The sequence below is a fragment of the Pseudarthrobacter enclensis genome (assembly GCF_030811655.1).
GTDB lineage: Bacteria > Actinomycetota > Actinomycetes > Actinomycetales > Micrococcaceae > Arthrobacter > Arthrobacter enclensis_A.
The window spans coordinates 1-56,135 of sequence record NZ_JAUSRE010000027.1; the positions used below are offsets into that span (position 1 = coordinate 1).

Genomic DNA, 56,135 nt, shown 5'->3' on the forward strand with positions numbered 1-56,135 from the left:
CCGGCCCCGCCACCGAGCAGTATGAGTGCCGTTCACCGTCGGCAAATCACGGAGGCGGCTACTCCCGTCCCATGAATACCCGTGCATGCCAGTTGGAAAACAGGCGTGTTCGACGTTGTCGGCGGCGCCCTGCGCGTCCTCCGCTGACCTGTTATGACTCTGGGGCCCGGGGATCAAAGGATGCCCGGGCCCCGGCCACACTGAAGGAACAGCATGACCCGCAAACCACAACTTCTCCTGCTCGCCGGTCTGCTCGTTGCGGCCCTGGCCGTGGTTGCCGCTGTCGGTCTGCAGAACCCTGCGGGACCCACCCAGGTTTCCGCGGCTGAAAGCGTTCCGATGGCCGCCGCCGCAAAGACATCCTTCCCTGGACTTGCGGCCGCCACCGAAGATGAACCGGACTTGACTGGTCTCCACACCACTGCCCCGATCAAAGGCCAGATCGTCCAGGTCGCCGGGCCGTTTGATGACAGATTCGTCTTGAAAGACCTGGCCTTCGACGGATCAGCAGCTATGGGTACGGTCACGGTAACCAATGACGTCAGCGATCTTCTTGAGCTGCAGGTGCTGGCAGGGTTCTACGACGAAAAAGGCGCCCTCCTCGTCACGGACCGAATTATCCGTGACATGCGCAGCGAAGGTCAGAACCATCCCCGGTCCGCGGAGGAACGTGAAGAGTTCATCATCCGGGTACCTCCGGAATTTCAAGGCAAAGCAGTGTCCGCCGCTGTCGGAGTTCCCGTCCTGGTGAACGAATAGCCCTCAACGTGAGGCGTGGAGTGCTGGGAGGCTAGCCGAAAGTATTGAAGTGCAGCCACGATTCTGTCCCTTGTCCTGTCAGCCCGTCCGTTCGTACCGGGCCATAAACATTCTCCAAACCACAGACCGCTCCGGTTGCAGGAATGGATGACGCCGCAGTGCGGCCGACAGGGCTAAGCTCAGATTTACTGTTCACCGCCGTTGTAGGAACGGCGGTCAGTCGTCTATAGGCGCGGCTTCGGCGCCATCTGTTGGGCTGCCGCCGAGGACGCGTAATGGCTGGCGATTTCCGGGGGTCCTTGTTCTCGGGTGTTGCCTGTTTCGTCGCCGCAGCCACCGTTCTATGGTGGTCATTGCCTGGGTGGCGGCGGCCCAGTAAAGGATGCCTGCCGCCAGGGAAACGAGGACCGCCAGTGCCTTGTACTCCGGATCAACAAGCGGGTACACCAGCCAGTGGGTGACGTAAATGTATAGCGAGGCGCTGGCCAGCAGGGCCGCGAGTCGGTGCAGCCCGCGCGGGACGGCCAGGGTGGGCAGCCAGAGCAGGATGAGGAAGCCCACCAGGATGGTTGTACTCCGGTACTGATCCTCGAACGATTGGGGGATGGTGAGCAGGGCGATGGCGGTCACGGCTGCCCGCTGCCATTGTGTCCGTGACGCGGCGGCGGCCCAGCCGAGCCCGAACAGCCACAGGACTGGCCCCTGCCCCGGATACCGGCTGTCCACAAGGTCGAAGAGCATCGGCAGGTCAATGACTACTAATGCCAGGGGGAACGCCCATGGCCACCGGCGCTGGGCGCGGGCAACGGCGGGTATCGCCAGCAGGGCGGCGATGACCAGCAGGATCTGGACCAGGATCTCGATGAACCAGAACCTTGAATAGTCGGTCCATCCTGGCGGGCCCAGCAGGTTGTTCAGCAGGAAGACGTTGGCCCAGGCATAGGTATCGGTTACGGCAAAGGCGAAGCCGATGACCGCAACGCTGGGCACGACAATCCGGGCAATGCTGCGCAGTTGCCGCCGGAGCCGGGAACGGCGGGTACCGCTTAGCTGGAAGCGCGCAAAGTTATAGCCGGCGACGGCGATGAGTACGTGGGCGGTCCCTTCCCAGTGGAAGAAACCGATGTGCGTGGAGACGATAAAGATGATGGCAATAGCGCGAAGCACAATTCCGGTTTCCATGGGGGCAAGCAACCGCCGATGCCAGCTCCGGGAAGTTCGTGCAGCTCCCCCCGTCCGCTGGTCTGAGTGCTCATCCGTATCTACGGCCGACGTGTTTGGTGCGTTATGGGCGGCAGGCACAAGTTCACAGACCGGGATCAGGTGCCAGCCCTGCGGGATGTATCCGAGGGCACGCTCCAGCCGGACCGACGCCGCCACGTAGGACAGCGAGTCACCGCCCAGGGAAACAAACGTGTCCGAGTCGGCGATGTTTTCCTGTTCGAGGACCTCCGCGAAGATCCTTCGCGCGTCGGTCGGGTGTCCTGCCGTTTCCGGGGCAGCACCGCCGGTGCCGTCATTGTCATCATTCCTGGACGCCAGGGCCAGGACCGCCGGGTAGTCCGGTTTGCCGTTGGCGAGGCGCGGTATGGACTCCACGCCATGAAGCTGGACTGCTGAACGGGGCAGGCCCAAATCCTGGGCAAGTGTCTTGGCCACCAGGGCAAGATCTTGGCTGCCCTCCACGACGGCGACCACTGCCTGGTCCGATCCTGCTGCCGCGGCGGTCAGGCCGAGACCGGCCAGCAGCCGTTCCACCTGGCCCAGGTCCACCCGCAGGCCAACGATTTTGACGAAGCGGGTCCGCCGGCCAACGATTTCGTAGAGGCCATTGGCTCCGCAACGGGCCAGGTCGCCCGTGTGAAGCTCTGTAGTGACCCGTCCCAAGGCCAGGTCTTCCGGCCGTTCGGCGTACCCCAGCATGACGTTGGGACCTGAATAAACGAGTTCGGCGGCTTCCAGGTCGGGGACGGGCTCCAGCCGGAAGGAGCCGCCGGGCACGGCCACGCCGATGGATTGCGGGTACTCGGCTGCCAGGTCAGGGGGCAGGTAGGCCATGCGGGCCGTGGCCTCGGTCTGGCCATACATGACAAAGAGGTCCCAGCCCTGCCGCCGGCCCATGTCTGCGTAGGAACGCACTCGGTCCGGATCGAGCCGCCCGCCGGCCTGGGTGATGTAGCGCAGGCTGGGCAGATCCATGTCCTCAAAGCCCACCCGTTCAAGGAGCTCGAACGTGTAGGGCACGGCGGCGAAGGATGTGACGTTTTCGGCTCTGGCCAGTTCCCAGAAACACGGGTCCACCACTGAGAGGTCGGTCAGCGCGAGGGACGCGCCCACCAGAAGGTGACTGTTCACCACGCTCATCCCGTAGCAGTAGGACAGGGGAAGGGTGGTGGCCGCAGTATCGGTGGGGCGCAGGTGCAGGTAATCGGCTATGGCTGAGGCATTTGCCTGCAAGGACCCTGCGGACAGGCGCACAAGTTTGGGTGATCCAGTGGATCCGGAAGTACTCAGCAGCAGCGCCAGCTCCGGGTGCAGTTCATGGTGCGTTTCGTCCCGACGCACATCCAGGACCACCTCACCCCGGCACGCGCGGACCACAGTATCGGGATCGTACACGGCAACGAGTGTCTCGGCTGCCGTCCCGCCGCCTGCGGGCAGGATTAGCAACGGGTTGCCGGAGGACAGGGCCGCCAGGTAGGCCACCAGGGACGGCAGGGAATTCTCAGCCTCAAGGGCAATGAGCCGGCGGCCTGGCCCGAAGGCCCGGCCCATATCCTCAACACGGCGCGCAAGTTCCCCGTAGCTCACGGATTGGTCTTTGGTCGTGATGGCGGGACGGTCTCCGAAGCCGGCCAGTTTGGCGGCGAACGAGACTCCTGCCAGTTCCGGCTGTACAGTCACGCCTGAACTGTAAAGGATAGCCTTACCTAACACAAATGGAGTTGGGCTGAGCTTGCGCTTCCCCGTGGTGTCCCGATGACCCCGGCGTCCTTCGGTATGCCGCACTTTAGCAAAGGCAACATTAAGTCGGTCCCACACCGACAGCATCCCACTGCCAGCCCCGGAGAGGACCAGCCCGCGGTTAGGAAATTCACTTCGTGGGCGCAGGGCCGATTGTGCTGATGGCAGGGAAGAGGACTGCACATCCCGCGGTTACGCTGGACGGGTGCTCCGACGTTTCCCGCGCCCCATCCCAGACCGGCCACCGCTGCTACAGCGCCTGTCGTTTATCGGCTATCCAGCCGCGTCAGGATATTTGAAGGATTCCAACTCCCGGCGGTTGCGGCCATGACCTACCGGTTCCTCCTGACGAGGCGCTGGCTGGGGTTTCTGATCCTTGCCGCTGTAGTTGCGGCCGCCTGTGCCGGACTCAGCAAATGGCAGATGGATCGCCGCAATCAGGCGGTGACTGAGATCCGGCGCGTCCAGCAAAACTACGAAAAATCCCCTGTGCCGTTCGAGCAGGTGAAGCAGTATTTCTCCGTGGCTGACCCGGACATGAAATGGACAACAGTGTCGTTGGCTGGTCACTATCTGGTGCAGGACCAGCGGATTGTCAGGAACAGGCCAAACAATTCCGCGCCCGGTTATGAGGTTCTTGTTCCCTTTCGGCTCCGCTCCGGCGAGACCGTGGTCGTGAACCGGGGATGGCTGCCAATTGGCAACGTGAAGCCGGGGTACCCGGATGCTGTCCCGTCCCCGCCGGCGGGAAACGTTGAGGTGGTGGTCCGGATCCAACCGTCCGAACAGACGCTGGATGGCAGGACCGCGCCCGAGGGCCAATTGCCAAGCATCGCCCTGCCCGACTATGCCCGGCAGCTGGAGTACCCGCTGTTGACCGGAAGCTATGGACTGATGGCCTCCGAATCCCCCGCTCCGGACGTAGCGCCTGAACAGCTCGCCATGCCCGCTGTTCAGGAAGGATCGAATCTGTCCTATGCGATGCAGTGGCTGACCTTTGGAATACTTGCCTTCGTGGGTTTCGGATACACGGCCCGGCAGCAGGCCCGCATCTCCCGGGAGGAATGCGAAGACCAGACGCAGGGTGACCCGCAGGACCCGGCCCCGAAAATTCGACTCGAAGAAAAGGCCCGCAAGCGCAACACGTCGGACGACGAAGAGGACGCTTTGCTGGACCGGATGGGTCTCTGAAGGATTCCATGCGTGATGCCAGGGCGGGCCGGAACCGAGACTTTTACATTGATACATTCCTAAATGTACTCTGGGGTTATGGAAACGCTCACGAACGCTCCGGTTCTGGCACGGTTTGGGTATGCGGTCTCGGATCCGACCAGGGCCAAGGTTTTGCTGGCCTTGGCTGAGGGGCCCGGGTACCCGTCCGAACTTGCCGAATCCCTCGGTGTTTCGCGGCAGAGCATGTCCAATCACCTGGCCTGCCTGCGTGGCTGCGGTTTGGTGGTGGCCGTTCCGGATGGCCGGCGGACCCGTTATGAGCTCGCTGATGCCCGGCTGGGGCACGCGATCAGGGATCTTCTGGGTGTGGTGCTGGCCGTTGATCCGGCCTGCTGCGCTGCTGACGGGACGTGCGTGGCATGAGCGGGGCACTCCTCCTCACTGCGGATACGGGACGCCGTGCAGTATTGAGCCGCCGGATCCGTTTTTTTGCGGCCGCGACCATCACGTATAACGTCGTCGAAGCCGTCGTCGCGCTTTGGGCCGGCAACCTGGCGGACTCCTCTGCGCTCATCGGCTTTGGTCTGGATTCGGTGATCGAGGTGGCATCGGCGGTTGCTCTGTCCTGGCAGTTCTCCGCACAGGACCCGGCACGGCGCGAACACGTGACGCTGCGGATCATCGCGGTGTCCTTTTTCGCCCTGGCCCTGTTCGTTACCGTGGATTCGGTCCGTTCTCTGGCCGGCGGCGGTGAGGCGCAGCACTCCACGGCGGGCATCGTGATCGCCGCGCTGTCCCTGGCGATCATGCCGGTCCTGTCCTGGCTGCAGCGCCGCGCGGGCCGGGAATTGGGCTCCCGCACGGCTGTCGCTGATTCCAAACAGACCCTGTTGTGCACCTATCTTTCGGCTGTTCTGCTGGTGGGCTTGGTGTTGAACAGCACCCTGGGCTGGTGGTGGGCAGATGCAGGGGCGGCCTTGGTCATCGCCGCGATCGCCGTCCGGGAAGGCATCAACGCCTGGAAGGGCGATGTCTGCTGTGCGGTCCCGCACAGCACCGCCGAGCACGGCGAGGCCACTGAGGACGCCTGCTGCGCACCTGCCGGACCGGACAAGGGCTCCGAACACGACGCCGGCGCCCCCCTCCCCCACCCCGGCAGTTCTCCCGTCGCTGCGGCGGCACCGCGCTGCGAGGGCTGCGGAACAGCGGCTGCACCGCAACCGGAACCCCTCAGCCTTGCCCTGCCGCTGGCACCCCGGGGCGAGTAAGGCATGTCCTACGAAGTGCGCACCATACCTGGCTGCCCCAACTCCGGACCTGCACTGGAGCTCTTCAGGCACGTCCTGCACGCCGAGGGCCTTGACCCTGAACTGGTGACTGTTCGTGAGATCAGCTCCGAATCCGAGGCCGCCGAGATGCTGTTCCGCGGCTCCCCGTCATTCACGGCCGGAGGGAAGGACCTGTTTCCTTCCACGGCAGACGCCGGATTAAGCTGCCGGCTCTATCCCGCGGGCACCGGTCTTTCCGGGCTGCCTTCCGCTGAATCTTTGCGGGCCGCGGTGCGCGGCACCGCCGCATCGAGCACGTGAGCGTACTGGGCTCTGAGCACTCCAGTGCCGCCAGATCTGTCCTGGTCTTTTCTGCCGCAGCCCTGGCGGTGACCGATCTCCTGGTCAAGGCCGCCCTGGTCCAGGCCCTCGGCCACGACAGACACAACACGGACTTCGGATTGTTTACCGTTTGGCTGGCCTACGACACCGGTGCCGGTTTCAGTCCCCTGTCCTGGCTTCCCCCTGGGGCGCTGGTGCTGGGTGCTGTGTTGCTTGTTGCTGTGCTGGCCGCCGCCCTGGTCCGGTCCGCCCCGCGTTTGAGGAAGCCTGCCCTGTCCGCTGCGGCTCTCCTGCTCGGTGGTGCCCTGGGAAATCTTGCGGATCTGTTGGATGGGGCCGGGGTGGTGGATTACCTGCACACCGGGTGGTTGCCGAGTTCGAATCTTGCCGGGGTTTTCGTTGTGGCCGGGGCAGGGCTGCTGGTTCTGGGAACGGTACGCGGCGCGGTAAGGGAAGGGCAGTAAGTGGACATCGGAGAGTTTTTTGCTTCCAGCGTGACCTCCGGTGCGCTGGTGCTGGCACTGCCGCTGGCAGCGGTCGCGGGCCTGGTCTCGTTCCTCTCGCCCTGCATCCTTCCGCTGGTTCCGGGGTATCTGGGGTTCGTCTCCGGGCTGACCGATCCCGGCCAGCCCGGGAACCGGCGGCGTGTCCTGACCGGGGTGGCCTTGTTCATTCTGGGCTTCGGGGCGGTATTTACCCTCTATGGTGCAGCCTTCGGTGCCATCGGGTCGTGGTTGGTGCGGTGGCAGGATCCACTGATGCGGGTCCTGGGCGTCGTCGTCATCCTGATGGGCCTGGTCCTGCTGGGCGGTTTCTCCTGGCTGCAGCAGACCAGGAAATTCCGTGCTCCGGGCAGGAAAGGCCTGGCCGGCGCCCCGGTGCTGGGCGTGGTGTTTGGGCTCGGCTGGACCCCGTGCATGGGTCCGACCCTCAGTGCCGTGCTCAGCCTGAGCGTCGCGGCCGCAAGCGCCTGGCGCGGTGCGCTGCTGGCGTTTGTTTATTGTCTGGGCCTGGGGATCCCTTTTGTGCTGGTCGCTTTCGGCCTGAACTGGGTTTCCCGGGTCCTGGCCGTTGTCAGGGCCCATATCCGTGCGGTCAACATCGCCGGGGCGGCGATGTTGATCATCCTTGGCGTCCTGATGGTCTCCGGGCTGTGGGTGAAGTGGATTTATCAGCTGCAGAACCTGGCAGGGACCTTCCTCATGCCCGTCTAGGCAATGCCAGGGACCTGTCAGCCGACGTTGAGAACACCCCTGCGGCTGGGTTCAGCCCTGGATTCCGCCGGTGCAGACGGCTCCCGGTTCCGGGGTCTGCGGGCCCTGACGGTACTTCTTGATGAACGTGGCGAGGCGTTCATCGCCGCTGGTCTGCAAGGCCAGCTGCTTGCCCCATGCCGTGGCCACGATCGGAGCCTCCTGGTCCGGGACGGGACTGAGCAGGAGATACTGCTGCCCCTCGGCGGCAGCGGTCAGTTCCGCGATCTGGTCCGCAGCCAGGTCAGGACGGTAGGAGAGCCACACGGCACCGTGCTCCAGGGAATGCACCGCCTGTGTCTGCTGCACGGGGGCGGTGTAGATTCCGCAGTTGGTCCAGACCGGGGCGTGATCCCCTCCGGTAGCAGGGATCCTGGGGTAGCTGACCGGTTCCCTCGTATGGTTCCTGGACTGGTCCGGGAAGTCCTGCTCACCCTCTATCGGCCGGGACGCCGCCGCGGTGGCTTCCTCGCGCTGGCGTACCTCGCCGACGACGACAAACGCCACCGAACCAATGATCGCGGCGACGACCGCCGCCGCCGCACCGTAGAGCAGCCAGGCTTTACGGCGCGCCTTGGCCCGCTGTTTTGCCTGCAGGGCCTTCAGGATCGCCTGTCGTTCCTCATGGGAGGGCCGGGGCTGGGACATCAGGTGGGCTCGCTTTCGTCGCTGGTGCGGCCGGAATGGGCTGCGGGTGGTCAAAGTCGGGCGCGCAGATCCTGCAAGGCCAGTATTTCAGCGCTTTGGGCTTCGACCAGGCCGGCAGCGAAGTCACGGACGCGGGCGGTCTCGGCGAGGTTCACGGCCGCAGTGGCCATCGCCACCCCGCCCTGGTGGTGGCGGATCATCAAATCAGTGAAAAGCCGGTCCGCCTCTGTCCCGGAAGCAGCCCGGAGGGCCTGCATCTGTTCCGGGGTTGCCATGCCCTCCATCTGTGACTGCGGTGCCGCGGCAGCAGAGGCCCCGTGGGACTGTCCGTGGTCCCCGCTCCCGGCCCCCATCCAGGCCATGGGCGCCCCTTTGCCTGCCTGGGACAGGCCCCATCCCTGCAGCCAGGCGAACATCTGACCCTTCTGGTGCTGCTGCGTGGTCGCGATGTCATAGGCGACCGCGCGGATTTCTTCGTTCGTGGACGTATCCCTGATGATCAGGGCCATCTCCACGGCCTGGGCGTGGTGGACCTGCATGTCACGGGCAAATCCGGCATCCGGTCCATCATCGGAGATCTGCTGCGGCGCGCCGGAGAGCCGGCCGATGGCGAAGAAAGCCAGCGCGGTGAGGATAACCACGGTGACGAAGACGGCCCACAGCAGGCCGCGGCGCTGAACCGGCCGTGCTGCGCGGCCTGCCGCGCCCGCGCCAAGGTTCGGCCCGGTCACAGCCAGCCCTGCGGATCAACGGTCTGGCCGTTGAAGAGCACCTCAAAATGCAGGTGGCAGCCGGTGGAGTTGCCCGTCGTTCCGGCAGCGGCCAGCCGCTGCCCGGCGGCGACGGGGGCGCCGACGCTCGTCTCGATCGAGGCCAGGTGGTTGTAGGTGCTTTTCAGGCCGTTGCCGTGGTCGACCACGATCCGGTTTCCCCCGCCGTACGCGGACCATCCTGCCTCGACCACCGTTCCGGCTCCAGCCGCGAACACCGCTGTCTGGCAGGACGCCACCAGGTCAAGGCCGGTGTGAAGCTCCCCGGATCCCCCGGTTATCGGACTGGTGCGGAAACCGAACGGCGACGCTACGGACATGCTCGCCAATGGTGCGGCGAGCCCGGAAGAAGCCGCCGGGCCGGCGGGAACAGCTGCCGCGGGGACCAGCTGCGCCGAAGCCCCGGCAGACCCGGCCGCCGGGGATTCGGGTACGGCCGGGGCCGGGACAGTGGCCACCGGGGACCGGTCGAAGGAGATGCTGGCGCCCGGGGAAGCCTGCGCCGGAACCTCGATTGCGGCCACCTGTTCCGCGCCTGCCGCAGCGGGCCGGTCAGTGCCCGTGCCGGCATTGGCCGCAGTGATGGCTGCGCCGACCAGCATTGCTGCGGTGATGGTGGCCGCTGCCGGAAGGTTGCGTCGAAGGACGGCGAAGTCCCGGCTGGTGGGCCGGCGCCGGCTGTGCCGGGGTGCGGCAGAATCGACGCGCCAGGCTCGGGCGGGCACCGGGCTACGGTGCCGGCCGCGGGCAGGGGAAGACGGCATGGGGTCCTTTCAGCGCCTGCGAAGTTAGCTGTCGGGTTCGGGCCAAGGATCAAGCCCGGCCGGGGACTCGAACCGCTCGATGCAGTCTTCAGCTCCGGCTTCACCCCAAGGCAGCGCAGCTGCCGGAAGATGGGTTCTCCGCCCCCGCCTGTGAAGCTCGTCGTTTGCGAGGCCCGGGCGGGGCTGGGCTTTCGGCCTCGAAGGCACTGATACACAAATGCCTGTATCAACATTACAGGCAGGTCCTGGAATCGTTATAACCCTGTGATTTACCTGATAGTCGTCTGCAAGCCGCCCGCCGCTCCCTTTTTCTACACGGGATAGAATCGACAACTGTGGATCTGTTCAAGCGTGCAGGAGAAGGCAAGTGCCCGCCGCGGCGGGCTGTTCTGGGGTTCGGTGCTGCGGCGCTGGCCCTGTCAGGTTGCGGGGGGCGGGAGGATTCGCTCGCCGCGCAGGCGCGCGCAGGGGACGACAAGAACTACATCGCAGGTGATGGTTCGGTCAACGAGTACCGCCCCGATGCGCGGGGTTCGAAGGTTTCCCTGACCGGGACGCTGTTCAGCGGGGAAACCGTCTCCTCGGAGGACTGGGCGGGCAATGCTGTGGTCCTGAATTTCTGGTACGCGGGCTGTGCTCCCTGCCGGAAGGAAGCGCCGGACCTGGTCGCGCTGAACAATGAATTCCGGGACCAGGGAGTGCTGTTCTACGGCGTGAACGTCCGGGACGATGCGCCGACTGCGGCTGCCTTTGAACGCACGTTCGGGGTGGGTTATCCCAGTTTTGATGACAGCAACGGCGGGATCCTGCTGGCCATGACGACCTATGTGCCGCCGCGCGCCGTTCCCACCACCCTTGTCCTGGACCGGGAGGGCCGGGTCAGCGCGAGGATCCTCGGGATCTCCGAGAAAGGGACCCTGAAGGCGCTCATCGTTTCGGCGCTTGCCGGACAATAAAGGGAAGTGTTCGGAAGGTAACGACGCGGCGGGCCAGGCCGGTTCAGCGGTGCCGTTCGGGCCTGTTGGCCAGCTGCTGCAGGTACTGGTTGTAGGCATCCATGTCCGCATCGCCGCCGGCGGTGGCTACTGCCCGTTCTGACCGGGCCCAGCCGCTGGCTTCGTCCCGCTGCCACCGGACCAGGATGAACATCAGCAGCAGTACCCCCGGCAGCTCCCCGTAGGACCATGCCAGCCCGCCGGCGACTCCCTGGTCCTGCATTGGGTTGATATTCCAGCTTTCGGGCGGGACGGCAAAGAATTCGACCATCGGATCCGTTGCCATCATGATGACCACCCCGAAAAAGGCATGCAGTGGCATTTCGGCGAAAATATCGATCAATCGCCCAAAATGGGTCTGCCGGGTGGGCAATGGGTCGGCCGAGATCAGCGGCACGGTGAAGAGGATCCCGGCGAGCAGGAACAGCAGCTCCAGCCCGACGTGCCCGTACCAGCTGGGCAGCAGGAGATCGGCGAGCCCGGAGAAGTACACGCCGTAAAAGCTCAGCAGGAACAGGGGGACCATGAACCCCGGGTGGATGGCCAGTCGTCCCCATCTGGAGCGCAGGCCCCAGATCGCGGCTTGAAGCACGGGCCGGCCCAGCCGGTTGTGTGGTGTCGTGCGCAGCAGCAGGGTGCCGGGTGAGCCGACCACCAGCAGCGGCGGAACGGCCATCATCAGCGTCAGTTGCTGGAACATGAAGATGGAGAACATCCGCAGCCCGTAGCCTTCGATCCCGGCTCCCATGACCACGGCGATGGCGGCGCAGCCGGTCAGGAACGAGATGGTGCGTATCGGCGACCAGGCCCTGCCCCGGCGCCAGAGAGTAATGGCCCCGGCCAGGTAGAGGACGGCAGCGGCCAGCGCCAGCGCCGGGATGAGCGGAACGGGCTGCAGGTTCGGGGCCAGATACTCGCCCAATGACGGGGGCAGGGTCGGCAGCCAGACCGGGCCGTCGATACTGTAATCACCGTTCATGCCCGAACCCCCCTGCGCACTTCCCCCGCTGTATCGGTCTTAGCTGCTGGCTGCTGAGACCAGACGGTCCTGCCCCGTGTGCCCGACGTGGGTCAGGCCGAGATCCAGGAGTAAACGGACGTGCGCATCGGCCAGCGAGTAGTAGGCCATCCGGCCCGAACGCCGGACCGTGACGACCTTGGGCCCGCGCAGCAGGCGCAGGGCGTGCGAAACACCGGATTCGCTCAGACCCGTTGTCGCAGCCAGGTCGCAGACGCACATCTCCCCCTCGAGCAGGGCGATGAGGATCCGTACGCGTCCGGGATCGGCCAGGAGACCGAAAATCACGGCAAGGTCGGCGACGTCGGACTCCTGCGGCATCCTGTCCCGGACGGAGCGGACCCGGTCGGCGTCCACCAGCCGGACAGCACAGTCGCTGCCGCGGGCTGCCGCCGGGGGCATCGGAGAGGTGGTCATTCATCAAGATTACCTTCGACTGCTAATGCTTCACATTCGCTTCAGGACCGGGCCGGCCCCCGACACAGAATCAGAAACCAGCCAGATTATCGTCTGAACAACCTTACAGATAATCTGGTTTGGTGTCGGTCCTGACGGCATGTGCCCCGGTGTCCCTGCCGTGCGGCAGGTCTAGTGCGAAGGATTTCTTGTGGCTGTGAAGCTTCCAACCGGGCGGCCGGCAGCAGTGCCCAGGCTCTGGTGGTTGGCCATTGCCGGGCTTCTCGCCATCGCTGCGGTCCTTGTCGCGACTGCCTATGGCAGGGGGACGTTGCCGGCTGAAACCCGGGACCCGGGGTCCTTGGTCCGGTGGGGCTTTGGCATAGTTCAGACGGTCCATAACATCTCTGCGGCGGCCACCATCGGGGCGCTGGTTTTCGCGGCCTTCATTGTTCCGCCGTCCATGTCACGGACGCGGAAGAACAAGCAGGCCGGCAGCAGCGCCGGGGCTCCAGCCCCGGAGCATCCTGCATTTGGGCGCATCATGAACCTGGCCTGTGCGGCGAGCATTCTGTGGATGCTCTCGGCGGTGGCGGTCATCGTGTTCAGCTTCGCCGATATCGCCGGGGTACCGATCTCGGGCAGCCGGCAATTCGCCTCGCAGCTGGCGTCCTACATTACAGAGCTCCCGACCGGGACGGCCTGGCTGTGGGTGGTGATCATCTCCGCGACGGTGGCGACGGCGACCTTCGGCCTCCGCTCCCCGGCCGGCCTGGCCGCGACGGCCGTGCTGGCTATGGGCGGGTTGATTCCGATGATCCTGATCGGCCACGCCGCCGGGGGCAGCGATCATGAACAGGCCATCAACTCACTGGGCCTGCACCTTGTGGGCGTCTGCCTCTGGTTCGGCGGACTGGTCGCCCTGACGGCAGCGGGCACCGCGCTGGGCAGCGACACCGCCGCCGTCGTGAAACGGTTTTCAACCCTCGCCGGGTTCGCCTTAATCCTCGTCGTGTCCTCCGGGGTGATCAACGCGGCCATCCGCATCGATTCCCCCGCCGGCCTCGCCTCACCCTATGGGGTGCTGCTGATGGGGAAAACGGCCGGCGCCATCGTCCTGGGCGGCCTCGGGCTCCTGCACCGCAGGCGTCTCATTCCGGCTCTGTCAGCCGCCGCAGGAGCGACGCGCGCCACTGGGCTGTTCTGGCGGCTGATCGTTATTGAGGTGCTCATCATGGGCGCCGTCAGCGGACTGGCCGCCGCACTGAGCCGCACTCCCCCTCCCCTGGGCGAGGACATCGAACCGGCCCTGACGCCGGCACAAATCCTCACCGGCTACCTGCTGCCACCGGAACTGACCCCCGAACGCTGGTTCACGGTCTGGCGCCCGGACTGGCTCTGGATCGCTGTGGCACTGGCAGCGGCATACCTGTACCTTCGGGCCGCCCGGCTGCTGAAGCGGCGAGGGGACAAGTGGCCCTGGCCCCGGGGCCTGATGTGGCTGACGGGCCTGGCTGCCCTGGTCTTCTTCACCTCCGGCGGGCCCTCGGTCTACGGGCGGGTCCTGTTCAGTGCCCACATGCTCGACCACATGGCGCTGACCATGATCGTTCCGGTGTTCCTGGTTCTCGGCGCCCCCGTCACCCTGGCCCTGCGGGCCCTGGCTCCCCGGCATGACGGGACACGCGGACCGCGGGAATGGATCATGATCCTGGTGCACTCCCGGCCGGCCGCCGTCCTGACACATCCGCTTTTTGTCGCCGCGAACTTCGCCGGCTCGATCGTGCTGTTCTACTACTCCGACGCCTTCGGGTTTGCCCTGCGTGAGCATGCCGGCCATGAACTGATGACCGTGCATTTCGTCATCACCGGCTACCTGTTCGTCCTGTCCATGGTCGGCACCGATCCAGTGCCCCGCCGGGCGCCGTATCCGCTGCGGCTGCTGCTGCTGCTGGCCACGATGGCTTTCCACGCATTTTTCGGCGTCGCCCTGATGGGGGCCACCACGCTCCTGCAGCCGGAGTGGTTTACCGGGCTGGGCCGGGACTGGGGTCTTTCCCCGCTGGCTGACCAGCAGATGGCCGGGGCCATCACCTGGGGAATCGGTGAGGTTCCGACCCTGTTGATCGCGATCGGAGTCGCCGTCATGTGGTCCCGCTCCGATGCCCGGGAAACCCGTCGGACCGACCGGGCAGCGGACAGAAACCATGATGCCGACCTGGAGGCCTACAACGCCATGCTCGCCCAACTGGGCGAACGCACCCACCCGGGCCCCGGCGGCAGCGGCGGGCCGCGCCGGTGACGACGGAAATTCCGCCGATCCCGGCCACACCTGGTGCAGGCGTTCATGAATTCGAACACCGGGATGAACCGGCCGGTCCGGTCCAACCCCTGGGCCTGTCTGCGGGTCCACGGTCCGGTCAGTCCAGCCGGACGAGCGGGTTCGCCCCGAACTCTCCGGCCTCCGGCCCGCGCACGCCCCCGATGATCCGCAGCGTAGATCCGCCCGGTACCTGCAAAGAATCCGGCTGCGGCCAGGACAAGAAGCCCTCACCCCTGCCCCGCCAACCACTGTGAAGGATCCCTCATGAGCGGACATGACCACGACCACGCTGCGGCAGGTGCCGGCCACCGCGGAAAACTCATCATCGTTTTCGCTGTTACGTTCAGCGTCATGGCCGCGGAAATCATCGGTGCCGTGCTGACCGGAAGCCTCGCGCTGCTGGCCGATGCCGGGCACATGTTCACCGACTCCACCGGTCTGCTGATCGCACTGATCGCAGCCTCGCTGGCCCTGAAACCACCGACACTGAAACGCACCTGGGGTTACAAGCGCGCCGAAATCATCGCAGCGGCCTTCCAGGCTGCCCTTCTGCTGGGCGTTGGCGCGTTCGTGATTATCGAGGGCATCCGCAGGTTCTTCGAACCGCCGGAAATCGCCGGACCGACGATGCTGTGGTTCGGCGTCATCGGTCTGGCCGGCAATGCCATCGGGCTGATTGTTTTGGCATCAGGCCGGAATCATAACTTCAACATGAAGGCCGCCTTCCTTGAAGTCCTCAACGATGCCCTGGGATCCGTGGCCGTCATCGTTGCGGCGATCATCATCGCCCTGACCGGCTGGGTGCAGGCCGATGCCGTGGTGTCCCTGCTCATCGGGGTCCTGATCATCCCCCGCACCCTGAGACTGCTCCGGGACACGGTGAATGTGCTGATGGAAAACGCGCCCGCCGGACTGGATCTGGGCCAGGTCCGGGAGCACATCCTCGCCCTTCCCCACGTCATCGACGTCCACGACCTGCACGCGTCCCTCGTCGGTTCCGGAACCCCGGTACTCTCCGCCCACGTCACCGTCGAAGACGGCTGCATGACGGACGGGCACGCCTCCACCATCCTGGCGGACCTGCAGCGCTGCGTCGCCGAACATTTCGACGTCAGCGTCGAACACTCCACCTTCCAGATTGAAGCAGCAGCCCACCGCGACCAGGAAAGCATTCATCACTGATGTCACAACCAAAAGCCACTTCCACGCCCCCGGCAGACCCTGCCAAACGCGCCAGGACCGTCATCTGGATCCTGCTCGGAGTCATCCTGGCCGCAGGAGCCATCTGGTACGCCGTGTTTACGCTCAACAAACCCGCGCCGGTGGCCGTCCAACCCGTCGCCGAGGCCCAGCTCGTCCGTGAGGACAGCCACCGGGTCACCGCTCCGGCAACCGAGAAGGCCCAGCTGGTAGAGTTTTTGGACTTCGAGTGCGAAGCCTGCAAGGCTGCCGAACCCGTCGTGGCCGAGCTGAAGGCAGAATTCGGTGACCGGATCACGGTCGTCCACCGTTACTTTCCGCTCCCGGCCCACCGGAATTCCGGGCAGGCGGCGCTGGCCGTCGAAGCCGCCGCCCAGCAGGGAAAATACGAACAGATGGCCGCGAAAATGTTCGAGACCCAGCCGCAGTGGGGTGAAAAGCAGGACTCCCAGGCACCCCTGTTCCGCACTTTCGCCGAAGAACTCGGACTGGACCTGACCGCCTACGACGCCGCTGTAGCCAACGAAGCCACCAAAGACCGGATCCGTCAGGACATCGCGGACGGTAAGGCGCTTGGCGTGACCGGGACGCCGACATTCTTCCTCAACGGTGAAAAATTGACGCCGAACACGATGGAGGAATTCCGCCAGAAACTGGCGGACGCCGCCCAGTAGCGGTTTCCCGCCGCCGCCAGCAGATTCCGGAAAGAACCAGCCCCACAGGAAGGACCGGGATGAGAGTTCAGCGCGCGCCGTTCCGGTTGCTGCGGACCGCCGCCCTGGCAGGATCAACCCTGTCGCTGGCCGCGGCGGCGCACGTCTCCGCCGGCGGCCTCCTGCCCCCGGCACCGGTACTGGCGGCCTGCACGTCCCTGCTGGTCCTGGCCATCATCATCCTGACCAGATGGAAGCTGAAGACGCCGGTTCTTGGTATGGTCCTGGCCGGCGGTCAGGGCCTGCTGCACTCAGTGATGTCCGCGTTCCCTCCGACAGCGGCCGTCGGCCCTGCCCTCCCGGCTGTCGCGCCGGGGACACACCACCACCCCCTGATCGGCTCCGGGGCGCTGCTGCCCGCAGGGCAGGACATGCATCCGCATCTGGTGTGGGACCTGGGACCTGCCATGATCACCGCCCACCTCGGCGCGACGGTGCTGACCGCGCTGCTGCTGGCCAAAGGCGAATCAGCCCTCTGGGCGCTGGCAACCTGGCTCCGACCCGTACTTTTCCTCGCGCCGGTCCCCTTCGTTCCGGCCCTGGCAGCGCTGGTTCCGGCCCCGCCCCGGGCCCCGGTTCTGCGCCGGATAATACTCCACACCCATTCCCGGCGCGGGCCGCCCGCTACCGCCTGAAGCCCTTTTCGCAGGCCCGCAGCCACGGCCGCGCCTGCACCCTGCAAGCACGTTTCAGCGGAAACGTCGTGCACCCAAAATCTTTCCCAAAGGAAACCAACCATGAAATCGCGCCCCAGAATTAGTACCCGCCTGCGCCTGGCAGCCGTCGCCGCTCTGCTGCTGCCCGCCGCCGCAGTGGCCTCCCCTGCCGTCGCCCACGATGCCCTGTCCTCCACGGCTCCGGCCCGCGACGCAGTCGTGGCCACCGCGCCCGAAACGGTGTCACTGACCCTCACCGAGCCTCCCACGGATTCAGCGTCCCTGAACCTGAGTGTCATCACCGTCACCGACGGCGCCGGGAACACCGTCAGCGACGGCACTGTAAGCGTCAATGGGGCGACCTTGTCGACCAAAATCGCCCCAGGGACACCGGGCAGCTACAAGGTGCTTTGGCGGGCCGTGTCCTCGGACGGGCACCCCATCGAAGGCAATTACGCCTTCACCGTCCAAGCGCCCGCGACCGCGGCATCATCCCAACCGTCGGTACCCGCAACCCCTTCAGCTGCCGCCTCCTCGCAGGCCCCGCAAAACACCGCCAACGCCATGCCGCCGACGGCCCCGAGGCCCAACGACGATAACGCGCCGCTGGCCGTGGGAATCGCCTTCGGGATCCTGGCAGCGGCGCTGGCCGTGACCTGGTGGGTGCGCCGCAGAAACGCCGGACAGCGCTCCTGACCTACGTCTTTCCGGTGTTCCCGTCGCGCGGGAGCACCGGAAAGAACCCAGGAACGGCCTACGACCGGACAGACGCTCCCGCTTCCCGGGCTTTCCGGCGATTCGCCAGCATCCTCAACAGCGCCGCGGTCAGGGCTGCGACCGCCATGACCGCAACGGACACCGCCCCGGCAGTAAAGAGTCCCTGCGCGAAAACCGGCAACGGGGCAGACGCCTCAGCGGCGACCATGATCGTGATGTAGTACGCCGCCGTAGCGGCCAGCCACAGGCCACCAGCCGCGGCGACAGCCAACGACCAGCGCCAAAACCAGCGTTCACCGGGCCCGTGGGACAACGCAACAGCCAGCAGGACAATTCCCGCGACGGCCAACAGTTGAGCAGGCAGCAAAAATGGTCCGGCAACGAGGCCGATTGGAACGCAGATACCGCCAACCATCAACAAACGCCGGCAACCAAGCGGCATACCCGATGCCCGGGACGGCGCGGCCGGCCGATGAGGACCCTCGGCCATTGTATTTTCAGCGGTCATACGGTTCCTTGAATCATCGTCAGGACTGGCCCGGGGGCGGGACAGCATCCGTGGGGCGCGATGAGGCTCCTCACGACTGTACAGGAATGGATGAATGGACTCGCGCGTCCACCAGGTCCGTGCAGGTCAGCCACTGCGTCAATGCACGTGGCTGGTGCTGGAACATATTGGCGAACCACTCGACAGGGCCCCGGAAGTTTCGTTAGGGTGTGGGCTTGCCGGCTTGCGGCTCACCGGCGGTGGCAAGGTTCGTATCCGCTGCGTCCGGACTGTCCTGCCCTGGCAGACGGACCTGCGCCTGGTAGCGAACCCGGCGGATCCGCCGGGTCATGGACACCATGAGCATCACGACGGCTATGACCATAAACGCGGTCATCAGAAACCCGAGAAATCCCGGTGATACCTGATCGGGACTCAAACCGGGCCTCAGCCCGTCAGTTCCGGGACCGGGAGTAGGCATCGTGCTTAGGGCCTGCAGGCCAGCCGCGACGAAAGCGTTCTGCACTGGGTCATCCTTTTCTTGAAGAATTTCGAAGGCGTTTCTGGACCTGATGTCCGCGGATGACAACCCCTGCAGCGTGAAGCAGCAGTCCCGCGCCTATGACAGCCAGCGATGCAAACGACAGGGCCTCATTTTTGGCGGTCTGGCCAAAAATGTTAATCGCGATTCCCAGCGCAATCAGGGCCATGGCACTGAAAACAACCGCTTTGTACGATGCAGGTGCGGTGGCCCAAAACTCGTTTAGCACCCATCCAGCATATGCGGAAAAGCCATGCCCACCTTTTCACGTGCCGCCACGCAGGGGGTTGGCGCCCGCAGTACGTCTTGCCGTTCTCGCCGGAACTCCTCTGGAGGGTTCAACAGCCACGGGGCCTGTCCGTGGAAACGGGCGAGCCTTCGGCTGTACGGTTGCACCTCAGCACAACAGGCTTCGGCGGGACCTTCCGGCGTCTCCGGTCCCTTGGTGTGAGGGTGCAGAGGTTTTGAGGCGCCGGACCGGAGTAAGAGGCAGGGTACTCGACCCTCGACAGAGGGTCCAGTGTGCGAGGGCATGCTGAAGGCCGGTGATTCATTGCCCCCAAGGCATTGAATCACCGGCCTTCAGTGGTTTTATTTGCCTGCGCGCACGAAGGTCACGGCGCCTTTGGAGGTCATCCAGGTCAGGGGGTGGACCGCTGTTTCGTTCTTGCCGTTCAGGCCGGAGCTGAGGACTTGGCCGTTGCCGACGTAGATTCCTACGTGGCCGGGCTGCATGACCATGTCGCCGGGCTGGGGGTCGGTGACGACGGTGCCGTAGTTCATGAACTGCATCGGGCCGAGGTCGCCGACGGGGATGCCGGCAGCGTTGAGGGCGTTTTCGACCAGCCGTGTGCAGTCCTGGATCATACCGATCTGGGCGTAGGCGGAGGACAGCATGATGGCGTTGATCCCGCCCGCGGCCGGCGCGGGCGCCGGCGCGGCAGGGGTGACGGTGACCTGGGCCTTGGCGGGCGCAGCGGCTGGCTTCACAGTGGCAGCGCCCACGGGGACCGTGGCTTTGGGCGCTTCGGCGGCGACTGGCTTGGGTGCTTCCACGACGGGTGCAGGCGTGGTTTCCACTGCGGGACGCTCGAAGGTGATCTGGATCGTGGCGTCGGCGGTCAGCGGGGTCTGGGCCTGGCCTGCGACTTCGAGGGTGGATGCCGGCTCGGCGTCGCGCTGGGCCGGGGTGTCTGCTGCCTGGGCGGCGGTGATGCCACCGGTCAGGACGAGGCCGGAGGCTGCTGCGAGGACGGCTGCCTGGCGGCCTGCGGTGCCGGCGTTTGCGGCGACGGATTGGGACAGCACGGCGATGGCGCTGGTCTGGACGGAGACCGCGCGGTGGCGGCCGTGAGTTTTGCGCATGGGCATGAAAGGGCCTCTCCCACTGCCTGCGAGGTTAGCTGTCGGATTCGGATGGGAGACACCCGGCCGCGGTGGTGCACGAAAGGCACCAGGCACGGCTTCACCCCAAGGCCTGCTCGAAGCGGGCCAACTCTGGGTTCCCCGTCTCTGCCGGACGAATTTTACGAACGGATCCCTGGCAGCGGCAGAGTTAGGCAAGTCTGCTCGGGAGTGCCGTATTCGGAGAAACCGGCACGGTCAGACCCTATGTCACAAAAGCCCCATTTGTCACATTTGCGTAACGCCCTGACTGTGGTAACAACCTGCTTGGCACCCGGCAGATACGCGGGGGTATTTTCGGGGATGTCGTCAGTGACCTGGTCAGACCCCGCCGGTGCCTGCACTGCCTTCCACAGCCGTTCAATCCCAGCGCCCATCGATCCTTCATTTTCAAGGACCGGAAAAGCATGGAAGCAATGTCATCGATGTTGGTCGCTGCTAATACGGCCGTCGTGGCCAGGATGAGCAAGTCACTTCCAGCGTCAGGAGGCCCGTGTCCGGACTGCAGCTGGTTACGCCTTTTCCTGTTCGCGGGATCCCAGCAGGCTGCCCAGCACGTACAGCCCTACGCCGACGGTGACGAACACGTCGGCGAGGTTGAAGGTGGGAAACCAGCCGCTGTGCAGGTAGTCCACGACGCCGCGCCCGTCCATCCGGTCCACAAGGTTCCCGGCACCGCCGCCAACCACCATCGCCGCACCCGCCCGGGAGAGCGCCGGCATGGCGGGGGCGGTGGACACTGCGTACCAGGCCATGGCCAGGACGATGATGGCGGTCGCGGCAATGACCAGCCACGGGGCGAGGTTAGCCCCGAGGCTGAAAGCGACCCCGGTGTTGTACAGCAGTTTCAGGTTCACCAGGCCCAGATCGACCGTGGCACCGTTGGAGAGCAGTTCCTCGGCCAAGGCCTTGATAACCAGGTCGGCCACCCCGAGCACGGCGGCCGAGACGAGCAGGCCAATTTTTACCCGCCATGCTTTGGCGCCAATTGGTGGTGTCCTTGCCGGATCTGCCGGATCTGCCGGTGACGGGACGCTCACGCGGCAGGTTCCAGTGCCGGCGCGGGTTTGGCCGCCCGGAGTGCTGTCTTGCGGCTGATCCGGCCGGCGCGGACGCCGTTGCCGATCACCACGATTTCGGCGAGTTCGTGGATCAGGACGACCGCAGCCAGTCCCAGGGCGCCGACCAGTGCCAGCGGGATCAGGATTGCGATCAGCAGCAGGGACAGGCCCACGTTCTGCAGCATGATGGACCGGGTCCGGCGGGCGTGGTCCAGGACCTGGGGCAGGTGGTTCAGGTCCTCGCCCATCAGGGCGATGTCGGCGGTTTCAATGGCGACGTCGGTGCCCATGGCGCCCATGGCAATACCGGTGTCGGCGGTGGCCAGGGCCGGGGCGTCGTTGACGCCGTCACCGACCATGGCGGTGGGCTGGCGGGACTTCAGGGTCCGGATGATCTCGGCCTTGTCTTCCGGGCGGAGGTCGGCGTGGACTTCGGTGATGCCTGCGTCCTTGCCCAGGGCCGCGGCGGTGATCGCGTTATCACCGGTGAGCATGGCCGTGGTGTACCCGGAGGCGGTCAGCCGGGCGATGACGTCCCGGGCTTCGGGGCGCAGTTCGTCACGGACTGCCACGGCACCAATGACTTCGCCGGCGGATTCGATCAGGACGGCGGTGGCGCCTGCCGTTTGCATCCGCTCGACATCCCCGGCAAGGGCGCCGGCGTTGATCCAGCCGGGGCGGCCCAGCCGGACGGTCTTGCCTTCGAAGCGGCCTTCCAGGCCGGCGCCGGGGACGGTGTCCACGTCGGTCACGTCGGCCCTGGCCGGGGATGCGGCGAGGATGGCTCGGGCCAGGGGGTGTTCGATGCGGGCCTCCAGCCCGGCTGCGAGGGCAAGAACGTCTTCGCGGGTAGTGGTCCCGGCGGCGGCGACATCGATGACTTCGGGCTTGTTCCGGGTCAGGGTGCCGGTCTTGTCCAGGGCGATGGTGCGGATCTTGCCGAGGGTTTCCAGTGCGCCGCCGCCCTTGATCAGCACGCCGATGCGGCTGGCGGCGCCGACGGAGGCGACAACGGTGACCGGGACGGAGATCGCCAAAGCGCACGGCGATGCGGCCACGAGGACGACCAGGGCGCGTTCGAACCACAGCAGCGGCTCTCCGACGATGAAGCCGAAGGCGATGATCAGGGCCGCGGCGATCAGGATGCCGGGGACGAGCTTGCTGGCGATGTTGTCCGCCAGGCGCTGCCCGGGTCCCTTGCGGGACTGTTCGGCCTCGACGATGTGCACGATGCGGGCCAGGGAGTTGTTCTCCGCGGTGCTGGTGACTTCGACTTCCAGCGGCCCGGTGCCGTTGATGGACCCGGCGTAGACCTCGCTGCCGGGACCGGCCTCCACCGGCACGGATTCACCGGTCAGGGCCGAGGTGTCCAGGGAGGTGCGGCCGGTGATGATCCGGCCGTCGGTGGCCAGCCGTTCGCCCGGGCGGACGACCATCCGGTCCCCCGGAACGAGCTCGGCCGGGTCAACGGTGACCTCCGTTCCGCCGCGAAGGACTGTCGCTTCGGCCGGGACGAGGTCCAGCAGGGCCCGCAAGCCGCGCCGGGTTTTGGCCAGCGAGTATTCCTCCAACCCTTCGGAAATGGAGTAGAGGAAGGCGAGCATCGCCGCTTCCTCGAACTCGCCAAGGGCGACGGCGCCGACGGCGGCGATCGTCATCAGGGTCCCGACGCCGATCCTGCCCTTGACCAGGCGGCGCAGGGTGGAGGGAACAAAGGTCCACGCCGCGACCAGCAGCGCCCCGATTTCCAGGACCAGGCGCAGCCAGTCCGGGCCCCCGGTCAGGGACAGGGCCCAGACGGCCACGAGCAGCACACCCGAGATCGCGGCGGCCCGGATCTCGTTGATCTGCCAGAAGCCGACAGCTTCCTCGGCCTCTTCGGCCGCGGTTTCGGGCTTGTCGTCGCTGCAGCCGCAGGCATCGCTCATCGGGCGTTCTCCTTCGTCAGTTCCACGTTTGTCAGTACGGCGCCGGTGCTTCCGGTGCCGTAGTTCGGGCACAGGCTGACCGCGTTGCCGGTGGTGGCAAGCAGGATCTCGGCCTGGGCAAGCATGTCCATCAACTCGGGGCGCGACAGCGAGTAATGGACGCTGCGGCCCTGCGCGCGGCCCTGGACCAGGCCACAATCGCGCAGACACGCCACATGGGCGGACACGGTGGACTGGGCAAGCCCCAGCTCCCCCGCCAGATCCCCCACCCGGATCTCGCCGGCGGCCATTCGCTTCACGATGTTCAACCGCGTCGGATCGCTTAACGAATGAAACAAAGCCGCTGCGGGTTCAAGCCCACCGCAAGCATCCCCCGAACCAGCCATTTGTATCGTCATGCAGCGATGATATCCGATTAAAACGATGGGAACTCGATATGGGTTTTCTCGTCCTTCGGAACCTGACGGAGGGCTTCGGGCACGCCGTCCGGAGTCCCGAGCGGGGTGAGGTTCAAATATCGAAACATTTGCCGTGACTCCGGTAGGGCGCTGGCGGTAGCGTGAGGCAGCAAAAGACCGCCTGCACTGGGCGGGTAGGGCACATGTCCTCTGGGTTGCCTAAAGCAAGGCGTGGTTTGAAAGGTGTTGACAGTGTGAGTCTTTCCGCCCAAACGCTGGTGCTGGTCGCGTTCCCGGTCGCCGCGGCGGCCCTGGGGTCGGTCATCGCTGTCCTAAAGCCCCCGGGGCCAAAACTCTCCAGTGCGATTCAACACTTCGCGGCGGGCGTGGTCCTGGCAGCATTGGCCGGAGAAGTACTACCGGACCTGCGGGCAGAAGGAAACCTCGGGTTCGCGGCCGCCGGTTTTGCCGCAGGCGCAGCTGTCATGCTGGCGTTAGGCGCCCTGGGCCGAAAAATGGACAGAAAGTCCCCGGCGTCCGGGACACTGCCGACAGGCCTGCTGGCCGCCGTCGGAATCGATCTGCTGCTGGACGGTTTACTCGTGGGGCTGGGGACTGTTCTGGGTGCCAGGGAGGCGCTTATCCTCACCATCGCCCTCACCATCGAAATCCTGTTCCTGGCACTGTCTTTGACAGTAGAGCTCAAGGAAATTGGCATATCCAACGTCCGTGCAGCGGCAACCAGCAGCGGACTTGGACTCCTGACGGCCGTCGGTGCGATAGGCGGTGCTATCTTCCTCGGTGGTGCCGGCGCGCCCCTACTGGCCCTTGTTCTCGCCTTTGGTGCTGCCGCTCTTTTGTATCTCACGGTGGAGGAACTGCTGACTGAAGCGCATGAACAGGAAGAAACGGTGTTTTTGGGTTCCATGTTCTTCCTCGGGTTCCTCGTCATCTACATCCTGGGGGCACTGTAAAGAGCCGCCTCAAAGCCTGCATTCCTTGACGCTTTAGTGAAATCCCCCTCGGGCCATCTCCCCCATCCTTTCACCGACGTCCAGGGAGGATTCACGGTCGAGGACGTAGATGCTTTGACGGAAACAGGGGCTCGGGGAGCCATAAAGGCGCCGCAATCACACCAGCCGTCACACGCAACAGATAGTACTGCGCCATGCCCCGCCTGCTGTTCTGACATCCTGGCGGTTCGGACGGCAGCACCAAGACTGAAAACTGGTGAATGACTCGCGGCGTCAATATCTGAACAAATGATAATCTGTTCAGATGAGTCGTCGATTACGTTCCATTACCGATCCGGATGCCCTGCCCGGATATCGGGACAACGATCGTGCCTCTGCCCGCATTGAGTTTCTTCGGGAGGCACTGCCCCCAGGCGAGGATGTTGAGCGGGTTGCCGCGGTGTTCCGGTTGATGGGAGATCCCGGCCGGGTGCGGATCCTCGCCACGCTGCTGGAGGCCGGGGAGGTATGCGTGCATGACCTCGCCTCGGTGGCCGGGCTCAGCGAATCCTCAGTGAGTCAAGCTCTTCGACTCATGCGCGCGCACCGAGTCGTGGAAACCCGCCGCGCTGGCCGGGTCGTGTTTTACCGTCTCGGCGACAACCACGTTCGGATGTTGCTGGACCTGGCGATCACCCACGCCGGGCACTCCCCCGCAGTCACCGCAGTCTCTTCCCCTATCGACCCCACTCGTCAGGAGCCCACATGAACGCCTCGCCTGCCCCTCTTACTTGCCCTAAATGCGAATCAGAGATGCGTCCCTACGAACGCAACGGGGTCATCATCGATCAATGCACAGGGTGCCGCGGAATCTTCCTGGACCGCGGTGAACTGGAGTCCCTGATGGATGCTGAAGCCGCGTTCTACGCTGCCCGGAACGCCGCACCCGGAATGACACAGCCCCCCTATGCCCAGACTCCGCAGCCCCCCTACGGCCAGTCTCCCTATGCGGACCGGCGGGACGGTCACCACAGTGGTCATGGTGACCGGCACGACCGCCGCAAGCGCGGGGGGTTCCTCGGGGATCTGTTCGGCTGAACCCCGAAGCCCCTGCACCAGCACCCCTCAACCTGACCGGCCCTGACTATGAGAAGTGAGCACGCGTGGCGATCGACACCCAGCTTGACCTGAAGACTGTTTTGCCCGAGGCGCTGGATGAACAGGACGCCTGCGTGCGCAGTCTGACCGAGGGCCTGCAGGCCCGGCAGGGCGTTATCGATGCCCATGTCAAGCGCCCGGACGGCGCCGAAGCGGCGCAGCTGTGTGTGCATTTCGAACCCGGTCTCATCAGCCTGGGCCGGATCCGCGAACTGGCCGTGTCCCTGGGCGCCCGGGTGGACAGCGACTTCGGCCACCTCAGCCTTGATGTGGACGGCATCTCCAGGTCCGCCCGGGCGCAACTGCTCGAACAGCGGCTGCGCGAGCTGGACGGGGTGGCGGAGGCCCACGTCTCCGCCACCGGCTCCGTTACGGTTGAATACCTCACGGACCGGACCTCGGAGAAGGCGGTTTTGGACCTTCTGGCACGCTTTGGAACACCACCGCGCGCAGGCCGGCTCTATCTCTCCGAGGCACGCCATGCAGGTGCCGTCGAAGCTGGCCTGCCAGAAGCGGACGCGCATGACCGCAGGCACGAAAAGCAAGAAGAACATGATCACAAACACGGCGGGATCTTTAGTGAGCGAAGCGAGCTGATCTTCGCGGTCCTGTGTGCCCTGACCCTGGCGACGGGGTTCCTCCTGGGGCTCAGCTCTGCGGTTCCGGACGTAGTTTCCACGGCGCTGTATATCGCCGCGTATTTCTTCGGCGGCTACTACACCCTGAAGGAAGCCATCCAGACGGTGATGGCCAAACGGTTCGAGATCGATTTCCTGATGCTGGTCGCAGCCGCCGGGGCCGCGGTGCTCGGGGACCTGGCCGAAGGCGCCCTGCTGCTGGCTCTGTTCAGTATCGGCCACGCCCTGGAAAGCTATGCCATGGGCCGGGCCCGGCGCGCCATCCAGGCCCTGGCCGAACTCGCCCCGGACACCGCACTGGTCAGACGCGCCGGTGCTGAGCAGGAGATCCCGGTCGGGGAATTGCGGATCGGCGACACCGTCATCATTAAACCCAACACCCGCATTCCCTCGGACGGTTACGTAACCGTCGGGCAGAGCAGTGTGGACCAGTCGGCGGTTACCGGGGAAAGCATCCCAGTTGACAAGACCCCCATTGGGCAAGAGGCGTCCCGGAAGGAGGCCGACATCCCGGCCGAAAGCCGGATCTATGCCGGAACGGTCAATGGTCCCGGCGTCCTGGAGATCGAGGTGACACGGCTGTCTAAGGACTCAACGCTCGCCCGCGTGGTGCGGATGGTCAGCGAAGCCCAGGCCCAAATTTCGCCCACGCAGCGCTTCACGGACCGCTTTCAGCGCGTATTCGTCCCCGCCGTGCTGATCCTCGTCCTCGCCCTGCTCTTCGCCGGCCTCGTCATCGAGGAACCGTTCTCCGCCACGCTCTATCGGGCCATGGCCGTCCTGGTCGCCGCCAGCCCGTGCGCGCTGGCAATCTCCACCCCCAGCGCCGTCCTGTCCGGGTTGGCCCGGGCAGCCCGCGGCGGCCTGCTCATCAAAGGCGGGGGACCTCTGGAGAACCTGGGCACGCTGAGCGCGATCGCCTTCGACAAGACCGGGACTCTTACGGAGGGCAAACCCGAAATGACTGACGTGGAACCCGCGGCGGGGGTGAAGGAATCCGAGTTGCTATCCGTCGCACTCGCCGTCGAATCCCAAAGCGACCACCCGCTGGCCTCGGCCATCGTGACGGCGGCACGCGCCCGGCTGGACGGCACACCGCCGCTCACCGCCGGGGCTGTCACCAGCATCACCGGCCGCGGGGTCAGCGCCCTGATCGACGGCGAACAGATCCACATTGGCAAGCAGCAGCTCTTCACCGAAACCGACGGGTCGCCGTTGACCAAGGACATCCTGGACTCCACTGCCCGGCTCGAGGCCGGGGGACGGACCACCATGGTAGTGCGCCGGGGGTCCAGGTACCTGGGGGTCCTGGGCCTGATGGACACTCCCCGGGACTCCGCAGCAACAGTTATCACACAGCTGCGCCAGGCCGGTATACGGCACATGATCATGCTCTCGGGTGACAACCAGACCGTCGCCGGTGCTGTGGCCGGGAAGCTCGGGCTCGATGAGGCCCGCGGCGACCTGCTCCCCGAGGACAAAGTCAAAGCCGTAGTCGAGCTGCGGGGCCGGGAAAATAAGGTCGCGATGGTCGGTGACGGCGTCAACGATGCACCGGCCATGGCCAACGCCACTGTCGGGATCGCGATGGGCGCCGCCGGCTCGGACGTCGCCATGGAAACCGCCGACGTCGCGCTTATGGGAGATGACCTGAAACGGCTCCCCTTCGCCGTGAATCTTAGCCGGCAATCCAGCCGAATCATCCGGCAGAACCTTTGGGCCAGCCTCGGCGTCGTCGCGATCCTGATCCCGGCAACGATCACCGGGGCCATCGGCATTGGCTTGGCGGTCCTGATCCACGAAGGATCAACCCTGCTCGTCGTCGCCAACGCCCTCCGCCTCCTGGCCTACCGCGAACCCAAAACCTAATAGAAGCCTCACCATCACCGACCCCTGACTAGGCCTTTAGCATGGGAACCCGGTCGATGGACGGCGATAGATGGGCCCTGGCAGGCTGCGCCTGCAAGCGGTGGCTGCAGATACTGTCCTATCTCCGGGAGATTTCCCGCGACCCCGCCTGGTGGAATGCCCTGTTGGTTATCACTCTGGCCGCGGTAGGCACGTTAGACGCCCCTGATGGCTAAACGCCCCTGCCGGCTTGAGGCCGTCAGGCAGGTATGGAACTCCTTGGCGCAGTCCCTCATCATTTCTGGCCAGTCGTTGCCCGGCGCGGGGGATGGCGTACTGATTCCCGACCATCACCCAAACTTTTGGACTAGATGGTCGTGTCTTGTCCTACTGGGATATGTCGGGGAAAGTTCGTTGCCGGCGTGGACCCGCCCGACGTCCTCGCGCACCTTGGTCGCGCTGCAACGCAGGTCCCCTCCATCACCTCATTCTTGCTGCCAACCCGAACTAGAAACTCGCCGTATTTGTTTTCAGGCAGTCCTCCCACCGGATCGAGAATTACGGGCCGAAGATCACGACATCTGCCACGCGCTGTCACTTAACCGAGAGTCGGCACCGGCACCGGCCTCATAAACCGGTCGATCCATTCCGGAGTCGAGCGCCGGGTAAATTGGAGGGATGCCCCACTTTTCTTCCCAGTTTCTGCGTGTCCTTTCCTGTGCGGCCACCATCGTTGTCCTGGCGGCCGTCTCCGGCTGCGCCACCCCGGTATCGGCGGGTGACGTACCGACATGGCAGGCCACTACGCTCCCCTCTGACCCAGGAGTCGTAGCGGCAGACGCAGGCCGAATTCTCGATCGGCAACCTGTGGTTCAGCGGAAAGACGTAGAGTCAGGCAGCTACATTTTGACTCTGGTCTGCGAAGGCGTCGGCAAGGCCTTCCTGACGGTGCGCTCCGGGGGCAATGACCTGGTGGAACTCGGAGCGGCCTGCAATGGCGCCAAGGAGACAACCAAAGTCAGCGTTACCGACCCGGGCATGCTGGAACTACGTACGTCCAGTGTGGATGCTCCCCTCCTCTACGCCTACCAGCTGGCCGCTCCCAGGTAGAGGGCCAGGTCAAAGCGGTTCCCGCACCGGCTGCTGCCCGCCGGCAGCGCCCAGCCTGGGCGCTGCCGAGGCGAACGACAGGGCGGCGGTCTTCAAAGCCCTTGCCGACCCGAACCGGCTGCGGCTGCTGTCCATCGTCAAAGGCGCCCAAGGCGGCGAAGCCTGCGTCTGCGACCTCACCGATCCACTGGATCTCACCCAGCCGACCGTTTCCCACCACCTGAAGATCCTCGTCGACGCCGGCCTGCTGCACCGCGAAAAACGCGGAACCTGGGCCTACTTCTCACTCGTCCCCGGCGCCCTCGAGCGCACCGCAGGACTGCTGGAGACCCTGTGACCCCACCAGTTCCGGCGGGCGCCTCCGTTCGCCCCATGTTCCGGGAGGATTGGCCGGACGTCCGGGACATATACCAGGCGGGAATCGACACCGGCCAAGCCACCTTCGACTCCGTTGCACCCGACTGGGACCGGTTCGACACTTCCTGGCTTCCCGGCCATCGGTTTGTCGCCGCAACGCGGGAAGACCAATTCTTCGGGTGGGCTGCTGCCTCCGCCGCCTCAGCCCGCCCCGCGTACTCCGGCGTGGTCGAACACTTCGTGTACATAGCCGCTGCTGCCCGCGGTATGGGTATGGGCATTGGCAAAGCCCTCCTTGAAACGCTTATCAAGTCCACCGAGAGCCATGGCATCGGGACTATCCAGGCCAGCGTCTTCCCCGAGAACGAAGCCAGCCTCAGACTCCACTTTCTCCATCGTCGGACGCCGGCAACGCATCGCCCGGATGGCCCACGGTCCACTGAACGGGCAGTGGCGTGACACCCTCCTGGTCGAACGCCGCTCAACCAGCATCTAAAGACCCGCCAAGCACTTCGACTTCCACTACCGGCAACTCAGCTTGGCCGCCCGTACCGCTAATCCGCATGGCCGCGCGGCTGCAATGATGAACCCTGTGACTATCGCGAAGACCACCCTGCTGTTCATTCTTGCCGCCGCCGCCGAGATCGGCGGCGCCTGGCTGGTCTGGCAGTCCGTCCGGGAAGGCAAGGACTGGTGGTGGGCCGGACTGGGCGTCATCGCCCTCGGTATTTACGGTTTCGCAGCGACATTGCAGCCGGACGCGCACTTCGGCCGAATACTAGCCGCCTACGGCGGGGTGTTCGTAGCCGGGTCACTGCTGTGGGGCATGGCCTTTGACGGTTTCCGACCCGACAGGTGGGATGTTGCCGGCTCGGCGATCTGCCTGCTCGGGGTAGCCGTGATCATGTTCGCGCCCCGAAACGCAGGCTGAACTACAAATCCGACCTACGAGTTGAAAGTTATCCCACTGCCCCGGCAGCATTGCTGCGTGGAACTGTTCCATCGCGCTCTGGGCGCAGAAAGCACAACACTACCTGCCTGATTCCGCGTCCTGTTGAAGCACACCCTAATTTGACGTCAGGTACTCCCCAAACGTGCGTCAGAGATGGTTGCTTACACTCCGATCCTGACATCACGACGCGTGGGTCATAGAACCTGATCTGACGCTCCACGCTGCGCTCTGGCTTCACCAATAAACATGCTTTGGTCCGAGCTTTTGGACCTTGCGTCAAGCTAAGGAACTTTTGGCCTGCCAAACCCTCGCCGCTAGCCGAAGAAAACCCGGAAATCACTCACGCAAACCCTAAGATTTGTCTCAACCGAAATGCCCCAGTGCATTCCGTCTGTAGATTATCGACATTGAAGAGGGGAACAATGAGCGCTGGCAGTAAGTGGACTCGCGCCCGGGTCCTGCACAGGACGTTTAACGGCGAACAGGTAACGATCAAAATTGCCACTGACGGACAGGACGCGCTTGTTGCCAGGGGACACCTGGCAGATGTCCAGCCAGGTAACGACCACGTTCATGTCTGGGACTTAGCTACCGGTGACTTTCGACTCCATGACATGCGTCTCTCACGCAGCTTGCTACCCAACATTCGAGACGACGAGCGAAATCGGCCGACACCACGGGACGAAGCGAGACATGCTGATTTGGTCAGCAGGGCCCAAAGCCTTGCGCGTTCTGGGACGCCGGACGCTAGGACTATATCCGCGGCTCGAGAACTCGATCGTGAATGGAAATCTGCAGGCAAGGCCTCTCCGGCCAACTATCATGCATTCCGGTCTGCCATGGATGAAATCTTTGCCGCAAACAAGCAGCGAATTGACCAAATGAAAGCCGATTGGGCGGCGAATAAGAGCGCGAAGGAACGCCTGGTTTCGCAGGCTGAGTCTCTCGCGTCCAGTTCGGATCTCCGAGCGGCTTCCGATCGGATGAAGTCCCTCGGCGATGAGTGGAAGCGCATAGGCCCGTGCGAAAAGTCTGATAATGAGCGGCTGTGGGGACGATTCAATGCTGCGCGCACGCGTCTTCGTGAACGCAAGGACCAGGAGTTCAACAAGCGCAAAGCGGAGTGGGCAGCAAACAGAAGCGCAAAAGAACGCCTAGTGGGCCGGATGTCTTCCCTTTCCTCATCGTCAGACTATCGGGCAGCGAAGGATGAAGCTCGCTCCTTGACGGACCAGTGGCGGGCTGTCGGACCATGTGAAAAATCCGATCAGGAGCGTCTTTGGAATGACTTTAAGTCAGCAAAAGACCGCCTATTTGAAGCGGCGAAACGAGACGGGGAACAACGCGCTGCCGAGCGCAGGCAACGCGCGTGGGAACGGGTCTCTCGCCTGGAAGAGCAGTTGAGGAACACAGAGGCGGCGCTTTACCGTGCCCAAGATTCATACTCGCGAGCCCTATCAGCAAGGTCCCCGTCCATGAATAATCCGAACTGGATGACCATTGTGCGAAATCAACAGGAACGGCAGTCCAACGCGAGGTCGAAGATTGCTTCTCTCGAGCAACGAAAGTCAGACTTGGTGTACAAGCTCATGGACGCGCGGTCGAAAGCCAACTCCTTGTGAGTCCATTTCAACTTGCGCAACAAGCTGTTGCGCAAGTTTTGGAGGCGCCGGCACAGCTGGTTCCGCTGCCCACAGCCGGGGAGAACCCTGATGGGTTATCCACCGCTACTGCTGCTGAGGGAGCCTTCCCGATAGCTCCCGGTTTCAGCCGTGGATAACCCGGGTTGACCCCAACCGCGGACTGCTCGCTTCGTGAGTGCCGTTCGCTGCGCTCTTCCTATTGCCCAGCTGACTCGCAAATTAGCCGACGTCGTGATTGGTCTCCTCGGTTGGCCATCAATCACCTGTCAAGTGGCACATCCTTTCGTTCAGCAGGCTGTTAAAATTGTTTTATGGCAAAAAAGACGGTCGTGGTTTTGGAAGATGACATTGATGGCTCGGAAGCTAGCGAAACGATATCTTTCGCCCTCGACGGCAGTGAATACGTGATTGATCTGAACGAGGGGCACGCGAGTGAACTGCGCGGAGCCCTGAGCCGTTTTGCCGATGCTGGACGCAGGGTATCTAGCGGCCGTGGTCGCTCGGCGGCGGCCCGCACGAAGTCCTCCCAGGGTGGGCCGGATGCAAAAGCGGTACGTATGTGGGCGGCTGAGAACGGCATCCAGGTAAATACTCGTGGTCGTATTCAAGCGGAAGTCGTGGAGAAGTACGAAGCCGCTCACTAGGGCCGAAACGAAGGAAAGTCGGGGCTGGGATCTATAACAGATTCCAGCCCTGACTTATTTTATTGGACTGACCTCATCCCGCAGCTTCCTGTTTCTAGGAGGGAATAGTCCGCACGTCCGGAAACCAGCCGGCCGGGGCCTTCTTTGGTTCGAGGTGTTCGGGGTCCCGGTGCTTTTGCATGTCGCATTTGTAGAACGGTCCGCGCGGGTCCAGGAGGATGCTCATGTGGTGGTCTGCGTGGTCTTTGAACCAGACGCTCATGCCGGTGGCCCCGTCGAGCCTGAGGTGTTCCCAGGCCCGCCAGAGCGCCTCTACACGGCAGACAGCTTCGGGGTGGAAATACCACTCGGTGCACCACTTCGCTGCCCGGCCGTCCACGTCACGGACGTACGTAGGCAACAGCTGCTCGTGCAGGAATTCTTCGGCTGAGCCGTAGACCAGCTCCGGGGGCTTCTGCTGCTCGCCATCATCAGCGCCAGCTCCCTGTGTGTCCGAACTGGGAGCTTCACTGAAGCGTCCGATGTCTATGGTCATGCCCTACTCCCCTACCCGGGTCACCCATGGATTTGCGGCCGCCGCTGCAACCGGTACCGGCTCCTCCTCCTGCTGCGGGCTGTACTTTTTGATGGATGCTTCTACGGCTTCCTTGTGGGGGCCTGTGTACCAAGGCATGGTCCTGACCAGGGTGGCTGGGGCGCCGGATGCCAGGACGACGGCGCGGCCGCGGTCGAGTTCGGCAAGGTTGGAGACGTCGAAGATCCGTTCCTTGCTTTCCTGCCGAGAGCGGCTGGACCCTGACTTCCCTGATGAGACGGAGACGTTGATGTAGCTGTAGTCGCCTATCAGGTCAGAAAGGGCGCGGAGGAAGCCTTCTTCAGCGACACCGCCGCCGTAAACCTTGACGTTCGCGGCGGACCAAATCTTTCGCATGTTCGCCTCGCCCCAGAGCTCGACGCCCTGGGACCAGGACTGCAGGATGCCCATGACGATCAGGCCTTTGGAGCCGTAGTGGCTGAACTGGTCCGGCAGGCCGGCCCAAAGGACTACGTTGGCCAGCTCGTCCAGGGCGAACAGGGCCGGCTTGGGCAGGCGGCCGCCGCTGCGCTCTGCCCGTTCCTCCATTGCCTCAGCGATCGCCACGGTCAGTGCCGTGGTGAGTGGGGCGGCTGAACCTGCCCCTTCCTTGGAGAGGATGTAGATCGTCTCCTGGGACGCGGCGAAGGCGTGCGGGTCGAACTGCTGGCGCGCATCCGTGGCTACGTTGGCACCACGGCTTGGGGCGACCCACCGGAGGGTGTTGCGGCTCTTGAGGCACTGGATCATCTTCTCGGCGGTGCCGAAGATACCGTCCCGCTGCTTGTCGGCCAGCTTCAGCGTGGACTCCAGGCCCTTGTACTGCAGCTCGTAGTCATGCTCACGGAGGATTTCGATGGGTTCCTGGCTGACCTGCTCAGTCACCCACAGGTACACCTGCGTGATCGGCAGACCGCCCAGTGCTGCCGCCAGGAAGTACGACGAGAGAATGTCCTCCGCTTTGGGGTCGAAGTAGGCATCCGGCTTCGACCCGGGAACCCGGGAACCAACCGCGAAGTGCTGGGTGAGCTTGTACGCCTTCTCTTCGTCGGTGACGTAGGAGAGGGGGTTCCACCACCAGTCCGGTTCTTCCTGGGCGATCTTCTGCGGATCGAACACCCACACCGGGGCCGTGGCCTCGCGGACACCACGGGTGCCGTCCACCACGTCACGCTTATTTGACGTCGAAACCACCGCTCCGGGGGCATCCAGGATTGCGGGCATCACCCGGGACGTCGATTTACCGGTCCGGGGTCCCCAGATGTCGAGGCTAAGGTCTTCCCAGGACTGGACGAACTTCTGGCCGGTGGAAACCACCTTGCCGACGACGATGCCGGGGTTGTCCTTGATGCCCAGCCGCTCGGCCTTGGCCTGAGCGCCCTTCTCTGAGAAAGCATTGAGGGACTGTCCGCGACCGAGGTAGCGGGCGGCCTTGTCCACGCGGGCACGCTTGGACGCACCCTGCCGCCACGCCACCAGGACGACGACGCCCAGCGTCAGAATCAGTCCGACCAACACGCAGACGACGACGGTGGCTTGGGGCGGCCACGGCACCTTGCCCTTGATGAGCCCGGCGATCAGGTCAACGGGGTGGGCCGGAGGCGCGTCCATGCCGGCCATCCACGACCCGAGGTGCACAGCGGCGTACGTGCCGCCGCCGAAGACGACAATAAAGCCGATGGCCAGCCAAACGAGGACGGCGTCCCCGAGGCCCAGGCCTTTGCGGTTCGGTGCGCTCACAGGGGTCCTCCTTCAGTTGGCATGATGGGTGCTGGCGGGTCGAGGATCGGTTCAGGGGATGTCTCTATTCGCTCAGGTTCGTTGGGCTGATTTGGGGCTTGAAGTCGCGTTTGGGCAGGTGGCGTTGGATCGAAGCCGCTGTGGGACCAAACCGATGAACCATCGACGAGAGTGACGGTTTGGGCGTAATGTCGACGCATGCTCGCTCCTTCTGAAGTTGTTGACTGATGGCGCTGGTGGTGTTGCCTGGTGGGGCCGCCATGGATCCGGGGTTCTGGAGTGTGCAGGCGGCCGAGGACTTCGAGCAGGAGATCGTTGACCAGTACGCGCTGGCGATGGCGGCGGCTGGTCTGAGCGACTCGCACATCCGCAATACCCGGGCGACAATCATCGAATTTGCCCGGTCGGTGACTGGACCGTTGTGGACGGCGACGTGTCAGGATGCTGACCGGTTCCTTGCCGAGCAGAAGCGGCTGGGACGCAGTGTGAGCACCAGAGCCGGCAAGGCAGGGACGCTGGCGCTGTTTTACGAGTTCGTGATCAGCCGTTACCAGGGCCGGATACATCGGGCGACCGGGGTGCTGGTCGAACAGCCCATTGATGAGTTCAACCGCCCGTCCGGGGCATCCCTTGGCAAAGTCCGGGTGCCACCGTCGGATGCCGAGATCGAAACGTTCTTTACTTCCTGGCGGCACTCGATCCCGCAGGCCCGCAAGTATCTGCCTGCCGCGCGGGATTACTTCGCTGCCTCGCTGTGGCGTCGGCTGGGGCTGCGGATTAACGAAACGGTGATGCTCGATATCCGTGACTGGCGCCCGGACCTGGGCGGGTTCGGCAAGCTCCATGTCCGGTTCGGCAAAGGAGCTCACGGCCGTGGCCCGAAGCCGCGTCTTGTGCCCGCGATCAACGGCGCTGCAGAGCTGATCGACTGGTGGCTGGGCGATGTCCGACACCTGTACGGCGGGGACTGGGAGGATCCGGACGCACCTCTGCTGCCCTCGGAGCGCTTTGACCGTGAGCTGGGCCGATGCGGCCGGGTCGGTGACAACGCACTGCGGCGCAGCCTGGGGTTGCAGATCGATCAGTGGTTGCCGGCATGGTCGGGGCGGATGACTCCCCACGTCCTGCGGCATTACTGCGCCTCCTCGCTCTACGGGGCCGGGATGGACATCAAGGCCCTCCAGGAACTGCTGGGTCATCAGTGGCTTGCGACTACCTCGGGCTACATCCACGTGCGCAGCGAGTACGTCGAGCAAGCCTGGAAAAACGCCAATGAGCGGATCGAGTCCCGATTCGCGACAACACAAAAGGAAGGATGAGACCGTGCAGTGGAACCTGCGGATCCGCGCCGCTGAACGTGGGATCTGGAAGTCAGCGCAGATACGCCGGATGCTCGCCGATGCCGGCCTAGAGATCAGTGCCGGGAAGATGTCCTCGTGGTGGGCCGGAACGCCGGCCACGATGAGACTCGAAGAGCTTGACGTGCTCTGCTCGGTGTTGAAATGCACACCGGCAGACCTGATGACCCCCGAACCTGACAAGGTCGCCGCACGTCGCCCACGCGTCACCGAGACCATAAACGGCAACGACACCGGCGCCGGCACCGGCGATGGTAGGCCGTCTTCCGTTGTGTCTCCGAGTTTTGGCAAGGTATCACCGGTCGTAACGCCGAGATTCGGCAAGCCACGGTCCGAGCCTCCCCTGTAGGCAGGGCTGTTGTGAGTCCGGCTCCGGGCCCGATGGCGCCGCTTCGGCCGCCATCGATGTGCCCCCGCTGTCAGATCAACAGGGTCGCATGGGCCTATCCACGGGTGGACTATTGCTACGACTGCCTTCCCGGTGGCCCGTTCAGCCCACCTCCATGCTCCAAATGCGGCACCAGCAGGGACTACTTCAGCCAGGGCATGTGCGCCATCTGCCATCCCGGCAGTCCGCAACACCCAGGCTCGTGCAAGGAATGTTTTGCTTGGGGTGTCTACCGCCGCTACAACTGGACGTGCTGGCCTTGCCGGTGGTGGCGCTCCCACTACCCTGATGGAATCTGCGACTTTTGCGGACGCACCACCCGAGTCGGAGAGCGGCGGGCCTGCCGGCTCTGCCTGGAACAGGCACGAATGCTCCAAGAGCCTGGACGCGGTCTGGACCTGGCGGGCGCGACCAAGGCCGGCCACCAGCTCTTCTTCGCCAACATGAGCTTCCACCGTCATGGGGCGCCAAAGCTGAGCCCGGAACAACGCGCGCCATGGAAACTGCGAGACAAGAACAACCAGCGGGTCACCGCACCCGCCGCCGACATGGGCATGCAGACGACGCTGTTCGACATGCCGCCCGACCAAAAGGCTGTCGCGGCCCGTGCCCGACTCGAAGATAACGATCTGACCCGCTATTGCGCCGCCATCGTCCGTCAACATGCCCAGAGGGCCGGCTGGAGCAAACGGCAACGCAACGACGTGACCCGGTCCCTGAGGCTCCTTGAGGGCCTGCGGCCCAGCCCAACCGCTAAAGTCCGCGCCACCGACGTCCTTCAACTGCGGCAATACTCCGGCAATGTCCTCTCTACGATCGACGTACTGGCCGCGGCCGGCCTCCTCATCGAGGACCGGCCGACCCACATCGAACGCTACTTCGCTGCCAAGACCAGCACACTGCCACCGGCCATGAAGGACCAGCTCGAAATATGGCTGCAAGTCCTGATCAACGGCGCCCACCAGGCGCCCCGGCAGATCCCGCGGGACCCCAAGACCATCAAGGCGCACATCCTGGGCATCGAACCCATCATCCACGCCTGGGCCGAGGCGGGGCTCCAGTCGTTCGCCGAGGTCACCCGCGCCGACATCACAGCCGCCTTGGACGAAACCACGGCCCGGCGCCACATCGCCGGAAACGGACTCAAATCGCTCTTCACGACACTCAAAGGCCGCCGACTCATCTTCGCCAACCCGACCCGAGGGATGAAGGCGTCCCCGAAAGGCAGCACAATCCCCCTCGCCCTGGACGCCGCCGTGATCCGCGAGGAGCTGAACTCCCCGAACCAAGCCGTTGCCCTCGCGGTTTCCCTGGTAGCCTTCCACGCCCTGACCGCGCAACAGATCAGCGAGCTGAAACTCACCGACATCAGCGACGGACACCTGAAACTCGGCGACCGCGACATCCCACTGGCCGCCCCCGTACGCACACGCCTGACGGCCTGGCTCGACCACCGCAACCGAACCTGGCCAGGCACGGCCAACCCGCACCTGCTCATCAACCGGCGCACCGCGCCCAGGCTCCTGCCTGCCAGTCGACAGTTCCCCTGGGCCGGCCGGACGCTGCGGCCCCGAGTCCTGCGCGAAGACCGCATCTTGCATGAGATCCACGCGACAGGCGGGGACATCCGCCGAATCTGCGACCTGTTCGGACTCAGCGTCGAAGGCGCCACCCGTTACCTGAACACTCTCGAGCACCCCGACCTCACCCGTCAGGACACACAGGTTCCCTGAACCTAAGCACCCACACCCGCTGCAATCGCCGGGCGTACTCAAGTTCACGCCAAAAGCGTCAAAATTCACGCGAACTTCTCACTTTTTCCGTGCCATTTCCCGTCGGTGTCGTTGACCCCGTCCGGGCCGTGTTCCACGGAGGTCAGCCCGACCTGGACCGGGATACCGGGACGGCCGCCGACCTTGATGAGGAACTTCCCGCGCCCCGGCGGTTCGACGTCGACCCCGCGGGAGTCCCACGCGGGCGGGTCCTGCCAGGAGATGAGCTTTTGCTGTTCCTGCCGGGACAGCGGTATCGCGGAGGTCAGCAGCGGCATTTCGGAGGCGGGCAGGCCGCCGCAGATGACCATGCCTGAGCGTTCGACGAAGCCCCGGGCCTTCATCCGGTCCTCTTCTGCCGGGAGCGCCAGCAGATCGGACATGGTGTGGGAGATCATGATCTGCCCGACGCCGACGGACCGGTTGAGCCGGGTGAGGGCGTCCACCCGGTCCACCATGCCCTTGCCGGCGCGCAGGGCCCGCCACAGCTCATCCAGGACCACGAAGTAGTTCCTGCGTGGTTCCAGCCCTGCGTCGGCGAGGGCGTTGGCGACGTTCACGGTCCCGAAGCCGTAGGACCAGCAGGCCAACAGCACAGCTGCCTGCAGGTCCGTCTCGGTCTCGTCAATGCTGGAGACGTCGAAGACCACGGCGCGGTCGCGCTTCATCGGGTTCGTGGTTTGCCGGGAGAAGATTTCGCCGAGCTTTCCGCCTCCGGTCAGGCCCAGGAGGGTTGCTTCCAGAGCTCGGGTTTCCCGGAGGTAGACGTTCATGTCGCCGCGGTCCAGCGCGACTTGGCGCAACTCGTCCGGACCGGAGACGATCACGTCCAGCAGGTCTTTCAGGACCGGGACGCCGTCGAAGCGTTCATCGAGGACCCGCAGCGCCCGGTCCAGGATGGTCTGTTCCTGGTCCGTTGGCGGGTTGTTCCGGCTGATGGTGATGAGGGAGACGACCATGGTCAGGCGCCGGCCGTGGGCGTCGGCGCGGACCCGGGCTGCATCTTCGTGGTGGCCGCTGTCTTCGAGCAGCTGGGCCGCTTCAACGGCCTGGCCCGGGTCGAGGATGTTCATATAGCCGACGCCGCGGCCGAGCTTGATGACCTGCCCGCCCAGGGCTTTGACGGCTTTGACGTGCTCGCCCTTGAGGTCGCCGAGGATTAGCGGGTGCACGCCTTGGGCGGAAAGGCCGATGAACATCCGCCGCACTACCGTGGACTTTCCTAGGCCAGGTTTGCCGAGGATGAACGCCGAAGGGTTGGAAATCAGCCGCGCCCGCTGGAACCAGCTGATCGGGTCACAACAGACTGTGGCCTGGGTTTCCTCATGCCGGCCCATAGGGACACCGATCATGGGCGAGGATGCGCCCGAAGAGAACGGCCACAGGCCGCAGACCTGAACGGTCGTTCCCCGGTACTCCCGGACGGAGGGGAGCAGCTGGGCCATGCCGCCGCCCCGTCCGATCCAGCCCCGTGAGCCCGGTCCTGCTTCCTTAGCCGAGGCTTTTACTGTCTTTGCTGTCTTTACTGTCTTTGACTTCTTTACTGTCAAAAGCCTCATGCGCGCCATTAGAGGGCGTCCTTAATCTCGGAGGGCACCATGCTGTGCTTGGGCAGGACCAGCCCCAAGGGCAGGGACGCGGCGAAGGCGGTGTCCTGGGAGCCGTAAGCGCGGCGTAGCAGCACCCGGGCGGTACCGGAGGTCTGTTCAATGGCTGCGACCGCGTCCGGGAGGCGTTCCTTGTCGATGACGGTGGCGGTGACGACCATGCCGAAGTTCACCAGACCCGCGCCTTGGGCTTCTTCCTGCGCGGTCTGCACGGCCGAGCGGGCATCGACCAGGGCGCGGGCCGTGGGCCGGGTGCCTGAGGTGATGCGGACGTTGGCGTTGTTCTGATCCCTTTCGACGATGGTTGCTGCCTTGGCGGAGTCCATCGGGCGGTAGAGCAGAGAGATGCGTTTCCGGTCAATGTCCCCGTGCGGGGCCAGCAGACGTGACAGCACGGAGGAGTTCACGGACCCGCGCGGTGCTCCCGTCATGGTCCAGGAGGCCGAGAATGCGGAGTCGTGGCGGTAATCGTCCCAGTTGGCCTGCGTTGCGGTCGGGCCGACCTCGTCCCAGGTCAGGGAGACCGGGGTGCCGGCCGCGTGGGCCTCGTCAATGATCAGCGCGGCTGGCGGGTCGTAGGCGATCCGGACGACCTCGCAGAGTTCCTGCGCGGACATGGGCCGAGCGATCCCGGCACCGGTGGACTGCAGCCTTGCTGACAGGCCGGGGATCCGGGAGGCCAGGTCGCGGGCAACATCTTCCGGGGCGCGCTTCTTCGACCCTGCGCGCAGGGAGGCGTTGAAAGTCAGGGACACCCAGGCGCGGACCGTGGCCGAGCCTTCCGGGTACGTCTGGACGATCTCGTGGAGCATGTCCTTGGCGAACTTCGGAGCGTTAGGGTCGATGTTCATCAGGACTTCGTTCCGCAGCCGGTAGCCGGAGTCTGGGGCGGTCTCGACGGTGACGGCCGCGGCGTCCAGGCCGGCCTCGTCGGCGAGCCCGGCGAGCCAGCCGCCCCAGTTGGCGACCCAGGCATCGACCTGTTCGGGGTCAACGAGTGAGGCCCCGTCGGGTTCGGTGGAGAAGATCACGGTGAAGTGGCTGGTGGCCGGTACGTGGAGCATGGCGAAGGGGCGCTTGTAGGAGTCGGTGAACTCATACAGGGTGGACTTCGCGGCCAGCCCAGGAAGCTGGTAAATGCCCCATTCAGTCACGCCCAGCGGCCCCGAACGGTACAGGTTGGTTCCGGAGGACTTCGAGACCTTGAATGCCATGCGAATACCCATACGGTCCACGACGGACTGGCCATGCTTGTCCTTCACTGTCAGCAACAAGGCGCAGGCGCCGGCGACGGCGAGGACGCCAAGGCCGACGAACAGGCCCCAGATGGCGAAGCTGATGATGCCCAGCAGGAGGCCGACCATGACAATGCATGTGCCGATAGCCCCGAGGTTGCCCAGCCCGGCTGAGCGCGGAACACGCCAGTTGCCGTAGGACGGTTCTTTGTATTCGGTGTTAATTGCTGCCACTGGGGCCCTCACCGGTTGAATCCTGCGCGGTCGTCTTGATTGCCTCTGATGTCCTGGATGCCACCTGGACGCCGGCGGCTACAGCCATGCCAGTCGGACCCGCGGCCGCGGCCCCAGCACCCCCGGCCGGTGCTGCTGCTCCCGCTTTGCCTGCGGTGCCGGCGGCGCCGCCCGGACCTGACGAGCCGGGCGTGGGCTGCCCGCCCCCACCGCGCGGGCCTGAAGATCCAGAACTGCCTTTGGGAGCATTGCCTGTGCTCGTGCTGGTTGTGCTGCTGGTGCTGGCTGGAGTGGGCGTGGCGTTGCCCCGTCCACTGCCAACCCGGCCCATCGACACAGCCCCTGTGGCAAGGGCACCCACTGCGGCTCCTCCTGCTGCCCCACTGCCGGCGGCAACGGCTCCCACCATCGGCGTGACGAACCGCATCAGGGCTGGAAGGGCGCACAGGGCAACGATCATCAACGTGAACCCCGTGATGGAGCCGATCAGAGCATCCTTCCCGCTGGTCTTGCTCATCAACAGGAACGCGACCGAATACACGATGGCGGCAGCCGGCTTGTAAAGGATGAAGGCGATGGTCCAGCCAACTGCCTTCTGGAACCACTGCCTGCCCATCTCGGTATTCGTGAAGGCGGCCGTCGTGGGCAGGATGCCGGCCAGGATTACCAACATGCCGCTGCGGACCACCATGAGAACGATCTGAACCAAGGAAGCAATCAATCCGACCAAGCCCAGGACGATAAGAATGAAGACCGCATCGCTTGTGTGGATAGCCGCGATTTTCTGGAACGCGTCGGCAAAGCCCTTGCCGTCAGTGGATCGTTCGATAATGGCACTGGCGAAGGCATCGGCGGCAACTACCAGAATCGAGATCGTGCCAAGGCCTATGGCCGATACCAAAGTAAGCGTGAGCAGGGAACGGAGCAGATCCTGGAGCGGCGCCCCGCGCTGCTCCCAGATCATCCGGATGCCTCCGATGATGACGGCGAGGACTGCCAGGGCCAGTGTCCAAGGCATCAACTCGCTGTTTACAGCGGATACGACCGGACTGGCCGTTGCCCCATCCTCGCTGGTGAGGTTCACAGTCGGCATGGACACCCAGAAGGTAGACAGAGTTGTCACCATCTGGCTCATTCCCTCCATGATGGACTTCGCTAAGTTGCCGATTGCATCGTTGGCTATGTCTTCAAGGGCGTTGCCAAAGCCACAACCTAGGTCTGCCCAACTGCATTCAGCCATGTCAGACTCCCGACCAGAGGATGAAGCCGGTAAGGTCCCTAACCTGGGAGATATGGCCGAAGGTGGCTCCGTCGTCCGAGGGTTTGACCTTCCAATCTCCGTCCAGCCAGCGCATGGAGAACGTTGTGCGGCCCAAGGCTCCCGTGTCCGTAGCAAAGGCGAGATCGACGGAGGCTTCCGACGGTGTGTAGGACTTGAGCAGGAAGCCCTTCACCTGAATCGTTGTGCTGCTGCCACTGGATGAGGTGCTGCTGGCCGTCTCCTTCAGCGCGGCGTCTCTACCGGCTCCCGGGACGAGAAGCTTGTCGGCTACCTGCTTGAGAATGTCGGGTTTCCCTGAGGATCCAAGAGCAGCGACGTTCATAGCCGCGTAGAGGGACCCCGTGGGTGAATGTGCGAAGCATGAGCGGAAGCCGTTCGTATCGGTTATGCCCGGTCCAACTTCCGGGTCGGTGGGGGTCGCCATCTTGCCTACCAACTCCCACTTTGAGGTGGGCGCTGTACCCAGTGAGGTCTCCGAGGAAGACGGTAGCCCGCAAATGCTCTTGCCTCCGTTGCTCGAAGAGCTGGGGCTGGCGGTGGCTGTGCCGCTTGAAGTCGGTGCGGGCTCAGCGTTGCTTTGTCCTTTAGGGAGCAAGAAGATGACAATCCCTGCCGCAACCAGTGCGACCACCAGCGCCGCCGCGATGATGAAGCCGGGTCTGGTGAACGGATTGCTTTCGGTGGTGCTCTCTGTTGACTGGCTCATACGGAACCTCCGGTTGATGGTGGTGGCTTAGACGAAGGCGCGGACGATGCCTGCGGAGCCGGTGATGATGATGCAGCCCATGAGGACCCAGCCGAGCTTGCCGATCGCCTGTGCGCCTTCACCGCGCTGGAGCTGGATGACCATGCCGATGCCGACGATGATGACGCCCAGGACGCCGAGGACCAGGCCGATGCCGGAGGCCCAGTTCAGGATGGTCAGCAGGCCGCCGGCCTGTGCCGGGACGACGGGGGTGGGGTTGGGAATGACGCTGGTGGAGAGTGCAGTGAACGTGTTCATGGTGAGACCTTTCAGGGGTTGGTTGCCGTGGCCAGGGCGGCCACATCGGTAATGAAGCGTTGGTATCCGCGCATGGCTGGCCGCGCTGTCGTGTCGGTGTGCCGCCATGCGTCCACCCAGGGCAGAGTCCAGAATCGCGGTGCCCCGCCGCCTACGAGGACGGCGAAGTCCCGGAGTGCTTTGGGTGTCTTTCCCGGGGCGTCTGCCAGGACGGCAAGTCCAAGCAAGTCGATCTCCGGGGCTGCCCCTGACGCCCACTGCGTGAGCGCGTTCCTGGCAGTTGTCAGGCCCCGCATGTCTGCCCGGCAGACCAGCAGCACCCGCGGCTTTCCGCCGCTGGGGAGAACCGGCCAGCAATGATCCGTGGAACGGGCAGATTCGATGAGGTCAGCGATCCGGCTTTCACCCGCTCCCCCATGGGTCCCAACAACCCATAGACGGGCTGTGCCGACCATGCTGCGGGACGCCAGCCGGTCTGCCGCGTCTGGCTCGACCATGCCCCGCAGCGGCGCGCTGATAGCCGCCGCCGGCGGAACAGCCACAGCCAGTGTTTCCTCTGCCGGTTCATCCGCTGTGGGGCGGGTAATCCAGGGGTTCAGGGTCTGTTGCACGGTTCCTCCTTCCAACTCGTACGTTCCGTGGGCCGGCTCTAGAAGCCGCTGGCGACGGCAGCCGCCGCCGCGAGCCATGCCCGCTGGGTCGCGGGCTGAAGCGCTTCGTAGCGGATAGGGCCGTTGACCAGGGCGGGATCGTATGGGATACGGACGACCGCGCGGACGAACGGCTCGAAGCCGTCCGCGATCCGCTGTGCCTCGGCTTTTGCGCGCTTCAGGGCGTCTCCGGTCATGCTGCGCTTGGCGTCGGTGGATTCGGAGACGATCACGACCGCGTTGCGTGCCAGCTCGGCGTCATGGCCAGCACGGGATTCGAGGGTCTGCAGCGTCAGCCGCGCGGCTTCTGCACGGTCCTCAATGGCGGTGACCGGGACGACGAGCTGGTTGGTGTGGTCGATCATCCGCCGCCAATTCGCTGCACGGGCGGTGTTGCCGGAGTCCACGATGACCAGCCGGTAGTAGCGGGTAAGGACCTGGTGGGCGATGTCCACTTCCTCTGCAGTGACTTCGTGGTCGCCTTCTTCGTTTTCATCCGAGCGCAGCACATCGAACTTGTCGGCGGTCTGGTGGTGGACGAACTTGGCGATCTCGGCCGCGTTCGTGGACGGGGACAGCAGCTCCGTGGAGGAATCGATCAGGTCCAGGACGCTGCGGTCGTGCGCACCTTTCTCGGTCCGCCATCCCAGAGTGCCCTGGGATTCGTTGTTGTCCCACGCCACCGTTGCCGCGCCGCTGTAGCGGGCAAGGATCGCCGAAAGCATCACAACGGTGGGGGTCTTGTTGGACCCGCCCTTGCGGTTGACCACGGCGATGGTCCGCGGGCCCGGCCAGTGCTGGCTGACGATGCGGATGTCCTCCCGCTCGGACAGCTCCTCCTCCGAGGGGTCCATTCGAAAGCCCAGCCGGGTCAGGGCCCCGCGCCAGCCCTGCGTGGCCGGCTCCAGCACCGGGGCGCTGACCAGGAAGGAGGTCTCCTTCAAACTACGTCGGGTGACCGGAGCGTCAGCTGCAACAGCCTGCTCGGGTGCCACGGAGATCGGAGCAACGTCCTCAACCAAGGCGGTCTCCGCGGCAAGGGGCGGCCACGGCTGACGGTCCGCCACCGGCCGGGCAGCTTCCTTTGGCGCAGGCGTTGGCGCTGGAGTGGTGTCGGTGGATTCGACTGCGGCCGCAGCGCGCGTGCTGGCGGGTCCGCTCGTGCGGCGGCGAACAGGGCGGGTTTCGTACGAGACGGATTCGACGTTACCGCCCGGGTGGACGAACAGTTCACCGTGGCCTTCGGGATCCTCAATGCGGACCCGGACGGGGCGCTGCAGCGTCCTGGCTTCTGCCACGACAAGGGCCAGAGCGTTGTCGCGCAGATCCTGCAGCGTCTCCCCTGCCGGGACGACGCGGGAATTTCCTGCGACGACGACCTCGGCGGTGCCGTTGCCGCTGATGATGGCCTTGATGTTCGGGAAGGCCAGGACCTCTGTCGGTGTAGTGCTCATGAAACCTGATTCCTTACGTTGACGGTGTTGGCAAAGTGCGGGCGCTTACGAGGCGGGCGGCGTGAGTCGGTTGACCTTCCAGGGGGCCTGCGGGCCGGTGCGAAGCAGCTGCACGGCGTACGTCCCGGCATCGGTAGGCACAGCTGCAAGAACGCCGTAGCCGTTAGTGTCATCGACTGTCAGCGTCACGGGGCCGGTGACCCTGGTGGCGGGAACGTTGGCGGGGTCGACGGCGGAGTAGTCGGCGGTGGCCTGAGGTGTGAGCCAGCGGGCGAGGTCGTTGGCCCACTGCTTGTCCTCCAGGCCCGGGCGGGCGAAGTCCGTCATGGCCTTTCGGGCCGTGTCTACTGCGGCGTCCTTGCTGGCCTGGTCCCAGCTGATGCCGATGGTGGCCGGGACGGTGCCGTCGGGGGCCTGCGGGCCGCTGCCCGCGCTCAGGGAGACCGGTGCAGAAGCTGTGGCGACCGCGCTGGTCGCCGGGGCCGTTATGGTGTTCGCTGCAGGTGCGCAAGCCGCGCACAGCAGGACCACCGCGGTCAGTGCCAGGGATTTTTTCACTTCTTCCCTTCTTGGATGGGCAGGTACAGAAAGGCTGACGGGACCGTGTTGCTCACGGTGCGGGTGTAGTAGTTGTGGTCATCCGGCGGCGGGTTGCCGTTGTAGCCCTCCTCGACGTAGGTCCCGTTGTCCTTGACTTCCTTGACCACGGCGACGTGCCCGAAGGTCGGGTCCGCTCCCCCGGCACCGGGCGCGTACCAAACGACCGCCCCAACCAGGGGAATGTTGCCGGTGGCCCAGCCCTTGGCGTCCCAGCCGGCCTTCCACGTCAGCGCCGAGCCAAGGCCCTGTCCGTCGGGGCGGAAGGTGCCATTGAGGAACTTGAACGGTGCACTCGTGGACCCCATCTGCTGATTCACCCGCCACAGGGCAAAATCCACGCATTCGCGGTAGAACATGCCCAGCGGCGACGCCACCGCTGCTCCCGCTCCGGCCTGCATCCACGTGGGTGAGTTCTTCCACGGGTAGTCATCCCCGGCGCCCGACTGTCCTGGAATGGCGCAGCCGCCGCCTTCCAGCGAGAACTTGCCGGTAGAGAGTGCCTGGACGAGTTTCACGGCCTCGGGCCAGTACTTCTGGTAGTGGTAGGGGTCCGCGTTCCGCTGGACCTTGTTGCCGGCAATGGTGGGCTCCAGCAGTTCCCATCCGGCTACCTTCTGCAGCGCCTTGATGAAGTTGGTCGCGCTGATGGTTGGGTCCATACGATCCGAGTACGAGCCCCAGGCACCGTTCCCACGCTGCTGGAACAAACCACGGGAATCCGGCCCGGCGGCGTCGCCACGGTCCAGAACACGCATTCCAGATTCTCCTAGGGCGACCATGACGCTGATCATCTGGCCCTTCGCGGGCAGATTCAGCGCGTTGCCAGCACCCAGGATCGCCGCAGCGTTCTTCAACTGCTCTTGGGAGTAACCATCGACCTTGGTATTGGCATCAACCGACACCGAAACTGCCGGGCCGCAGTCGGCTGCGGCAGGCTTGGCCGGAGTGAGGAGCAACAGGATCGAGAAGACCGGGCCAAGGACGAGCGTAGGAACGATGACGGCTGCTCCGACCGTGGCGGTGTTTCGCTGCACCAGCCTGTCCCCCGTCCCCTAAGAAAGTGGGACGTCGATCCGTGTCCCGAAAGCTTTATGCACCAAATTTACCACGTTATGGTGCATGTGCACTGTAACCGAAAAGATGTAATGCGCTAGCACCCACGCAGTCTCGATGCAAGTCACGAGTCGCGTACAAGTTCTTGCCCGGAGGACGTGAAATCGGTGCGCGTTAGAATGGTGCGAGGTACAACGTCACGCTAGGGAGCTATGTCCGAAGAAGAAGTGGCTCCCTCGGAGCTGCGATACCTGTTTCTCGCCCTCTCAAAGGAGTGGGAGCGGTCGATTTTGGAGCACGCCGAGGCTCGTGATCTGACCAGCGCACAGGTAGAGATACTTCTGGTGCTCAACGAATCCGGCCCTTACTCCATGCAGGACTTGGGCCAGATGCTGCTCCTTAACCGAGACCCTTTTAGGTCAGTCGATTCATTAGTCGCCAAGGGTTTGGTTGAGCGTGGATCGGGTGAAGATAAGCGGAAGGTGCTGTGGTCGCTTACGGCCGCCGGCGCCGAAGCCGCGGCAGACATCGTCGCGGCGGATCTGTCCCTTCTGCAGAATTTCGTAGGAGACCTCCCTACGGAGAGCACGGCCAAATTGGTAAACCTGCTCCGCTCACTCCAGGGAAAGGTGCCCACCTTGGGAGTGCTGGAACAACGTTTCTCTGCGCAGCAGAGCCCCATGCATGAGGTTCTCGCTGCAGCATCCTCTACTGACCTTCAGGTCAATCGTTCTCCTATTGTCGCTTCGCGCCTCCGCCAAACCCTCGAGTTGAAAAACGCAGGAGAGGCCAGTGCCGCCTTTGCTAAATACAGCCCGCAGCTCGCCGAACGGGGCATCGAACTGCCGTTCCGGAACTGGGTTAGGCTCCTCGAAAATGGTGGTCCTGTAAGCCGTCACGTGCTCGGTGAGCTTTCGGATGTTCTGACTGGTAATCGTGACTATTTGTCCACTGATGACGAGAATGTGCTGAAGGACGTGGAGAACCATATGCGGGCTGAGAATGCCTTGCTTTGGGCCGGCGTTACGGGTTTTGGGGGACGAGGTGCTTTGGACGCCGGCGCATTGCAGGCACTTGCCGAACTAGTCCAAAAAAGACTGAACGATGGTGCTTGAGCGAAGCTACGAGGGCATTCCAGTGCCCCTTTCCCGCAAGTCCAGGGCGCTGACGAGTCGGGCTTTGTCGGAACTTCAGCTGGAACCGGGAATGCTTGCCCAGGACGTGGTCGATGCCGTTGCTACCGTCCTAGGAAAACCTATCTTTCTTGAGCAGACCGTAGACGAGAGGTTTAAGAAGACCACCGGAAGCTTCGCGCTGACTCCGAATTTTGCGCTCATTGTCTTCCGTGGAATCGACCCTCAGGCCTACCAGATGCACAGCCTCTTCCACGAGCTGGGTCACCTCCTTTGCCGGCATAGAGAGTGCAGCCGGCCCGGTACGCAGCTCGAGACAGAGGCCCTGGAGTTAGTGCTCTGGAGCGAAGCGGAACGAGAAGCAGAGTTCCTCGCTTTCAAAATCGCCTCTCTTATCAGCCGTAAGTCCCGGAGCATTCAGGCCTTCGGATGATGAGGGAACTCGCCACTCTCATGCTCTACTTGACCGGACTGATTCTCGTGCTCCGGGCGCCATACGCGTTAGGCGTCAGAGCATCCCGTCCTGGATGGCTTGCAGGTACATGTGGACTGATCGCCATAATTTGTCTGGGCTTCGTTGTTCCCGTCCCGACGCTTGATGCGGCCATGGGATCAATGGGCTACTGGAACCTGCTGGGGGCAACGTCTACGACGTCGGCCTTCCACTTCATGTATCGAGCGATTCTCATCCACACGTCCAAGGATTCGCCACCCTACTATCGCAGGGTTCTTGGGCTTGGCATCATCACCTACTCCGCCGCGTTCACCATGATCGCAGGCGAGCAGAACCGGTTCACCTCCGTAGAGGCGTTCATCGCAGCGCTCATAAGGCAGCCGTGGACGGCCCTCTACCTGTCCGTATACCTATCGCTTGTGGCAATCATTGCTGCTCTTTCGCTCGCTGCAATTCTGAGCTCTGCCAATCGATCGAAGATCTTCGTAGCTGGTTTTTCTCTGGTAGTACTGGGGAACGCTGTAGACGTCGTCCTGCTCTGGATGCAGCATTTCAATGTTGTCAGCATGGCACTCTCGACCCTGCTGTATTCGGTGTACGTGAGCGCCTTCTTCTCGGGCGCAATCCTGCTCTGCGTGGGCTTTCTAAGGGGCTCTGTGCGGTCCCTCCGTGAATTCTGCACATTCCTTGCTTACGCGCTGCGTCTCCGCCGGATCCTGGGACGAGCCGGTCAGGACAAACGTCCGCTCCTGGACGTGGCGAGACAGCCAAAAATTGCCTGCTACCAGATGCTCATCCACGTGCGGGACCTAGTGACACTCAAAGGCTTTGCACTGAACACCCCTGAGGTAAGCCTGACCCACAAGGCCGACGCACTTCTAATTGACTCCCCGATCAAGTCTTCGACGTAAGGATCTTTGTACATGACTCCCAACCCTTGGCTGGTCTCTGCGGCATCCCTCGCCGCCCTTCTGCTTCCGATCGCCGCAACGGCAGCGCTTGGAAAAAAGATGACGGCGTGGAAAGACCCGAAAGTAGTAGACCTACGGATATCGGGAGATCGCACCACCGTCGTGTTGAACGCAGATTCAAAAACGCTAGCGCCGGGCACCTATGGGATCGTCATGCCAAACACGCACCTCGTCGTCGGCGAGGTTTTGCGGCATGATGCAGGCACTCATGAGGTAACTAGGGAAATATTGCGCTGGACTGGCACCCTGGATGCCGGAGCTGCTCGCGGAAGTTGGACCGGCCAGGCATTCTCATCCCCCGAGGAACTGCACCTCGACTTTGAAGAAGTGCAGCTCGTTCCGCAGGGACTCCCCGCGTGGGTTTTCCATCCTGCCAACCCATCGCCTGACGCATGGGCTATACACGTCCACGGCCTGCGTTCATCCCGCCAATCCATGCTTCGGAGCGTAGAGTCCGCCACGCGGCTGGGCCTAACCTCGATTGTCCCGTCCTACTACGGAGACGCAGAGAACCACGCCCAGGGCCAGGTGAGCCACTACGGTCACATGGAGGCGGAAGACGTGGAAAAGGCACTCACCTACGCGGTGGAACGTGGGGCAAAAGCGGTCTATCTTTTTGGCTGGTCAATGGGAGCAACCATCTCGTTACTACTTTCAGAAACGTCCGCCAACCGGCAGGTCATAGCCGGATTGGTGCTGGTATCGCCGGGCCCGAACACAGAAGCTGTCATTTCCGAAAATGCCCAGACCGCAGGCCTCCCCCGGGCCGTCGCAAAGGTGGTGCCACGCATACTTTCAACACCCGCCGTTAGCCGGCTCGCCTCCCTGAACAAGCCGGTTAACTTCGAGACGCTCGACTGGACCAACCCCGTTGGCCGACTGCGCGTACCTGCCCTGGTACTCCACTCGCCAGGCGATACAGAGGTCCCCTTCGAGCTATCGGCCCAATTCGCCAAGAGCAACCCTGAAACCGTCACGCTCGTAGAATTTCCGCCAGTCCCCCACCAATGCGAGTGGAACTCAGCTCCGGCACGCTTCGAAAAGGAAATCGCCACGTGGATTAAGGATCGCGAGGCTCAGCGCGCCGAGAGATTTTGAGAAGCAATCATGGGGTGCAAGCGCACCCAACGAATGCCAATAAGGTGCAGATGCACTACTATTGAGAACATGCTGCACTCCGTCGATCCAAGCCCGAATCCAGCTACGGGCCTTACAGGGTCTTTTCCACTTCAACACGCCGAGGCTGTTTCTGTTTCAATGCCGGAAGGTAGAAGTCGCCGGTGGTAGGTTCAGTTTCAGAGGAGCTGGAAGGTCCAGCATTTCGCTCCTTTAGGGCCGCTGAGTACTTGGCTCGACCACTCTATTGAAGTAAAGGCAGCCAAGGCTGCCGTAGTTCAAAGGACAGGGATGATGGCTCCAACTACTCGTACGGGCAGGCGCTCCAAAGGCGATCGCAAATTCGTCGGTTTCCGCATCGCTACTCCTAAGGCGGATGCAATGGAGGAAATTGCAAAAGCGGAGGGGTACCAGTACGTCAGCGACTGGCTGTCCGACGTGGTTGAGGAGCGCCTTGCCAACACCAGGCTTCACGCAATCCACCAGCAGGACGAGCTGCCACTCGGCCGCTTAGCCTCTTAAAAGTTGAAGGCCCGCACGAGGCGGGCCTTCGAAGCTTCTGATTCACGAACTGGGATGCTTGCCGGCGAACAGTCCGCGAATCGTTTGGAAGTCCTTTACAGGGCTTCATTTGTGTAACAAAACCGATCCGCCAAGATCGGCCCTTTTCATTGCCTGTCAGCAACTCTCCCCGAAAGGATTGTTCTCATCGTACATGGACTCCCATGTGCGTCGCCAGCCATACCTTTTTCTGGCGTGTCGCGCAACCTCTCCACGTCATGCTCGCCCGCTGAAGCTTGGGCCGCCCTTGCACCTGTTCTCGCAGGTCAGCCGCGCGTTCGCCTTTCCAAGGACGCTGGCAAGTCGTATCCGCAAAAACATGAACGGAACCTCACCGAGGCACTTCCTTCTGTTCCTGCTGCGGTACGGATCTTTGGTAAGGACGGCACCTGCGCTGCCATTTTCCTTGACTTCGACTCCTCCGTAGCCGGGCAGGACTGGGTCCAGGCCGAGGTCCGGGCCGTCCAGACCTGGTTGCACTCGGTGGGTGCCCGCTGGATTGAGGACTACTCCCCCAACGGCGGCCGCCACGTCTACGTCCCGCTGGCGCAGCGGGTCACTTTCTCTGAAGCCCGTGATCTTGTCGAGGCGCTGGGCACCCGGTACCGGACCCTGGACAAGACCCCGCACCAGAACCTGCTCCACGGCTGCATGCGAACCCCCGGTTCACCGCATAAGCGCGGTGGCCACCAGCAGCTGGCGATGAGCCTGTCCATGGCCTACGACATCGCCCGGCGTCCCAACAGCCCAGCGGTCTGGGCTGCAATGATCGAGGACCTGGCCGCCGAGATCAAAGCCGTCAGGGCACTCCGTCAGGAGGAAACCTTCACCACGGCAAACATAGACGCGTCCGTTGTCGACCGACCCGTCGGCCGGATGTCCCGTGCGATGCAGGTGCTCGCCCAGACCGGACTGTACGACACTAACCGCTACGCCTCAGACTCCGATGCCCGCCAGGCGGTCATCGTTGCTGCCGCAGCCGCCGGCCTCGAGCTCGTCGACGTTGAACGCCGCATGCTCCAGGGAACCTGGCCGGGCCTGGCCTCCTTCTACGCCCGGTACGCGGCCCGCCACCGGCTGCCGTCCCTGCGGCGGGACTGGATGAGCGCCGTCAATTACCTCAGCAAAAACAAGGCCAACGAGGACGGGAAGAACAATGTCCGCAGATCCCCCACAAGCCAGCCAAATACACAGGCGGCAGGGATAAAGGCTCCTGCTCAGATTTCTAATCCCGATGCAGAGCATCGGTTCATCCGGACCTGGCGCAATGCACTCAGAATCAGGGAAGTGAGTTACCAGCAATCTAGAACGGGCATGGCGAGGAGGATGGTGCTGCGGGCTTTGGGAGAGGCAGCGCATATGACGGCTTCCCGGTTCATAGAATTCGGTGTCAGGTCCATCGCCGTGGCTACGGGCCTTGACCACACCACCGTCGGGCTCCATTTGAGGGAATTGCGCGGTGAGAAGGATCCCCTGGTCACCCTCGTTGAAAAAGCGCGGGGAACCAAGGGCGATCTCTACATGCTCACCGTCCCCGAACAGCTGAAGAACGCGGCCGAGGACGCCACCTGGCAGAAAGGGAAGATCCACGCGCTCCGGCCGGTGTTCAGGGAATTGGGTATGCCGGCAGCGTTCGTTTACGAAGCCCTGGAACACTCTCCAGGCCTGTCCAGCACCGACATCGTCGCGGCCACCAGACTTTCCCGCTCCGCGGTCCACGAAGCACTCGAAGTCCTCGCTGGCTGGAACCTGGTCGCCCGTGACGCCGGCCGCGCCTGGTCGGTGGTTCCGGGTACCTCCCTCAAGCAGCTGGCCGAACACTTTGGCGTTCTGGAAGCCGTTGCGAACCAGATTCAGCGCTACCGCAACGAGCGGATCATTTGGCGTGAATGGCTGGCTAAGAACGTCAACACTGTCGCTGAACTCCTCTCCCCCGACGATGACTATCCATGGGAGATGTTCGAGGGGCCGCCCGAGGCTTGGTCACTCTCCGACATAGCGTTCCGTCGCGCGTGAAACTGGCAGTATGCCCAGCCCTGATTCGTGAGCGTGCGCCTACCAGGGTTTTGATTTGATGATCGTTTCCTAAGGCCCAACACAGGATTCAGTCGCGGCGCGCCTCCCGGGATAGGGCTGACTGGTCCGGAATCATAGACCTAAAGAAGGTCCGTAATGGGCCTTGAAGCTCAAGTTCGGCAGTGGAGCGCTCTGGTCCCAGAGTGGTACCACACTGACACCACACTAGGACGGTATCCCAAGTGATCATTCTGGTCGCGCATCAGAAAGGCGGGGTTGGCAAGTCCACCATCGCCGTGAATTTAGCCGTAGAGTTCGCCTCCAAGGGTAAGAGCGTCATCATCGTCGAGGCTGATCCGACCGTGAAGACGTCCAGCACCTGGGCCAAGGACCGTGAAGACGGTGGGTACTCCCCCATCACAACGGTTCGCCAGACTGGCAACCTCCGCGGGACGCTACTTGACTTGGCCGACAAGTATGACGTGGTGATCGTCGATGCGCCGGGTAAGGATTCCTCGGAGATGAGGACAGCCATGACAGCCGCCGATCTCATGCTCGTGCCGATTCCTCCGAGTCAGCCCGACCTCGACACGACCGAGAGCCTGGTCGTCACCATCAATCAGGCACGGGATTTCAATCCTGACCTGAAGGCGCTTGCCGTCCTCAACCGGGTGCCCACGAACGTGTTCTCCGACGCCGATTCCGAGGCACGCACTTACCTAGCCGATTTCCCCGAGCTACGCATAGCCCACACCAAGCTGCACGACCGCAAGGTTTATCAGACCAGCGTCTCGGAAGGGCTGGGTGTCGTCGAGATGAAGGATTCAAAGGCTAAACGTGAGATCCAGCTTCTGACGGAGGAGGTCATGGCATGGTGAGGCAGCGCGGTCGCACAGATCCGCAAACCGAGAAGCAGATCGAGGCCTTTGCAGCTCAAGCGGAACAGCCCCTTGCCCCTGTAACGGCACTTCCCCAGCCGGTCGAGCCCTCGATGTCCAAAGTTGACAAGTCCGGCAGGTCGAGGACGCCGGCGGCTCCGCAACCGGCTGAGTCCGCTTCCGCCAGGGCCCGCATCCTTGCTCCTGCTATGGAAGCCTGGAAACAGCGGAACCGCGAGCCCAAGACCGGCGGTATCAACTTCCGTGCCAGCACTTCCCAGCTGGAGCTGCTGCGAACTGCGGCACTCGTCGAGGAGATCAGCCAGCAAAAGATCTTGGAGCGCCTCGTCTGGCCCGTCCTCGAGGAGAGGTACGGTTCGGGCCTTTCCGAATAGCCCTCTCCTCACTCCCCTACGTGTCTCTGCGGGCGGCAATCAACCTTTGGTTGGGTGCCGTCCGCAGTAGTCTCCAGGCCTTGCCACTCCCCTGCCCTGCCTAACTTTGTTTGCCCTACCAATGCGGTACTCGTGCGGTACTGGTCTGGTATATCTTTCGGTGTTGGCCTGCGGATGCGTGCTGTTAATGCGCAGTGGTGCCCGGTACTAGCGCCGGCGTGGGGCAGTTCCTGGTATGCCCGTGGTTTCGGCCTTCTCCATACTAGTGTGGTACCGGCCTGATACTAGTGTGGTCCTTGGTCCGGGGGAAACCAGTCGCTGTTCCTCTCGCAGCTTCAGTACGGGCCGGCTCGGCGGGCCGGCCCGTACTAGTGTGATACCGGTGTGGTACGGCTGCGTTGGCACCACACTGGCGTGGTGCCAGTGTGGTACTGGTGTCGCGTTGAGCTGTGCCGCGGGTTTTGGGATGGGGGGCGGACCGAGACCTAAAACAGTGTGGTACCAGTACGGTACTGGTGTGGCTAGGCAAGCGCGCGCCTGGCTTCCCGTTTCTCTCGTGGCTGTGCGGGCTTTGGCCGCA

Annotated in this window: 59 protein-coding genes and 2 riboswitches; of the genes, 35 read left to right on the forward strand and 24 right to left on the reverse strand. The window is 64.0% G+C overall.

The features are described 5' to 3' along the window. Positions 1–213: 213 nt before the first annotated feature. Positions 214–759 carry a hypothetical protein gene (locus J2X98_RS19560; protein ID WP_237430692.1) on the forward strand — a complete coding sequence of 182 codons (546 nt, stop codon included), beginning with the start codon at positions 214–216 and terminating at the stop codon, positions 757–759. A 216-nt stretch (positions 760–975) separates the two neighbouring features. On the opposite strand, the gene J2X98_RS19565 is transcribed toward J2X98_RS19560, so the two are convergent. Then, on the reverse strand, positions 976–3,663 hold the full coding sequence (locus tag J2X98_RS19565) for an AMP-binding protein (protein WP_237430693.1): 2,688 nt from the start codon (positions 3,661–3,663) through the stop codon (positions 976–978). A 387-nt stretch (positions 3,664–4,050) separates the two neighbouring features. On the opposite strand from J2X98_RS19565, the gene J2X98_RS19570 reads away from it, so the two are divergent. From J2X98_RS19570 to J2X98_RS19595, 6 genes are all read left to right on the forward strand, one after another. Then, positions 4,051–4,914, forward strand: coding sequence for an SURF1 family cytochrome oxidase biogenesis protein (locus tag J2X98_RS19570; RefSeq protein ID WP_307311579.1), 864 nt, complete (start codon positions 4,051–4,053; stop codon positions 4,912–4,914). Between the two features lie 78 nt (positions 4,915–4,992). After that, on the forward strand, positions 4,993–5,319 hold the full coding sequence (locus J2X98_RS19575) for an ArsR/SmtB family transcription factor (protein ID WP_237430695.1): 327 nt from the start codon (positions 4,993–4,995) through the stop codon (positions 5,317–5,319). Further along, positions 5,316–6,164 carry a cation diffusion facilitator family transporter gene (locus J2X98_RS19580; RefSeq protein ID WP_237430696.1) on the forward strand — a complete coding sequence of 283 codons (849 nt, stop codon included), beginning with the start codon at positions 5,316–5,318 and terminating at the stop codon, positions 6,162–6,164. The genes J2X98_RS19575 and J2X98_RS19580 overlap by 4 nt, the downstream gene beginning before the upstream one ends. A gap of 15 nt (positions 6,165–6,179) precedes the next feature. Then, entirely contained in the window at positions 6,180–6,485 is a 306-nt protein-coding gene (locus J2X98_RS19585) for a hypothetical protein (protein WP_237430697.1), read from the forward strand. Further along, a complete protein-coding gene (locus tag J2X98_RS19590) occupies positions 6,482–6,970 on the forward strand; it encodes a signal peptidase II (protein ID WP_286404877.1) in 489 nt (162 codons plus the stop codon). Before J2X98_RS19585 ends, J2X98_RS19590 begins: the two co-directional genes overlap by 4 nt. Next, entirely contained in the window at positions 6,971–7,720 is a 750-nt protein-coding gene (locus J2X98_RS19595) for a cytochrome c biogenesis CcdA family protein (RefSeq protein ID WP_237430698.1), read from the forward strand. Between the two features lie 51 nt (positions 7,721–7,771). Here J2X98_RS19595 and J2X98_RS19600 read toward each other — a convergent pair whose 3' ends face one another. Genes J2X98_RS19600 through J2X98_RS19610 form a run of 3 tightly spaced genes read right to left on the reverse strand, consistent with a single transcriptional unit; the run spans position 7,772 to position 9,902 of the window. Further along, entirely contained in the window at positions 7,772–8,407 is a 636-nt protein-coding gene (locus J2X98_RS19600) for a DUF3105 domain-containing protein (RefSeq protein WP_237430699.1), read from the reverse strand. A 50-nt stretch (positions 8,408–8,457) separates the two neighbouring features. Beyond that, positions 8,458–9,138 carry a DUF305 domain-containing protein gene (locus tag J2X98_RS19605; protein WP_237430700.1) on the reverse strand — a complete coding sequence of 227 codons (681 nt, stop codon included), beginning with the start codon at positions 9,136–9,138 and terminating at the stop codon, positions 8,458–8,460. Beyond that, positions 9,135–9,902, reverse strand: a complete 768-nt coding sequence (locus tag J2X98_RS19610; protein WP_237430701.1) for a M23 family metallopeptidase — start codon at positions 9,900–9,902, stop codon at positions 9,135–9,137. Before J2X98_RS19610 ends, J2X98_RS19605 begins: the two co-directional genes overlap by 4 nt. Positions 9,903–9,939: 37 nt before the next feature. After that, positions 9,940–10,114: riboswitch (cyclic di-AMP (ydaO/yuaA leader) on the reverse strand. Positions 10,115–10,282: 168 nt separating this feature from the next. Here J2X98_RS19610 and J2X98_RS19615 point away from each other — a divergent pair. Further along, positions 10,283–10,897, forward strand: coding sequence for a TlpA family protein disulfide reductase (locus tag J2X98_RS19615; protein ID WP_237430768.1), 615 nt, complete (start codon positions 10,283–10,285; stop codon positions 10,895–10,897). Positions 10,898–10,940: 43 nt separating this feature from the next. Here J2X98_RS19615 and J2X98_RS19620 read toward each other — a convergent pair whose 3' ends face one another. Both J2X98_RS19620 and J2X98_RS19625 read right to left on the reverse strand, forming a co-directional pair. Then, positions 10,941–11,915, reverse strand: coding sequence for a cytochrome c oxidase assembly protein (locus tag J2X98_RS19620; RefSeq protein ID WP_237430702.1), 975 nt, complete (start codon positions 11,913–11,915; stop codon positions 10,941–10,943). 39 nt (positions 11,916–11,954) lie between these two features. After that, positions 11,955–12,371 carry an ArsR/SmtB family transcription factor gene (locus tag J2X98_RS19625; protein WP_272912576.1) on the reverse strand — a complete coding sequence of 139 codons (417 nt, stop codon included), beginning with the start codon at positions 12,369–12,371 and terminating at the stop codon, positions 11,955–11,957. Positions 12,372–12,561: 190 nt separating this feature from the next. Here J2X98_RS19625 and J2X98_RS19630 point away from each other — a divergent pair, with 190 nt between their 5' ends. The 5 genes from J2X98_RS19630 to J2X98_RS19650 all read left to right on the forward strand — a co-directional run bounded on the left by J2X98_RS19630 (position 12,562) and on the right by J2X98_RS19650 (position 17,938). Beyond that, positions 12,562–14,652 (forward strand): cytochrome c oxidase assembly protein, encoded by a 2,091-nt coding sequence (locus J2X98_RS19630; protein WP_237430703.1) that lies wholly within the window; start codon positions 12,562–12,564, stop codon positions 14,650–14,652. A 285-nt stretch (positions 14,653–14,937) separates the two neighbouring features. Beyond that, positions 14,938–15,855: a cation diffusion facilitator family transporter gene (locus J2X98_RS19635; RefSeq protein WP_237430704.1), complete on the forward strand. Its 918-nt coding sequence runs from the start codon at positions 14,938–14,940 to the stop codon at positions 15,853–15,855. Next, complete coding sequence (locus tag J2X98_RS19640; RefSeq protein ID WP_237430705.1) at positions 15,855–16,547, forward strand: DsbA family protein; 693 nt, start codon at positions 15,855–15,857, stop codon at positions 16,545–16,547. Before J2X98_RS19635 ends, J2X98_RS19640 begins: the two co-directional genes overlap by 1 nt. 59 nt (positions 16,548–16,606) lie before the next feature. Continuing rightward, a complete protein-coding gene (locus J2X98_RS19645) occupies positions 16,607–17,221 on the forward strand; it encodes a hypothetical protein (protein WP_237430706.1) in 615 nt (204 codons plus the stop codon). A 102-nt stretch (positions 17,222–17,323) separates the two neighbouring features. Further along, positions 17,324–17,938, forward strand: a complete 615-nt coding sequence (locus tag J2X98_RS19650; protein WP_237430707.1) for a copper resistance CopC family protein — start codon at positions 17,324–17,326, stop codon at positions 17,936–17,938. 58 nt (positions 17,939–17,996) lie between these two features. On the opposite strand, the gene J2X98_RS19655 is transcribed toward J2X98_RS19650, so the two are convergent. The 7 genes from J2X98_RS19655 to J2X98_RS19685 form a co-directional block, all read right to left on the reverse strand. After that, the gene (locus tag J2X98_RS19655) at positions 17,997–18,308 is read right to left on the reverse strand and encodes a hypothetical protein (protein WP_237430708.1); all 312 of its coding nucleotides are present in this window, start codon (positions 18,306–18,308) and stop codon (positions 17,997–17,999) included. Positions 18,309–18,669: 361 nt separating this feature from the next. After that, positions 18,670–18,843 carry a hypothetical protein gene (locus J2X98_RS19660; RefSeq protein WP_307311603.1) on the reverse strand — a complete coding sequence of 58 codons (174 nt, stop codon included), beginning with the start codon at positions 18,841–18,843 and terminating at the stop codon, positions 18,670–18,672. A 133-nt stretch (positions 18,844–18,976) separates the two neighbouring features. Further along, positions 18,977–19,216 carry a DUF3188 domain-containing protein gene (locus J2X98_RS19665; protein WP_236803137.1) on the reverse strand — a complete coding sequence of 80 codons (240 nt, stop codon included), beginning with the start codon at positions 19,214–19,216 and terminating at the stop codon, positions 18,977–18,979. A gap of 362 nt (positions 19,217–19,578) precedes the next feature. Further along, a complete protein-coding gene (locus J2X98_RS19670; RefSeq protein ID WP_237430709.1) occupies positions 19,579–20,358 on the reverse strand; it encodes an NlpC/P60 family protein in 780 nt (259 codons plus the stop codon). 3 nt (positions 20,359–20,361) lie between these two features. After that, a riboswitch (cyclic di-AMP (ydaO/yuaA leader) is annotated at positions 20,362–20,559 on the reverse strand. A gap of 344 nt (positions 20,560–20,903) precedes the next feature. Next, a complete protein-coding gene (lspA, locus tag J2X98_RS19675; protein WP_237430771.1) occupies positions 20,904–21,380 on the reverse strand; it encodes a signal peptidase II in 477 nt (158 codons plus the stop codon). Positions 21,381–21,427: 47 nt separating this feature from the next. Beyond that, a complete protein-coding gene (locus tag J2X98_RS19680; protein ID WP_237430710.1) occupies positions 21,428–23,380 on the reverse strand; it encodes a heavy metal translocating P-type ATPase in 1,953 nt (650 codons plus the stop codon). Beyond that, complete coding sequence (locus J2X98_RS19685) at positions 23,377–23,778, reverse strand: ArsR/SmtB family transcription factor (protein WP_237430711.1); 402 nt, start codon at positions 23,776–23,778, stop codon at positions 23,377–23,379. Before J2X98_RS19685 ends, J2X98_RS19680 begins: the two co-directional genes overlap by 4 nt. 254 nt (positions 23,779–24,032) lie before the next feature. On the opposite strand from J2X98_RS19685, the gene J2X98_RS19690 reads away from it, so the two are divergent. The 10 genes from J2X98_RS19690 to J2X98_RS19735 all read left to right on the forward strand — a co-directional run bounded on the left by J2X98_RS19690 (position 24,033) and on the right by J2X98_RS19735 (position 33,081). Further along, the gene (locus J2X98_RS19690) at positions 24,033–24,752 is read left to right on the forward strand and encodes a ZIP family metal transporter (protein WP_237430712.1); all 720 of its coding nucleotides are present in this window, start codon (positions 24,033–24,035) and stop codon (positions 24,750–24,752) included. Between the two features lie 304 nt (positions 24,753–25,056). Next, on the forward strand, positions 25,057–25,500 hold the full coding sequence (locus tag J2X98_RS19695; RefSeq protein ID WP_237430713.1) for an ArsR/SmtB family transcription factor: 444 nt from the start codon (positions 25,057–25,059) through the stop codon (positions 25,498–25,500). Then, entirely contained in the window at positions 25,497–25,829 is a 333-nt protein-coding gene (locus J2X98_RS19700; protein WP_237430714.1) for a TFIIB-type zinc ribbon-containing protein, read from the forward strand. The genes J2X98_RS19695 and J2X98_RS19700 overlap by 4 nt, the downstream gene beginning before the upstream one ends. Before the next feature lie 65 nt (positions 25,830–25,894). After that, entirely contained in the window at positions 25,895–28,396 is a 2,502-nt protein-coding gene (locus J2X98_RS19705) for a heavy metal translocating P-type ATPase (RefSeq protein ID WP_237430715.1), read from the forward strand. A 657-nt stretch (positions 28,397–29,053) separates the two neighbouring features. Then, complete coding sequence (locus tag J2X98_RS19710; RefSeq protein WP_237430716.1) at positions 29,054–29,485, forward strand: hypothetical protein; 432 nt, start codon at positions 29,054–29,056, stop codon at positions 29,483–29,485. After that, a complete protein-coding gene (locus J2X98_RS19715) occupies positions 29,442–29,822 on the forward strand; it encodes an ArsR/SmtB family transcription factor (protein ID WP_237430717.1) in 381 nt (126 codons plus the stop codon). Before J2X98_RS19710 ends, J2X98_RS19715 begins: the two co-directional genes overlap by 44 nt. Next, positions 29,819–30,301, forward strand: coding sequence for a GNAT family N-acetyltransferase (locus tag J2X98_RS19720; protein ID WP_307311619.1), 483 nt, complete (start codon positions 29,819–29,821; stop codon positions 30,299–30,301). Before J2X98_RS19715 ends, J2X98_RS19720 begins: the two co-directional genes overlap by 4 nt. Positions 30,302–30,434: 133 nt before the next feature. Beyond that, positions 30,435–30,773 carry a YnfA family protein gene (locus J2X98_RS19725; RefSeq protein WP_237430718.1) on the forward strand — a complete coding sequence of 113 codons (339 nt, stop codon included), beginning with the start codon at positions 30,435–30,437 and terminating at the stop codon, positions 30,771–30,773. Positions 30,774–31,408: 635 nt separating this feature from the next. Further along, entirely contained in the window at positions 31,409–32,416 is a 1,008-nt protein-coding gene (locus J2X98_RS19730) for a DUF349 domain-containing protein (RefSeq protein ID WP_307311683.1), read from the forward strand. 332 nt (positions 32,417–32,748) lie between these two features. Then, a complete protein-coding gene (locus tag J2X98_RS19735) occupies positions 32,749–33,081 on the forward strand; it encodes a histone-like nucleoid-structuring protein Lsr2 (RefSeq protein ID WP_307311623.1) in 333 nt (110 codons plus the stop codon). A 94-nt stretch (positions 33,082–33,175) separates the two neighbouring features. Here J2X98_RS19735 and J2X98_RS19740 read toward each other — a convergent pair whose 3' ends face one another. After that, positions 33,176–33,616: a DUF4913 domain-containing protein gene (locus J2X98_RS19740; protein ID WP_221387286.1), complete on the reverse strand. Its 441-nt coding sequence runs from the start codon at positions 33,614–33,616 to the stop codon at positions 33,176–33,178. Positions 33,617–33,619: 3 nt separating this feature from the next. Continuing rightward, complete coding sequence (locus tag J2X98_RS19745; protein WP_307311626.1) at positions 33,620–35,395, reverse strand: type IV secretory system conjugative DNA transfer family protein; 1,776 nt, start codon at positions 35,393–35,395, stop codon at positions 33,620–33,622. Positions 35,396–35,622: 227 nt separating this feature from the next. Here J2X98_RS19745 and J2X98_RS19750 point away from each other — a divergent pair, with 227 nt between their 5' ends. The 3 genes from J2X98_RS19750 to J2X98_RS19760 all read left to right on the forward strand — a co-directional run bounded on the left by J2X98_RS19750 (position 35,623) and on the right by J2X98_RS19760 (position 38,874). After that, positions 35,623–36,714 (forward strand): tyrosine-type recombinase/integrase, encoded by a 1,092-nt coding sequence (locus tag J2X98_RS19750; RefSeq protein WP_307311629.1) that lies wholly within the window; start codon positions 35,623–35,625, stop codon positions 36,712–36,714. Between the two features lie 4 nt (positions 36,715–36,718). After that, on the forward strand, positions 36,719–37,102 hold the full coding sequence (locus J2X98_RS19755) for a helix-turn-helix domain-containing protein (RefSeq protein WP_253030982.1): 384 nt from the start codon (positions 36,719–36,721) through the stop codon (positions 37,100–37,102). 407 nt (positions 37,103–37,509) lie between these two features. After that, a complete protein-coding gene (locus tag J2X98_RS19760) occupies positions 37,510–38,874 on the forward strand; it encodes a hypothetical protein (protein WP_253030981.1) in 1,365 nt (454 codons plus the stop codon). 65 nt (positions 38,875–38,939) lie between these two features. On the opposite strand, the gene J2X98_RS19765 is transcribed toward J2X98_RS19760, so the two are convergent. The 4 genes from J2X98_RS19765 to J2X98_RS19780 are packed head-to-tail and all read right to left on the reverse strand — an operon-like array spanning position 38,940 to position 43,695. Beyond that, complete coding sequence (locus tag J2X98_RS19765; RefSeq protein ID WP_307311635.1) at positions 38,940–40,481, reverse strand: helicase HerA domain-containing protein; 1,542 nt, start codon at positions 40,479–40,481, stop codon at positions 38,940–38,942. After that, a complete protein-coding gene (locus J2X98_RS19770; RefSeq protein WP_307311638.1) occupies positions 40,481–41,989 on the reverse strand; it encodes an SCO6880 family protein in 1,509 nt (502 codons plus the stop codon). The genes J2X98_RS19765 and J2X98_RS19770 overlap by 1 nt, the downstream gene beginning before the upstream one ends. Then, a complete protein-coding gene (locus tag J2X98_RS19775) occupies positions 41,976–43,229 on the reverse strand; it encodes a hypothetical protein (protein WP_307311641.1) in 1,254 nt (417 codons plus the stop codon). Before J2X98_RS19775 ends, J2X98_RS19770 begins: the two co-directional genes overlap by 14 nt. Before the next feature lies 1 nt (position 43,230). Then, positions 43,231–43,695 carry a hypothetical protein gene (locus J2X98_RS19780; protein ID WP_307311644.1) on the reverse strand — a complete coding sequence of 155 codons (465 nt, stop codon included), beginning with the start codon at positions 43,693–43,695 and terminating at the stop codon, positions 43,231–43,233. Positions 43,696–43,870: 175 nt separating this feature from the next. Here J2X98_RS19780 and J2X98_RS19785 point away from each other — a divergent pair, with 175 nt between their 5' ends. Then, positions 43,871–44,008, forward strand: coding sequence for a hypothetical protein (locus J2X98_RS19785; protein WP_307311647.1), 138 nt, complete (start codon positions 43,871–43,873; stop codon positions 44,006–44,008). Here the strand turns inward: J2X98_RS19785 and J2X98_RS19790 are convergent. The 5 genes from J2X98_RS19790 to J2X98_RS19810 are packed head-to-tail and all read right to left on the reverse strand — an operon-like array spanning position 44,005 to position 48,012. Then, complete coding sequence (locus J2X98_RS19790; RefSeq protein WP_307311649.1) at positions 44,005–44,274, reverse strand: hypothetical protein; 270 nt, start codon at positions 44,272–44,274, stop codon at positions 44,005–44,007. The two genes, J2X98_RS19785 and J2X98_RS19790, sit on opposite strands and share 4 nt — an antisense overlap. Before the next feature lie 11 nt (positions 44,275–44,285). Further along, a complete protein-coding gene (locus tag J2X98_RS19795) occupies positions 44,286–44,885 on the reverse strand; it encodes a DUF6668 family protein (RefSeq protein WP_307311653.1) in 600 nt (199 codons plus the stop codon). Positions 44,886–44,923: 38 nt separating this feature from the next. After that, a complete protein-coding gene (locus tag J2X98_RS19800) occupies positions 44,924–46,378 on the reverse strand; it encodes an AAA family ATPase (RefSeq protein ID WP_307311656.1) in 1,455 nt (484 codons plus the stop codon). Between the two features lie 45 nt (positions 46,379–46,423). Then, entirely contained in the window at positions 46,424–46,936 is a 513-nt protein-coding gene (locus J2X98_RS19805) for a hypothetical protein (RefSeq protein ID WP_307311659.1), read from the reverse strand. Further along, positions 46,933–48,012: a CHAP domain-containing protein gene (locus J2X98_RS19810; protein ID WP_307311662.1), complete on the reverse strand. Its 1,080-nt coding sequence runs from the start codon at positions 48,010–48,012 to the stop codon at positions 46,933–46,935. The genes J2X98_RS19805 and J2X98_RS19810 overlap by 4 nt, the downstream gene beginning before the upstream one ends. Positions 48,013–48,243: 231 nt before the next feature. On the opposite strand from J2X98_RS19810, the gene J2X98_RS19815 reads away from it, so the two are divergent. The 8 genes from J2X98_RS19815 to J2X98_RS19850 all read left to right on the forward strand — a co-directional run bounded on the left by J2X98_RS19815 (position 48,244) and on the right by J2X98_RS19850 (position 55,555). Further along, positions 48,244–49,146, forward strand: coding sequence for a MarR family winged helix-turn-helix transcriptional regulator (locus J2X98_RS19815; RefSeq protein WP_307311664.1), 903 nt, complete (start codon positions 48,244–48,246; stop codon positions 49,144–49,146). Next, positions 49,136–49,597: a hypothetical protein gene (locus J2X98_RS19820; protein ID WP_307311666.1), complete on the forward strand. Its 462-nt coding sequence runs from the start codon at positions 49,136–49,138 to the stop codon at positions 49,595–49,597. The genes J2X98_RS19815 and J2X98_RS19820 overlap by 11 nt, the downstream gene beginning before the upstream one ends. Beyond that, positions 49,594–50,529 carry a hypothetical protein gene (locus tag J2X98_RS19825; protein WP_307311669.1) on the forward strand — a complete coding sequence of 312 codons (936 nt, stop codon included), beginning with the start codon at positions 49,594–49,596 and terminating at the stop codon, positions 50,527–50,529. The genes J2X98_RS19820 and J2X98_RS19825 overlap by 4 nt, the downstream gene beginning before the upstream one ends. 12 nt (positions 50,530–50,541) lie before the next feature. Further along, positions 50,542–51,687: an alpha/beta hydrolase family protein gene (locus tag J2X98_RS19830; protein WP_307311672.1), complete on the forward strand. Its 1,146-nt coding sequence runs from the start codon at positions 50,542–50,544 to the stop codon at positions 51,685–51,687. 399 nt (positions 51,688–52,086) lie between these two features. Then, positions 52,087–52,227 carry a hypothetical protein gene (locus tag J2X98_RS19835; protein ID WP_306969953.1) on the forward strand — a complete coding sequence of 47 codons (141 nt, stop codon included), beginning with the start codon at positions 52,087–52,089 and terminating at the stop codon, positions 52,225–52,227. Positions 52,228–52,461: 234 nt separating this feature from the next. After that, entirely contained in the window at positions 52,462–54,282 is a 1,821-nt protein-coding gene (locus tag J2X98_RS19840; protein WP_307311675.1) for a helix-turn-helix domain-containing protein, read from the forward strand. Positions 54,283–54,524: 242 nt separating this feature from the next. Then, positions 54,525–55,160, forward strand: coding sequence for an AAA family ATPase (locus J2X98_RS19845; protein ID WP_307311677.1), 636 nt, complete (start codon positions 54,525–54,527; stop codon positions 55,158–55,160). Continuing rightward, positions 55,154–55,555 (forward strand): hypothetical protein, encoded by a 402-nt coding sequence (locus J2X98_RS19850; protein WP_307311679.1) that lies wholly within the window; start codon positions 55,154–55,156, stop codon positions 55,553–55,555. Before J2X98_RS19845 ends, J2X98_RS19850 begins: the two co-directional genes overlap by 7 nt. Positions 55,556–56,135 lie beyond the last annotated feature (580 nt).

Bases quoted from the DNA above. Each gene is read 5' to 3' on its own strand.
- J2X98_RS19685 (WP_237430711.1), bottom strand. From the start codon at position 23,778: ATGACGATACAAATGGCTGGTTCGGGGGATGCTTGCGGTGGGCTTGAA.
- J2X98_RS19580 (WP_237430696.1), top strand. From the start codon at position 5,316: ATGAGCGGGGCACTCCTCCTCACTGCGGATACGGGACGCCGTGCAGTA.
- J2X98_RS19750 (WP_307311629.1), top strand. From the start codon at position 35,623: ATGGCGCTGGTGGTGTTGCCTGGTGGGGCCGCCATGGATCCGGGGTTC.
- J2X98_RS19760 (WP_253030981.1), top strand. From the start codon at position 37,510: ATGCTCCAAGAGCCTGGACGCGGTCTGGACCTGGCGGGCGCGACCAAG.
- J2X98_RS19670 (WP_237430709.1), bottom strand. From the start codon at position 20,358: ATGCCCATGCGCAAAACTCACGGCCGCCACCGCGCGGTCTCCGTCCAG.
- J2X98_RS19680 (WP_237430710.1), bottom strand. From the start codon at position 23,380: ATGAGCGATGCCTGCGGCTGCAGCGACGACAAGCCCGAAACCGCGGCC.
- J2X98_RS19815 (WP_307311664.1), top strand. From the start codon at position 48,244: ATGTCCGAAGAAGAAGTGGCTCCCTCGGAGCTGCGATACCTGTTTCTC.
- J2X98_RS19570 (WP_307311579.1), top strand. From the start codon at position 4,051: ATGACCTACCGGTTCCTCCTGACGAGGCGCTGGCTGGGGTTTCTGATC.
- J2X98_RS19850 (WP_307311679.1), top strand. From the start codon at position 55,154: ATGGTGAGGCAGCGCGGTCGCACAGATCCGCAAACCGAGAAGCAGATC.
- J2X98_RS19740 (WP_221387286.1), bottom strand. From the start codon at position 33,616: ATGACCATAGACATCGGACGCTTCAGTGAAGCTCCCAGTTCGGACACA.
- J2X98_RS19650 (WP_237430707.1), top strand. From the start codon at position 17,324: ATGAAATCGCGCCCCAGAATTAGTACCCGCCTGCGCCTGGCAGCCGTC.
- J2X98_RS19775 (WP_307311641.1), bottom strand. From the start codon at position 43,229: ATGGCTGAATGCAGTTGGGCAGACCTAGGTTGTGGCTTTGGCAACGCC.
- J2X98_RS19575 (WP_237430695.1), top strand. From the start codon at position 4,993: ATGGAAACGCTCACGAACGCTCCGGTTCTGGCACGGTTTGGGTATGCG.
- J2X98_RS19830 (WP_307311672.1), top strand. From the start codon at position 50,542: ATGACTCCCAACCCTTGGCTGGTCTCTGCGGCATCCCTCGCCGCCCTT.
- J2X98_RS19835 (WP_306969953.1), top strand. From the start codon at position 52,087: ATGGAGGAAATTGCAAAAGCGGAGGGGTACCAGTACGTCAGCGACTGG.
- J2X98_RS19765 (WP_307311635.1), bottom strand. From the start codon at position 40,481: ATGGCGCGCATGAGGCTTTTGACAGTAAAGAAGTCAAAGACAGTAAAG.
- J2X98_RS19730 (WP_307311683.1), top strand. From the start codon at position 31,409: ATGCGTCTCTCACGCAGCTTGCTACCCAACATTCGAGACGACGAGCGA.
- J2X98_RS19710 (WP_237430716.1), top strand. From the start codon at position 29,054: ATGCCCCACTTTTCTTCCCAGTTTCTGCGTGTCCTTTCCTGTGCGGCC.
- J2X98_RS19780 (WP_307311644.1), bottom strand. From the start codon at position 43,695: ATGGCGACCCCCACCGACCCGGAAGTTGGACCGGGCATAACCGATACG.
- J2X98_RS19735 (WP_307311623.1), top strand. From the start codon at position 32,749: ATGGCAAAAAAGACGGTCGTGGTTTTGGAAGATGACATTGATGGCTCG.
- J2X98_RS19660 (WP_307311603.1), bottom strand. From the start codon at position 18,843: ATGACCGCGTTTATGGTCATAGCCGTCGTGATGCTCATGGTGTCCATG.
- J2X98_RS19715 (WP_237430717.1), top strand. From the start codon at position 29,442: ATGCTCCCCTCCTCTACGCCTACCAGCTGGCCGCTCCCAGGTAGAGGG.
- J2X98_RS19820 (WP_307311666.1), top strand. From the start codon at position 49,136: ATGGTGCTTGAGCGAAGCTACGAGGGCATTCCAGTGCCCCTTTCCCGC.
- J2X98_RS19640 (WP_237430705.1), top strand. From the start codon at position 15,855: ATGTCACAACCAAAAGCCACTTCCACGCCCCCGGCAGACCCTGCCAAA.
- J2X98_RS19600 (WP_237430699.1), bottom strand. From the start codon at position 8,407: ATGTCCCAGCCCCGGCCCTCCCATGAGGAACGACAGGCGATCCTGAAG.
- J2X98_RS19700 (WP_237430714.1), top strand. From the start codon at position 25,497: ATGAACGCCTCGCCTGCCCCTCTTACTTGCCCTAAATGCGAATCAGAG.
- J2X98_RS19785 (WP_307311647.1), top strand. From the start codon at position 43,871: ATGACAATCCCTGCCGCAACCAGTGCGACCACCAGCGCCGCCGCGATG.
- J2X98_RS19695 (WP_237430713.1), top strand. From the start codon at position 25,057: ATGAGTCGTCGATTACGTTCCATTACCGATCCGGATGCCCTGCCCGGA.
- J2X98_RS19635 (WP_237430704.1), top strand. From the start codon at position 14,938: ATGAGCGGACATGACCACGACCACGCTGCGGCAGGTGCCGGCCACCGC.
- J2X98_RS19825 (WP_307311669.1), top strand. From the start codon at position 49,594: ATGATGAGGGAACTCGCCACTCTCATGCTCTACTTGACCGGACTGATT.
- J2X98_RS19625 (WP_272912576.1), bottom strand. From the start codon at position 12,371: ATGACCACCTCTCCGATGCCCCCGGCGGCAGCCCGCGGCAGCGACTGT.
- J2X98_RS19560 (WP_237430692.1), top strand. From the start codon at position 214: ATGACCCGCAAACCACAACTTCTCCTGCTCGCCGGTCTGCTCGTTGCG.
- J2X98_RS19790 (WP_307311649.1), bottom strand. From the start codon at position 44,274: ATGAACACGTTCACTGCACTCTCCACCAGCGTCATTCCCAACCCCACC.
- J2X98_RS19645 (WP_237430706.1), top strand. From the start codon at position 16,607: ATGAGAGTTCAGCGCGCGCCGTTCCGGTTGCTGCGGACCGCCGCCCTG.
- J2X98_RS19620 (WP_237430702.1), bottom strand. From the start codon at position 11,915: ATGAACGGTGATTACAGTATCGACGGCCCGGTCTGGCTGCCGACCCTG.
- J2X98_RS19800 (WP_307311656.1), bottom strand. From the start codon at position 46,378: ATGAGCACTACACCGACAGAGGTCCTGGCCTTCCCGAACATCAAGGCC.